Annotated in this window: 43 protein-coding genes and 3 pseudogenes (2 of these 46 running past the window's edge); 20 read left to right on the forward strand and 26 right to left on the reverse strand. The window is 52.2% G+C overall.

Annotation, left to right across the window (positions count from 1 at the left end):
• The 4 genes from igaA to hslO all read left to right on the forward strand — a co-directional run.
• On the forward strand, positions 1 to 1,069 hold the 3' portion of the coding sequence (igaA, locus tag A7Z29_RS11720; protein ID WP_000104495.1) for an intracellular growth attenuator protein IgaA. Its footprint begins 1,067 nt before the window's first position; 1,069 of the gene's 2,136 nt are visible here — the last part of the coding sequence; its start codon lies off the left edge, out of view; it ends in the stop codon at positions 1,067 to 1,069.
• Between the two features lie 64 nt (positions 1,070 to 1,133).
• The gene (yrfG, locus tag A7Z29_RS11725) at positions 1,134 to 1,802 is read left to right on the forward strand and encodes a GMP/IMP nucleotidase (RefSeq protein WP_105290269.1); all 669 of its coding nucleotides are present in this window, start codon (positions 1,134 to 1,136) and stop codon (positions 1,800 to 1,802) included.
• A gap of 10 nt (positions 1,803 to 1,812) precedes the next feature.
• Complete coding sequence (gene hslR, locus A7Z29_RS11730; RefSeq protein ID WP_105290270.1) at positions 1,813 to 2,214, forward strand: ribosome-associated heat shock protein Hsp15; 402 nt, start codon at positions 1,813 to 1,815, stop codon at positions 2,212 to 2,214.
• 24 nt (positions 2,215 to 2,238) lie between these two features.
• Positions 2,239 to 3,117 carry an Hsp33 family molecular chaperone HslO gene (gene hslO / locus A7Z29_RS11735; RefSeq protein WP_024165248.1) on the forward strand — a complete coding sequence of 293 codons (879 nt, stop codon included), beginning with the start codon at positions 2,239 to 2,241 and terminating at the stop codon, positions 3,115 to 3,117.
• Between the two features lie 143 nt (positions 3,118 to 3,260).
• Here the strand turns inward: hslO and A7Z29_RS11740 are convergent.
• A pseudogene (locus A7Z29_RS11740) lies at positions 3,261 to 4,985 on the reverse strand (DUF4153 domain-containing protein).
• A 376-nt stretch (positions 4,986 to 5,361) separates the two neighbouring features.
• Between A7Z29_RS11740 and pckA the strand changes: the two are divergent.
• Positions 5,362 to 6,984 (forward strand): phosphoenolpyruvate carboxykinase (ATP), encoded by a 1,623-nt coding sequence (pckA, locus tag A7Z29_RS11750; RefSeq protein ID WP_001309803.1) that lies wholly within the window; start codon positions 5,362 to 5,364, stop codon positions 6,982 to 6,984.
• Between the two features lie 76 nt (positions 6,985 to 7,060).
• On the opposite strand, the gene envZ is transcribed toward pckA, so the two are convergent.
• Together envZ and ompR are read right to left on the reverse strand one after the other, a co-directional pair.
• Positions 7,061 to 8,413, reverse strand: coding sequence for a two-component system sensor histidine kinase EnvZ (envZ, locus tag A7Z29_RS11755; protein ID WP_001253701.1), 1,353 nt, complete (start codon positions 8,411 to 8,413; stop codon positions 7,061 to 7,063).
• Entirely contained in the window at positions 8,410 to 9,129 is a 720-nt protein-coding gene (gene ompR / locus A7Z29_RS11760; RefSeq protein WP_001157751.1) for an osmolarity response regulator transcription factor OmpR, read from the reverse strand. The genes envZ and ompR overlap by 4 nt, the downstream gene beginning before the upstream one ends.
• Before the next feature lie 227 nt (positions 9,130 to 9,356).
• Here ompR and greB point away from each other — a divergent pair, with 227 nt between their 5' ends.
• The 6 genes from greB (at position 9,357) to rpnA (ending at position 16,733) form a co-directional block, all read left to right on the forward strand.
• Entirely contained in the window at positions 9,357 to 9,833 is a 477-nt protein-coding gene (gene greB, locus A7Z29_RS11770) for a transcription elongation factor GreB (RefSeq protein ID WP_000856744.1), read from the forward strand.
• Positions 9,834 to 9,929: 96 nt separating this feature from the next.
• Positions 9,930 to 12,251, forward strand: a complete 2,322-nt coding sequence (locus A7Z29_RS11775; RefSeq protein ID WP_000980771.1) for a Tex family protein — start codon at positions 9,930 to 9,932, stop codon at positions 12,249 to 12,251.
• Between the two features lie 573 nt (positions 12,252 to 12,824).
• A complete protein-coding gene (feoA, locus tag A7Z29_RS11785) occupies positions 12,825 to 13,052 on the forward strand; it encodes a ferrous iron transporter A (RefSeq protein ID WP_001200455.1) in 228 nt (75 codons plus the stop codon).
• 16 nt (positions 13,053 to 13,068) lie between these two features.
• A complete protein-coding gene (gene feoB, locus A7Z29_RS11790; protein ID WP_105290271.1) occupies positions 13,069 to 15,390 on the forward strand; it encodes a Fe(2+) transporter permease subunit FeoB in 2,322 nt (773 codons plus the stop codon).
• A 10-nt stretch (positions 15,391 to 15,400) separates the two neighbouring features.
• On the forward strand, positions 15,401 to 15,637 hold the full coding sequence (feoC, locus tag A7Z29_RS11795; protein WP_000157593.1) for a [Fe-S]-dependent transcriptional repressor FeoC: 237 nt from the start codon (positions 15,401 to 15,403) through the stop codon (positions 15,635 to 15,637).
• Between the two features lie 202 nt (positions 15,638 to 15,839).
• Positions 15,840 to 16,733: a recombination-promoting nuclease RpnA gene (gene rpnA, locus A7Z29_RS11805; RefSeq protein WP_105290272.1), complete on the forward strand. Its 894-nt coding sequence runs from the start codon at positions 15,840 to 15,842 to the stop codon at positions 16,731 to 16,733.
• Between the two features lie 219 nt (positions 16,734 to 16,952).
• Here the strand turns inward: rpnA and bioH are convergent, their stop codons facing one another.
• On the reverse strand, positions 16,953 to 17,723 hold the full coding sequence (gene bioH / locus A7Z29_RS11810; protein WP_001060058.1) for a pimeloyl-ACP methyl ester esterase BioH: 771 nt from the start codon (positions 17,721 to 17,723) through the stop codon (positions 16,953 to 16,955).
• Between the two features lie 37 nt (positions 17,724 to 17,760).
• Between bioH and gntX the strand changes: the two genes are divergently transcribed.
• From gntX to gntT, 3 genes are all read left to right on the forward strand, one after another.
• The gene (gntX, locus tag A7Z29_RS11815; protein ID WP_010348483.1) at positions 17,761 to 18,444 is read left to right on the forward strand and encodes a DNA utilization protein GntX; all 684 of its coding nucleotides are present in this window, start codon (positions 17,761 to 17,763) and stop codon (positions 18,442 to 18,444) included.
• A gap of 58 nt (positions 18,445 to 18,502) precedes the next feature.
• Positions 18,503 to 19,078: a Fe-S biogenesis protein NfuA gene (gene nfuA, locus A7Z29_RS11820; protein WP_000619389.1), complete on the forward strand. Its 576-nt coding sequence runs from the start codon at positions 18,503 to 18,505 to the stop codon at positions 19,076 to 19,078.
• Between the two features lie 342 nt (positions 19,079 to 19,420).
• Positions 19,421 to 20,737 carry a gluconate transporter gene (gntT, locus tag A7Z29_RS11825; RefSeq protein ID WP_001131744.1) on the forward strand — a complete coding sequence of 439 codons (1,317 nt, stop codon included), beginning with the start codon at positions 19,421 to 19,423 and terminating at the stop codon, positions 20,735 to 20,737.
• Between the two features lie 101 nt (positions 20,738 to 20,838).
• On the opposite strand, the gene malQ is transcribed toward gntT, so the two are convergent.
• On the reverse strand, positions 20,839 to 22,923 hold the full coding sequence (gene malQ, locus A7Z29_RS11830) for a 4-alpha-glucanotransferase (RefSeq protein WP_105290273.1): 2,085 nt from the start codon (positions 22,921 to 22,923) through the stop codon (positions 20,839 to 20,841).
• 9 nt (positions 22,924 to 22,932) lie between these two features.
• Entirely contained in the window at positions 22,933 to 25,326 is a 2,394-nt protein-coding gene (gene malP / locus A7Z29_RS11835) for a maltodextrin phosphorylase (protein ID WP_105290274.1), read from the reverse strand.
• 623 nt (positions 25,327 to 25,949) lie between these two features.
• Here malP and malT point away from each other — a divergent pair.
• Positions 25,950 to 28,655, forward strand: coding sequence for an HTH-type transcriptional regulator MalT (gene malT, locus A7Z29_RS11840; RefSeq protein WP_032226671.1), 2,706 nt, complete (start codon positions 25,950 to 25,952; stop codon positions 28,653 to 28,655).
• A gap of 42 nt (positions 28,656 to 28,697) precedes the next feature.
• Here the strand turns inward: malT and rtcA are convergent, their stop codons facing one another.
• Positions 28,698 to 29,714, reverse strand: coding sequence for an RNA 3'-terminal phosphate cyclase (rtcA, locus tag A7Z29_RS11845; protein WP_000827112.1), 1,017 nt, complete (start codon positions 29,712 to 29,714; stop codon positions 28,698 to 28,700).
• Positions 29,715 to 29,717: 3 nt separating this feature from the next.
• Positions 29,718 to 30,944: an RNA-splicing ligase RtcB gene (gene rtcB / locus A7Z29_RS11850; protein WP_105290304.1), complete on the reverse strand. Its 1,227-nt coding sequence runs from the start codon at positions 30,942 to 30,944 to the stop codon at positions 29,718 to 29,720.
• Between the two features lie 186 nt (positions 30,945 to 31,130).
• Between rtcB and rtcR the strand changes: the two genes are divergently transcribed.
• On the forward strand, positions 31,131 to 32,729 hold the full coding sequence (gene rtcR, locus A7Z29_RS11855) for a DNA-binding transcriptional regulator RtcR (protein WP_105290275.1): 1,599 nt from the start codon (positions 31,131 to 31,133) through the stop codon (positions 32,727 to 32,729).
• Here the strand turns inward: rtcR and A7Z29_RS11860 are convergent.
• From A7Z29_RS11860 to glpE, 3 genes are read right to left on the reverse strand one after another with little or no spacing between them, the layout of a single operon-like run.
• Positions 32,711 to 33,469: a DeoR/GlpR family transcriptional regulator gene (locus tag A7Z29_RS11860; protein ID WP_000815101.1), complete on the reverse strand. Its 759-nt coding sequence runs from the start codon at positions 33,467 to 33,469 to the stop codon at positions 32,711 to 32,713. The genes rtcR and A7Z29_RS11860 overlap by 19 nt on opposite strands.
• Before the next feature lie 16 nt (positions 33,470 to 33,485).
• On the reverse strand, positions 33,486 to 34,316 hold the full coding sequence (glpG, locus tag A7Z29_RS11865) for a rhomboid family intramembrane serine protease GlpG (protein ID WP_000928723.1): 831 nt from the start codon (positions 34,314 to 34,316) through the stop codon (positions 33,486 to 33,488).
• A gap of 44 nt (positions 34,317 to 34,360) precedes the next feature.
• Positions 34,361 to 34,687, reverse strand: coding sequence for a thiosulfate sulfurtransferase GlpE (gene glpE, locus A7Z29_RS11870; protein WP_105290276.1), 327 nt, complete (start codon positions 34,685 to 34,687; stop codon positions 34,361 to 34,363).
• Between the two features lie 189 nt (positions 34,688 to 34,876).
• Here glpE and glpD point away from each other — a divergent pair, with 189 nt between their 5' ends.
• Positions 34,877 to 36,382 (forward strand): glycerol-3-phosphate dehydrogenase, encoded by a 1,506-nt coding sequence (gene glpD / locus A7Z29_RS11875; protein ID WP_000448110.1) that lies wholly within the window; start codon positions 34,877 to 34,879, stop codon positions 36,380 to 36,382.
• A gap of 232 nt (positions 36,383 to 36,614) precedes the next feature.
• On the opposite strand, the pseudogene A7Z29_RS23720 reads toward glpD, so the two are convergent.
• From A7Z29_RS23720 to asd, 8 genes and pseudogenes are all read right to left on the reverse strand, one after another.
• A pseudogene (locus A7Z29_RS23720) lies at positions 36,615 to 36,888 on the reverse strand (hypothetical protein); the annotation flags it as partial.
• Positions 36,887 to 37,161, reverse strand: a pseudogene (locus A7Z29_RS23725) (phosphate ABC transporter substrate-binding protein); the annotation flags it as partial. The pseudogenes A7Z29_RS23725 and A7Z29_RS23720, both read right to left, overlap by 2 nt.
• 220 nt (positions 37,162 to 37,381) lie before the next feature.
• Entirely contained in the window at positions 37,382 to 39,829 is a 2,448-nt protein-coding gene (gene glgP / locus A7Z29_RS11890) for a glycogen phosphorylase (protein WP_000993435.1), read from the reverse strand.
• Between the two features lie 18 nt (positions 39,830 to 39,847).
• A complete protein-coding gene (gene glgA / locus A7Z29_RS11895; protein WP_001197629.1) occupies positions 39,848 to 41,281 on the reverse strand; it encodes a glycogen synthase GlgA in 1,434 nt (477 codons plus the stop codon).
• A complete protein-coding gene (glgC, locus tag A7Z29_RS11900) occupies positions 41,281 to 42,576 on the reverse strand; it encodes a glucose-1-phosphate adenylyltransferase (RefSeq protein WP_000624234.1) in 1,296 nt (431 codons plus the stop codon). Before glgC ends, glgA begins: the two co-directional genes overlap by 1 nt.
• Positions 42,577 to 42,593: 17 nt before the next feature.
• A complete protein-coding gene (gene glgX / locus A7Z29_RS11905) occupies positions 42,594 to 44,567 on the reverse strand; it encodes a glycogen debranching protein GlgX (protein WP_105290277.1) in 1,974 nt (657 codons plus the stop codon).
• Positions 44,567 to 46,750 (reverse strand): 1,4-alpha-glucan branching enzyme, encoded by a 2,184-nt coding sequence (gene glgB / locus A7Z29_RS11910; protein WP_105290278.1) that lies wholly within the window; start codon positions 46,748 to 46,750, stop codon positions 44,567 to 44,569. The genes glgX and glgB overlap by 1 nt, the downstream gene beginning before the upstream one ends.
• Before the next feature lie 271 nt (positions 46,751 to 47,021).
• Positions 47,022 to 48,125: an aspartate-semialdehyde dehydrogenase gene (gene asd / locus A7Z29_RS11915; protein WP_000799967.1), complete on the reverse strand. Its 1,104-nt coding sequence runs from the start codon at positions 48,123 to 48,125 to the stop codon at positions 47,022 to 47,024.
• Between the two features lie 192 nt (positions 48,126 to 48,317).
• On the opposite strand from asd, the gene yhgN reads away from it, so the two are divergent.
• The gene (yhgN, locus tag A7Z29_RS11920; RefSeq protein ID WP_001002547.1) at positions 48,318 to 48,911 is read left to right on the forward strand and encodes an NAAT family transporter YhgN; all 594 of its coding nucleotides are present in this window, start codon (positions 48,318 to 48,320) and stop codon (positions 48,909 to 48,911) included.
• A gap of 56 nt (positions 48,912 to 48,967) precedes the next feature.
• Here the strand turns inward: yhgN and gntU are convergent, their stop codons facing one another.
• From gntU to A7Z29_RS11945, 5 genes are all read right to left on the reverse strand, one after another.
• Positions 48,968 to 50,308, reverse strand: a complete 1,341-nt coding sequence (gntU, locus tag A7Z29_RS11925; protein ID WP_000105942.1) for a gluconate transporter — start codon at positions 50,306 to 50,308, stop codon at positions 48,968 to 48,970.
• Positions 50,309 to 50,311: 3 nt separating this feature from the next.
• Positions 50,312 to 50,839 carry a gluconokinase gene (gene gntK, locus A7Z29_RS11930; protein ID WP_000108328.1) on the reverse strand — a complete coding sequence of 176 codons (528 nt, stop codon included), beginning with the start codon at positions 50,837 to 50,839 and terminating at the stop codon, positions 50,312 to 50,314.
• A gap of 138 nt (positions 50,840 to 50,977) precedes the next feature.
• Positions 50,978 to 51,973 (reverse strand): gluconate operon transcriptional repressor GntR, encoded by a 996-nt coding sequence (gene gntR, locus A7Z29_RS11935; protein WP_000730250.1) that lies wholly within the window; start codon positions 51,971 to 51,973, stop codon positions 50,978 to 50,980.
• Positions 51,974 to 52,066: 93 nt separating this feature from the next.
• Entirely contained in the window at positions 52,067 to 52,762 is a 696-nt protein-coding gene (gene yhhW / locus A7Z29_RS11940) for a quercetin 2,3-dioxygenase (protein WP_000639800.1), read from the reverse strand.
• Between the two features lie 122 nt (positions 52,763 to 52,884).
• Positions 52,885 to 53,922 carry an oxidoreductase gene (locus tag A7Z29_RS11945; protein WP_000236320.1) on the reverse strand — a complete coding sequence of 346 codons (1,038 nt, stop codon included), beginning with the start codon at positions 53,920 to 53,922 and terminating at the stop codon, positions 52,885 to 52,887.
• A 475-nt stretch (positions 53,923 to 54,397) separates the two neighbouring features.
• On the opposite strand from A7Z29_RS11945, the gene yhhY reads away from it, so the two are divergent.
• Positions 54,398 to 54,886 (forward strand): N-acetyltransferase, encoded by a 489-nt coding sequence (gene yhhY / locus A7Z29_RS11950; protein WP_105290279.1) that lies wholly within the window; start codon positions 54,398 to 54,400, stop codon positions 54,884 to 54,886.
• 60 nt (positions 54,887 to 54,946) lie between these two features.
• On the opposite strand, the gene ggt is transcribed toward yhhY, so the two are convergent.
• Complete coding sequence (gene ggt / locus A7Z29_RS11955; RefSeq protein ID WP_105290280.1) at positions 54,947 to 56,680, reverse strand: gamma-glutamyltransferase; 1,734 nt, start codon at positions 56,678 to 56,680, stop codon at positions 54,947 to 54,949.
• A 119-nt stretch (positions 56,681 to 56,799) separates the two neighbouring features.
• On the opposite strand from ggt, the gene A7Z29_RS11960 reads away from it, so the two are divergent.
• Entirely contained in the window at positions 56,800 to 57,240 is a 441-nt protein-coding gene (locus A7Z29_RS11960) for a DUF2756 family protein (RefSeq protein ID WP_105290281.1), read from the forward strand.
• Here A7Z29_RS11960 and ugpQ read toward each other — a convergent pair.
• On the reverse strand, positions 57,227 to 57,671 hold the 3' portion of the coding sequence (ugpQ, locus tag A7Z29_RS11965; protein ID WP_000073604.1) for a glycerophosphodiester phosphodiesterase. It continues 299 nt past the right edge of the window; the window shows 445 of its 744 coding nt (coding positions 300-744); its start codon lies off the right edge, out of view — the gene reads right to left on this strand; it ends in the stop codon at positions 57,227 to 57,229. The two genes, A7Z29_RS11960 and ugpQ, sit on opposite strands and share 14 nt — an antisense overlap.

Below are 57,671 nucleotides of genomic sequence, written 5' to 3' on the forward strand. Positions count from 1 at the left end.
CTGGGTTCCGCTGGATATGCCGCTGAAATTCACCCTCTCGTGGATGAAAGGCGCGCAGACCATTGAAGCCACCAGCGTTAAACAACTGGCAGATGCCGGAGTACGTGTAGGCGATACCTTACGTCTTAGCGGTACAGGGATGTGTAATATCCGCACTTCTGGCACCTGGAGCGCGAAAACCAATTCACCGTTTTTGCCATTTGACTGCTCGCAGATCATCTGGAATGACGCCCGTTCATTGCCATTACCGGAATCTGAACTGGTCAACAAGGCCACGGCACTGACCGAGGCAGTAAACCGCCAGTTGCACCCGAAACCGGATGATGAATCTCGCGTCAGCGCCACATTGCGTTCAGCAATTCAGAAATCCGGCATGGTACTGCTCGATGACTTTGGCGACATCGTGCTGAAAACCGCCGATCTCTGTGCCGCCAAAGATGATTGTGTTCGGTTGAAAAATGCGCTGGTGAATCTCGGCAACAGTAAGGACTGGGACGCACTGGTAAAACGCGCTAACGCTGGAAAACTCGACGGCGTGAATGTGTTACTCCGCCCGGTGAGCGCAGAATCACTCGATAACCTGGTGGAAACCTCCACAGCACCATTCATTACTCATGAAACGGCGCGAGCCGCGCAATCACTGAATAGCCCGGCACCGGGAGGATTCCTGATTGTCAGCGACGAAGGCAGCGATTTTGTTGATCAGCCCTGGCCTTCGGCATCACTTTACGACTACCCGCCGCAAGAACAGTGGAACGCTTTCCAGAAACTGGCGCAAATGCTGATGCATACACCGTTTAACGCCGAAGGCATCGTCACCAATATTTTTACCGATGCCAACGGCACGCAGCATATCGGCTTGCACCCCATCCCGGATCGCTCCGGCCTGTGGCGCTATCTGGGCACGACATTGCTGTTGCTGACGATGCTGGGCAGTGCCATCTATAATGGCGTACAGGCCTGGCGTCGTTATCACCGTCATCGTACTCGCATGATGGAAATTCAGGCCTATTATGAAAGCTGCCTGAATCCACAACTGATCACCCCTTCAGAAAGCCTTATCGAATAACACGTTTGCGCGGCAGGTTATGCTACCCTGTCGCGCAAATGGCTTCACTCTGGAGATTTCCCTCATGCATATCAACATTGCCTGGCAGGACGTAGATACCGTTCTGCTGGATATGGACGGCACGTTGCTCGACCTCGCCTTCGATAACTATTTCTGGCAAAAGCTGGTGCCTGAAACCTGGGGCGCGAAAAACGGGGTCACGCCACAGGAAGCGATGGAATATATGCGCCAGCAATATCACGACGTGCAGCATACGCTAAACTGGTACTGTCTTGATTACTGGAGTGAACAACTGGGTCTGGATATCTGTGCGATGACCACCGAGATGGGACCGCGCGCCGTACTGCGTGAAGATACCATTCCGTTTCTTGAGGCACTTAAAGCCAGCGGTAAGCAGCGAATTTTGCTCACCAATGCGCATCCGCACAACCTGGCGGTAAAACTTGAGCATACCGGTCTGGACGCACACCTTGATTTATTACTTTCCACCCACACATTTGGTTATCCGAAAGAGGATCAGCGGTTATGGCATGCGGTGGCCAAAGCTACGGGTCTGAAAGCTGAAAGAACGCTGTTTATTGATGACAGCGAAGCGATTCTCGATGCTGCCGCGCAATTTGGTATTCGTTACTGCCTCGGTGTGACTAATCCTGACTCAGGGATTGCCGAGAAACAGTATCAACGCCATCCGTCACTGAATGACTACCGCCGCCTGATCCCCTCGCTAATGTGAAGGAGACGCCATGAAAGAAAAACCTGCTGTTGAGGTTCGACTGGATAAATGGCTATGGGCCGCCCGTTTTTACAAAACCCGCGCGCTGGCTCGTGAAATGATCGAAGGCGGTAAGGTGCATTACAACGGGCAGCGCAGCAAGCCGAGTAAAGTCGTCGAACTGAATGCCACGCTCACTCTGCGCCAGGGAAATGACGAACGAACGGTGATTGTAAAGGCGATTACTGAACAGCGTCGCCCCGCCAGCGAGGCAGTCTTGCTGTATGAAGAGACTGCGGAAAGTGTAGAGAAACGCGAAAAAATGGCGCTGACACGTAAACTTAATGCCTTAACCATGCCGCACCCGGATCGACGCCCGGACAAAAAAGAGCGCCGCGACCTGTTACGATTTAAACACGGCGACAGTGAATAACTGTCACCTGCAAGAGAGATGATTATGCCGCAACATGACCAATTACATCGCTATCTGTTTGAAAACTTTGCCGTGCGCGGCGAACTGGTAACCGTTTCGGAAACCCTGCAACAAATCCTTGAGAATCACGATTATCCGCAGCCCGTTAAAAACGTGCTGGCAGAACTGCTGGTTGCGACCAGCCTGTTAACCGCTACGCTGAAGTTTGATGGTGATATCACCGTACAGCTGCAAGGCGACGGTCCGATGAATCTGGCGGTTATCAACGGTAACAACAACCAGCAGATGCGCGGCGTGGCGCGCGTACAGGGCGAAATTCCGGAAAATGCCGACCTGAAAACGCTGGTCGGTAATGGTTATGTGGTGATCACCATTACCCCGAGCGAAGGCGAACGCTATCAGGGCGTGGTTGGTCTGGAAGGTGATACCCTGGCGGCCTGCCTGGAAGATTACTTTATGCGTTCTGAACAGCTTCCGACGCGCCTGTTTATTCGCACCGGCAACGTAGATGGTAAGCCCGCCGCTGGCGGTATGTTGTTACAGGTAATGCCTGCGCAAAATGCCCAGCAGGACGACTTCGACCACCTGGCGACGCTAACTGAAACCATCAAAACCGAAGAGTTGCTGACCTTACCGGCAAACGAAGTGTTGTGGCGTTTGTATCACGAAGAAGAGGTGACGGTTTACGATCCGCAGGATGTGGAGTTCAAATGCACCTGCTCACGTGAACGTTGCGCCGATGCGCTGAAAACGCTGCCGGATGAAGAAGTGGATAGCATCCTGGCGGAAGATGGCGAAATTGACATGCATTGTGATTACTGCGGTAACCACTATCTGTTCAATGCGATGGATATTGCCGAGATCCGCAACAACGCGTCTCCGGCAGATCCGCAGGTTCATTAATTAGTTTTTCCGGCAGAGATAACTCTGCCGGATTTCATGACGAAATTGCCTGATGCGCTGCGTTTATCAGGCCTACGGTATAAATCGCAAGTTATTGTGGGTCAGCTAAGGCGCCGCATCTGACAAAAATCAGATGCGCGTTGTCACTCATTCAGATTCACCTCCAGCGTTTCACCATCCACCGTAAGATTGCGCCACGTTTTAGGCTTCGTTCCCAGTTTTCTTTCCTTCGCGGCAGTGAGTAATTTCTCTTTCGTTATTTCGCGCGGAAGTAAACTCATCGTGAGCTCTTGCCATTCTTTCCCGGTGGGGTCAATGCCATAGACGATGACTCTTTCATCATTAAAGGCAAACAGGAGCCGCTCCGTCTGACCATCACTATTTAGATCTCTCTCGACCAGTACGCAAGCATCCTTTTCAATACAGGTCATCACGTTATAGCGTTCTTTGATTAAGGCCGACCAGAATGTCGCATCCGGTTTGCCAGAACCAGGGGCAATTAACACGTTATCGGCTAATGCTTTTTCCGATACCTGCAGCTGAAGATGTTGCTTCCCATCAAACGCCATCAGCAGATCCCGTCTGCGTTTCGGGTCTTTCATATACTCGGTATCGCTTTTCAGCGACTCAAGCGCCGCACGGCCATAGCGACCGCTCTGTTCGAGCATGTAGATACTTACCTGGTCTGGCGTGTTTTTTCCGCTCTGATAACGTGCCATATGACTGTTCACGCTAATGCGCATACTGTCCAGTACCGGCGAATTAAGAAGCACCAGTATCACCAGCACCAATAACGAAACCGCAAGGTTCACTTTGCCCTGAAGAACAAGGGGATTTTGCCCTTTACGCCAGACAATACTGACAAAATATCCCAGAGACCAAACCAGTAACACCGCCACAGCCAACACGCCATGCAAGCGTTCGGCAGTCCAGCCGTACTGCGCGACCCGCAGCCATAACGCCCAGGCGGCGACGAACACATACAATGGGGCGACCAGCAGAGCGGTTTGAATCAGGCAACGCAACGGCCCCGTCCAGGGAAGTGACGCTTTTTGCGGATCGCCGACAATGGACATTAAGAGCAATTGCAAAAAGGTCAGCGTCAAAAGCAACCCGGCAGCGGAAATGTGGCGAGAAATCGCGTTCAGGCCCGCAAACGGCAGGGTGATAATAAACATCAGGGTTAGCAATGATACTAACGGCAGCAACCCCGTGGCGATTAACGTGAACAGCTTTTGAATGGAGTCGATTAAACGCAACTGTGTCCGCGCGAGGATCACCGCCAGTGCGGTAACCAGACCTGACGTAAGGTAAATAAACCAGTCGGTTGCAAAAAAGAGCGTTTTGAAAAACGTGATGCCAACGAGTTTAAATAACTCACTCCACAGTAAAAGCACCAGCCACGTCAGGCCATTGGTGATAAAAATCACCAATAATATAAGTACGTTATGCCATACCGACTGGTAAAAATAGCTATAGCGGGTACTGTCATTACGCTCACGCAGACTCTGTTGTATCCACGGCAGCAACATCATTCCCATCAGCAGCAGATAACACCCAAAATCCCAAAGCGCCTTTTCCGCTCTCTAGGGACTCATGCCATCAATTTGCCACTTCAGCCAGCCGCTCATCCCAAGAGTGGCAATCAACACTATCGCCAGCCATCCCCAAAGTCGCTTCTGTTTGAAGGACACTACAGAAAATAACAAAACGGATGAAAGCGCCACGGTCGCAGGTACGCCATACACTATCCAACTGTTATTTTTACCAGCGAGCCAGGAGATCAGCAGGTAGCAAACTAATCCCTGGAGTAATCCGGTAACAACCATTCCCCTGCGTGTTGCGGGTGAAAGCTCAACGTTTTCCATGTTGGTTATCCAGAATCAAAAGGAGAGGTAATTATCGCATCCAGGCTGGACTAATTTGTTTTTCTCAGAAAGTAATCAAAAAAAGTTAGCGTGGTGAATCGATACTTTACTCGTTGAATTTGCATCAATTTCACTCAGGAATGCGATTACACTCGCAACATTCTCGCCATATAAACCAAGTTTTAACCTTTTAAGAACATTTTCCACACCTAAAATGCTATTTCTGCGATAATAGCTACCGTTTCGTGACAGGAATCACGGAGTTTTGTCAAATATGAATTTCTCCAGATACGTAAATCTATGAGCCTTGTCGCGGTTAACACCCCCAAAAAGACTTTACTATTCAGGCAATACATATTGGCTAAGGAGCAGTGAAATGCGCGTTAACAATGGTTTGACCCCGCAAGAACTCGAGGCTTATGGTATCAGTGACGTACATGATATCGTTTACAACCCAAGCTACGACCTGCTGTATCAGGAAGAGCTCGATCCGAGCCTGACCGGTTATGAGCGCGGGGTGTTAACTAATCTGGGCGCCGTTGCCGTCGATACCGGAATCTTCACCGGCCGTTCACCAAAAGATAAGTATATCGTCCGTGACGATACCACTCGCGATACCTTCTGGTGGGCAGACAAAGGCAAAGGTAAGAACGACAACAAACCTCTCTCCCCTGAAACCTGGCAACATCTGAAAGGCCTGGTAACCAAACAGCTTTCCGGCAAACGTCTGTTCGTTGTAGACGCATTCTGTGGCGCTAACCCGGACACACGTCTTTCCGTCCGGTTCATCACCGAAGTGGCCTGGCAGGCGCATTTCGTCAAAAACATGTTTATTCGCCCAAGCGATGAAGAGCTGGCAGGTTTCAAACCTGATTTTATCGTCATGAACGGCGCGAAGTGCACCAATCCGCAGTGGAAAGAACAGGGCCTGAACTCTGAAAACTTCGTCGCGTTTAACCTGACTGAGCGTATGCAGTTAATTGGCGGCACCTGGTACGGCGGCGAAATGAAGAAAGGGATGTTCTCGATGATGAACTACCTGCTGCCGCTGAAAGGCATTGCCTCCATGCACTGCTCCGCCAACGTTGGCGAGAAAGGCGACGTTGCAGTGTTCTTCGGCCTTTCTGGCACGGGTAAAACCACCCTTTCCACCGACCCGAAACGCCGTCTGATTGGCGATGACGAACACGGCTGGGACGATGACGGCGTGTTTAACTTCGAAGGCGGCTGCTACGCGAAAACCATCAAGCTGTCGAAAGAAGCGGAACCCGAAATCTACAACGCTATCCGTCGCGATGCGCTGCTGGAAAACGTCACCGTGCGTGAAGATGGCACTATCGACTTTGACGATGGTTCAAAAACCGAGAACACCCGCGTTTCTTATCCGATCTATCACATCGAAAACATCGTTAAGCCGGTCTCCAAAGCAGGCCACGCAACTAAAGTTATCTTCCTGACCGCAGATGCTTTCGGCGTATTGCCGCCGGTTTCTCGTCTGACTGCCGATCAAACTCAGTACCACTTCCTCTCTGGCTTCACCGCCAAACTGGCCGGTACTGAACGCGGCATCACCGAACCGACGCCAACCTTCTCCGCCTGCTTCGGCGCGGCGTTCCTGTCGCTGCACCCGACTCAGTACGCAGAAGTGCTGGTGAAACGTATGCAGGCGGCGGGCGCGCAGGCGTATCTGGTTAACACCGGCTGGAACGGCACTGGCAAACGTATCTCCATTAAAGATACCCGCGCCATTATCGACGCTATTCTGAATGGTTCGCTGGATAACGCAGAAACCTTCACTCTGCCGATGTTTAACCTGGCGATCCCGACAGAACTGCCGGGCGTTGACACGAAGATCCTCGATCCGCGTAACACTTACGCCTCTCCGGAACAATGGCAGGAAAAAGCTGAAACGCTGGCGAAACTGTTTATCGACAACTTCGATAAATATACCGACACCCCTGCGGGTGCTGCGCTGGTAGCGGCTGGTCCGAAGCTGTAATGGTTTGAAGCTGGAGAATATCTATCCAGTATCTTATAGAAAGCAAAACGGGAGGCACCTTCGCCTCCCGTTTTATTTACCCTTCTTTTGTCGCACCCTGCGCCCGCGTTACCGGCAATGGCAGCCAGGCGCGAATGGAAAGCCCGCCCCGCTCGCTGGTGCCAAGTTCCAGCATCCCGTTATGATTATCGATAATCCGCTGCACAATCGCCAGCCCTAAGCCAGTGCCACTGATAGTGCGCGCGCTGTCACCACGGACAAATGGCTGGAACAGGTGCTTACGCTGCTCCGGTTCAATCCCTGGGCCGTCATCTTCCACCTGGAACCAGGCGCGATTCGGCTCCGTTCCACTGCTGACTTTAATCCAGCCATTGCCGTAGCGGGCGGCGTTCACTACCATATTCGCCACCGCGCGTTTGATCGACAGAGGGTGCATTTTCACCTCAATGCTGCCCGGCTCAAGCGCGGTATCAATTTCCCGCTCATAGCCACTTTCGGCGGCAATCACCTCACCAAGCACAGCGTTAAGATCCGCCAGTTCCATCGGCATCTCCTGCCCGGTGCGCAAGTAGTCGATAAATTGCTCAATGATGGCGTTGCACTCTTCGATATCTTTATTGATCGATTCTGCCAGGTAGCCATCCTGCTCGCTCATCATCTCAGTCGCCAGGCGAATACGCGTCAGCGGCGTGCGCAGGTCGTGGCTTACCCCTGCCATCAGCAATGTGCGATCATCTGCCAGTTGCTTAACGCCTGCCGCCATATGGTTGAAGGCGCGGGTAACCGAACGCACCTCCGAAGCGCCATATTCACGCAGCGGCGGCGGAATAATCCCCTTACCCACCTGCAAAGCAGCATGTTCGAGATCGACTAAGGGTCGGTTCTGAATACGAATAAATAGCCACGCGCCGCCTATTGCTAACAGCATTATCGCCAGCGTATAGCGGAACAGCGGGGAGAAATCGCCCTGATGAATTTCGGTCAGCGGCACACGTACCCAGATATTGGGCGACAGCCAGGTTTTCAGCCAGACGACAGGCGAACTTTTGTTGACCTCGACGCGGACTTCCGTCGGGCCGCCAAGCTGCTGCGCCATCTGATGGCTTAAGAATTCGTAATGTTGCGCCCAACGCAGCCCGGCCTCTTCAGCGGCTTCATTGGAGTAGAGAGAGATCCCCAGCTCACGGTAGATCTCCCGACGGAAAGCGGGAGGCACAACCAACTGCGTGCCGTCCTCCAGTTGCAGTTTGTCGGTCATCAGCATACGCACTTCGTAAGCGAGGACTTTATTAAACTGCTGGAGGCTCGGCAAAATCGCGAAGTTCAGCACCACCAGATAAGTCGTCACCAGGCTGACAAACAGCAAGGTGACGATGAGCAATAACGTGCGGGCAAATGAACTTCGTGGCGAGAAGCGCAATCGCCTCATGCTTTAGAACCGTCCGGCACGAAGACGTAGCCCAGACCCCAGACGGTCTGAATGTAACGTGGATGTGCCGGATCTTCTTCCACCATGCGGCGCAGACGCGAGATCTGCACGTCGATGGAGCGTTCCATTGCAGAATATTCACGGCCACGGGCAAGGTTCATCAGCTTATCGCGGGACAGCGGCTCACGCGGATGGCTGACCAGCGCCTTCAGTACCGCAAATTCACCACTGGTGAGCGGCATCGGCTCATCTTCGCGGAACATTTCACGCGTACCGAGGTTTAGTTTGAACTTACCAAAAGCAATTACTGCTTCTTCCTGTGACGGCGCGCCCGGCAGTTCGTTCGCCTGACGACGCAGCACTGCACGAATACGAGCCAGCAGCTCGCGCGGGTTAAACGGTTTTGGAATATAGTCGTCAGCGCCAATCTCCAGGCCAACGATACGGTCTACTTCTTCCCCTTTCGCCGTCACCATAATGATCGGCATCGGGTTACTCTGGCTACGAAGACGTCGGCAAATCGACAAGCCATCTTCACCAGGTAACATCAAATCCAGTACCATAAGATGGAAAGATTCACGAGTCAGCAGGCGATCCATCTGTTCTGCATTAGCGACGCTTCGAACCTGGAAGCCTTGTTCGGTGAGATAACGCTCCAGCAGCGCGCGCAGGCGCATGTCGTCATCGACCACCAGAATCTTGTAGTTCTCTTGCATTCTTTGTACTCCCAAAGGTTCGCAACAATTTGTAAGCGTGTATTCTTAAAAAAGCTTACGTTCGTCACCAGCAAAATCTGGTATGAATTTCAGCCTAAATTGTTACAAAGCATATTAAACAGCAGCTTAAGTATACAATTTATTCGGCGAAACATTATTGATTCTGTTGATATGATCACGTTATACCCAATGTGCGCATTATCAAACAGACAAAGGGAATCAACGAGATGAAAACGCCCCTGGTTACCCGGGAAGGGTATGAAAAACTCAAACAAGAGCTAAATTATCTCTGGCGTGAAGAACGCCCGGAGGTCACAAAAAAGGTGACCTGGGCTGCAAGTCTGGGCGACCGCAGTGAAAATGCTGACTATCAGTATAATAAAAAGCGCCTGCGTGAAATCGACCGTCGCGTGCGCTATCTCACTAAATGCATGGAAAATCTCAAAATCGTCGATTATTCCCCGCAGCAGGAAGGCAAGGTCTTCTTTGGCGCTTGGGTAGAGATTGAAAACGACGATGGCGTGACTCACCGTTTTAGAATTGTCGGCTACGATGAAATTTTTGGTCGTAAAGATTACATCTCTATCGATTCCCCGATGGCTCGCGCATTGCTGAAAAAAGAAGTGGGCGATCTGGCGGTGGTGAATACGCCTGCCGGGGAAGCGAGCTGGTATGTTAATGCCATCGAGTACGTGAAACCGTAAGGAAGAGTCTTAACCTCCAGCCTTTGGCTGGCATTTTTGCCAGCCAGTCCGTATAACTATCCCCTGATTTTTGATCCGAAAAGATGAACTCAAACCATGATGAATGATTCGTTCTGCCGCATTATTGCGGGTGAAATTCAGGCGCGCCCGGAACAGGTTGAAGCCGCCGTTCGCCTGCTTGACGAAGGGAATACCGTGCCGTTTATCGCACGTTATCGTAAGGAAATCACCGGCGGTCTGGATGACACGCAGTTGCGTAATCTGGAAACGCGTCTGAGCTACCTGCGCGAGCTGGAAGAGAGACGTCAGGCGATCCTCAAGTCCATTTCTGAGCAAGGTAAACTCACCGATGAGCTGGCGAATGCCATCAACGCCACCTTAAGCAAAACCGAACTCGAAGACCTCTATCTGCCCTACAAACCTAAACGTCGCACCCGTGGGCAAATCGCCATTGAAGCAGGTCTTGAGCCGTTGGCTGACCTGCTGTGGAACGATCCGTCACATACGCCGGAAGTCGCCGCCGCACAATATGTTGATGCCGATAAAGGCGTGGCAGATACCAAAGCCGCGCTGGACGGCGCGCGCTACATTCTGATGGAACGTTTTGCCGAAGATGCCGCTCTCCTGGCGAAAGTCCGTGATTATCTGTGGAAGAACGCGCATTTGGTTTCTACGGTGGTGAGCGGTAAAGAAGAGGAAGGGGCAAAATTCCGCGACTATTTCGATCATCACGAACCGCTGTCAACGGTGCCTTCTCACCGCGCACTGGCGATGTTCCGTGGTCGTAACGAAGGCATACTCCAGCTTTCGCTGAATGCCGATCCACAGTTCGATGAGCCGCCGAAAGAGAGCTATTGCGAGCAAATCATCATGGATCATCTCGGCCTGCGCCTGAACAATGCCCAGGCGGATAGCTGGCGTAAAGGCGTGGTGAGCTGGACGTGGCGCATCAAGGTACTGATGCACCTGGAAACCGAACTGATGGGCACCGTGCGCGAACGTGCGGAAGATGAAGCGATTAACGTCTTTGCCCGTAACCTGCACGATCTGCTGATGGCAGCCCCCGCTGGACTGCGTGCGACGATGGGGCTCGATCCGGGTCTGCGCACCGGGGTAAAAGTCGCGGTGGTCGATGCAACTGGCAAGCTGGTGGCGACCGACACCATTTATCCGCACACCGGGCAAGCCGCAAAAGCAGCGATGACCGTTGCTGCGCTGTGTGAAAAACATAACGTTGAACTGGTAGCAATTGGTAACGGTACGGCTTCCCGCGAAACCGAGCGTTTCTATCTCGACGTACAGAAGCAGTTCCCGAAAGTAACGGCGCAGAAAGTGATCGTCAGCGAAGCAGGCGCATCGGTTTACTCGGCTTCCGAGCTGGCAGCGCAGGAGTTCCCGGAGCTCGATGTTTCGCTGCGTGGCGCAGTGTCTATCGCCCGTCGTTTGCAGGATCCGCTGGCAGAACTGGTGAAAATCGATCCGAAATCTATCGGCGTGGGTCAGTATCAGCATGATGTTAGCCAGACGCAGCTGGCTCGCAAACTGGACGCAGTGGTGGAAGACTGCGTTAACGCCGTTGGCGTTGATCTCAACACCGCTTCCGTTCCGCTGTTAACCCGCGTGGCGGGTCTGACGCGCATGATGGCGCAAAACATAGTTGCCTGGCGTGACGAGAACGGTCAGTTCCAGAACCGTCAGCAACTGTTAAAAGTGAGCCGATTGGGGCCAAAAGCCTTTGAGCAGTGCGCGGGTTTCCTGCGTATTAACCACGGTGATAACCCGCTTGACGCTTCTACCGTTCACCCGGAAGCCTATCCGGTGGTTGAACGTATTCTGGCGGCAACACAGCAGGCGCTGAAAGATCTGATGGGTAACAGCAGCGAACTGCGTAACCTGAAAGCCTCTGACTTTACCGATGAGAAATTCGGTGTGCCGACGGTAACCGACATCATCAAAGAGCTGGAAAAACCGGGCCGCGACCCGCGTCCGGAATTTAAAACCGCTCAGTTTGCCGATGGCGTCGAGACAATGAACGATCTGCAACCGGGCATGATCCTCGAAGGCGCAGTCACCAACGTCACTAACTTTGGCGCGTTTGTCGATATTGGCGTGCATCAGGACGGCCTGGTTCACATCTCTTCATTGTCGAACAAGTTTGTGGAAGATCCGCACACCGTGGTGAAAGCGGGCGACATTGTGAAGGTGAAAGTGCTGGAAGTGGATCTTCAGCGTAAACGTATCGCCCTGACCATGCGTCTGGATGAGCAGCCAGGTGAAACCAACGCCCGTCGCGGCAGCGGTAACGATCGCCCGCAAAACAACCGCCCGGCAGCCAAACCGCGCGGTCGTGAAGCGCAGACAGCCGGTAACAGTGCGATGATGGATGCGCTGGCAGCAGCAATGGGTAAAAAGCGTTAAACACTATGACTGGCCTACGGTTCAGCTTTGCACGGGTTCGTAGGCCAGATAAGGCGTTCACGCCGCATCTGGCAATAAACGCCTTAACTGACATAAAAGTGCCGGAGAACATCTCCGGCATTTGAGATTGCTGACAAACTCGCTTACGGGTCAAAACAGGCACAACTTTCCCCCCTCTCCCTAGCCCTCTCCCCGATGGGGCGAGGGGACCGTCCGTGCACTTGCCTGGCTCCGGTATTTTTATTCCACAGCCAAAACCACAATATATTCCGCTAATATTTATCACATCATTAACAATTAAAACCTTAATTAAACATCAAGCCGCCCTAATAATTCATCACTCGAATTTTATTTTGACCCAGATATAACCTTGAGCCACATCAACATTGAGTCAGATTATTATCTAAACCAACATTCGCACACATTTTAAGTATTGCTGATAGAAACCATTCTCATTATCATTGTACTGTTGATTATTTCATCTCTCCTTCGTTGGCAAATCATCTGGTCTCATGTCGCTGTCAAACGCCCCATGAGGTAGTTATCCAGTTAATGAGAAACAAGTAGGCACCTATGCAATACACTCCAGATACTGCGTGGAAAATCACTGGCTTTTCCCGTGAAATCAGCCCGGCATATCGTCAGAAGCTGCTTTCTCTTGGCATGTTACCTGGCTCCTCTTTTAATGTGGTGCGCGTCGCTCCACTCGGTGATCCCATTCATATCGAAACTCGCCGTGTGAGCCTGGTATTACGCAAAAAAGATCTGGCCTTATTAGAAGTGGAAGCGGTTTCCTGTTAATACGGTGAGAATAACAATGAAAAAATTAACCATTGGCTTAATTGGTAATCCAAATTCTGGCAAGACAACCTTATTTAACCAGCTCACCGGCGCACGTCAGCGTGTAGGAAACTGGGCTGGCGTTACCGTCGAACGTAAAGAGGGTCAGTTCTCCACCACCGATCATCAGGTCACCCTGGTTGACCTGCCCGGCACCTATTCTCTGACCACCATCTCATCGCAAACTTCGCTTGATGAGCAAATCGCCTGTCACTACATTTTGAGTGGCGACGCCGATCTGCTGATTAACGTGGTGGATGCGTCTAACCTTGAGCGTAACCTGTACCTGACGCTGCAACTGCTGGAACTCGGCATTCCCTGCATCGTGGCGCTGAACATGCTCGACATTGCCGAGAAGCAAAATATTCGCATTGAAATTGATGCGCTGTCGGCACGTCTTGGCTGCCCGGTGATCCCGCTGGTTTCCACGCGTGGTCGCGGTATTGAAGCCCTCAAACTGGCGGTCGATCGCTATAAAGCTAACGAGAACGTGGAACTGGTGCATTACGCCCAGCCGCTCATCAATGAAGCCGACGCGCTGGCAAAAGTAATGCCCTCTGACATCCCGCTGAAACATCGCCGCTGGCTGGGTCTGCAAATGCTGGAAGGCGATATCTACAGCCGCGCCTACGCCGGTGAAGCGTCGCAGCATCTGGATGCAGCCCTCACCCGTCTGCGTAATGAGATGGACGATCCGGCGCTGCACATTGCCGATGCGCGTTACCAGTGTATTGCTGCCATCTGCGATGTGGTGAGCAATACCCTGACGGCAGAACCCAGCCGTTTCACCACGGCAGTAGATAAAATAGTGCTCAACCGATTCCTCGGTCTGCCAATTTTCCTCTTTGTGATGTATCTGATGTTCCTGCTGGCTATCAACATCGGCGGGGCGTTACAGCCGCTGTTTGACGTCGGTTCCGTGGCACTCTTTGTGCATGGTATTCAGTGGATTGGCTACACGCTCCACTTCCCTGACTGGCTGACTATCTTCCTCGCCCAGGGGCTGGGTGGCGGTATTAACACCGTTCTGCCACTGGTGCCGCAGATTGGCATGATGTACCTGTTCCTCTCCTTCCTCGAGGACTCCGGGTATATGGCGAGAGCGGCATTTGTGATGGACCGTCTGATGCAAGCGTTGGGTCTGCCAGGGAAATCCTTTGTGCCGTTGATCGTTGGCTTCGGTTGTAACGTACCGTCGGTGATGGGTGCGCGCACTCTTGATGCTCCGCGTGAACGTCTGATGACTATCATGATGGCGCCATTTATGTCCTGCGGTGCTCGTCTGGCAATCTTCGCAGTATTTGCTGCCGCGTTCTTCGGGCAGAATGGCGCGCTGGCTGTGTTCTCACTGTATGTCATCGGTATTGTGATGGCGGTACTGACGGGTCTGATGCTCAAATACACCATTATGCGCGGTGAAGCGACGCCGTTTGTCATGGAGCTACCGGTCTATCACGTACCACACATTAAGAGTCTGATTATCCAGACCTGGCAGCGTTTGAAAGGCTTCGTTCTGCGCGCCGGTAAAGTGATTATCATCGTCAGCATTTTCCTGAGCGCATTCAACAGCTTCTCGCTGAGTGGGAAAATCGTCGATAACATCAACGACTCGGCGCTGGCCTCTGTCAGCCGCGTGATCACTCCAGTCTTCAAGCCGATTGGCGTGCATGAAGATAACTGGCAGGCAACGGTTGGACTGTTTACTGGCGCAATGGCGAAAGAAGTGGTGGTGGGTACTCTCAACACCCTCTATACCGCAGAAAACATTCAGGACGAAGAGTTCAATCCGGCGGAATTTAACCTCGGTGAAGAGCTGTTCAGCGCGGTAGATGAAACCTGGCAGAGCCTGAAAGACACCTTCAGCCTTAGCGTACTGATGAACCCAATTGAAGCCAGCAAAGGCGACGGCGAAATGGGTACTGGGGCAATGGGCGTGATGGATGAGAAATTCGGTAGCGCGGCGGCTGCTTACAGCTATCTGATATTCGTCCTGCTGTATGTACCTTGCATTTCGGTGATGGGTGCCATTGCCCGTGAATCAAGCCGTGGCTGGATGGGCTTCTCCATCCTGTGGGGGCTAAATATCGCTTACTCGCTGGCAACATTGTTCTATCAGGTCGCCAGCTACAGCCAGCACCCAACTTACAGCCTGGTGTGCATTCTGGCGGTTGTCCTGTTTAACATCGTGGTTATTGGCCTGCTGCGCCGCGCGCGTAGTCGAGTCGATATCGAACTACTGGCAAGCCGCAAAACGGTAAGCAGTTGCTGCGCAGCCAGCACCACTGGCGATTGCCACTAAGGACACGGCAATGGCTTCGCTCATTCAGGTGCGTGATTTGCTGGCGTTACGGGGTCGTATGGAAGCGACCCAGATCAGCCAGACGCTGAACACCCCGCAGCCGATGATTAACGCTATGCTGCAACAGCTGGAAAATATGGGCAAAGCGGTACGGATTCAGGAAGAACCTGATGGCTGCCTCTCTGGCAGTTGTAAAAGCTGCCCGGAAGGAAAAGCCTGTCTGCGTGAGTGGTGGATGCTGCGTTAACCTTGTTTCATCGTTCGTTTTGAAAAGCCCGGTATGCATTAGCTACCGGGCTTTTTTGCGTGCGGCTTTCCATAAAAATGCAACTCTTGCAGCATGGAGTAAGTTCCTCTGAAAGCGTCTCGCAGGGATAAAAACTCGCTAATGCATAGGTGTGGAGTGACGCGTAGAGTCGCGGCATTCAAATAACAGGTGAAGGAACGCCATGAGCAAAAAACAGAGTTCCACCCCACACGATGCGCTGTTCAAACTCTTTTTACGCCAACCGGACACGGCACGCGATTTTCTTGCGTTCCATTTACCGGCACCCATCCACGCGCTCTGTGATATGAAAACCCTCAAGCTGGAGTCGAGCAGCTTTATCGATGACGATCTGCGTGAAAGCTATTCCGACGTGCTGTGGTCGGTGAAAACGGAGCAAGGGCCAGGATATATCTATTGCCTGATTGAACATCAAAGCACCTCAAACAGACTGATCGCATTTCGCATGATGCGTTATGCCATTGCCGCAATGCAAAACCACCTTGATGCAGGATACAAAACGTTGCCGATGGTCGTACCGTTGTTGTTTTACCACGGCATTGAAAGCCCCTATCCCTATTCGCTGTGTTGGCTGGATTGTTTCGCCGATCCCAAACTGGCAAGGCAGCTTTATGCCTCGGCATTTCCGCTGATTGATGTCACCGTCATGCCTGATGATGAAATCATGCAGCACCGACGCATGGCGCTGCTGGAGTTAATTCAAAAACATATACGCCAACGCGACCTGATGGGGCTGATAGAGCAAATGGCTTGCTTATTAAGTAGTGGGTACGCTAATGACAGACAAATCAAAGGGCTGTTTAATTACATACTACAAACTGGCGATGCGGTACGTTTTAACGATTTTATCGACGGCGTTGCCGAACGTTCACCGAAACACAAGGAAAGTTTAATGACTATTGCGGAAAGATTGCGGCAGGAAGGGTTTCAGAACGGTATACGTACCAACGCCCTAAATATTGCCAAAACCATGCTGGATGCCGGAGTCTCTCTTGAGGACGTTCTGCGATTTACCAGCCTGACGGTTGAAGACCTTGCTGAAATAGATCATCAATAACGTAAAGGATGGTTTTAATGACAGATGCAGAAAGAGAATATCTTATTAGTTACCTGATTGGTTATTTATTGGGTCGACGCCTGGAAGCCCTGGATATCGCCAAAAGAATGCTGTAATCCGGAGTCCCTCTTGCAGATATCATGCGCTTTACCGGGGTGTCAGAAGAAGAGTTGGCTGCGGCGAGTCAGGAAAGTTCTGTCTCGCCATTTCTAAAGCCACCTACACCCTCTGCTTCAACGCTACCAGCTGCTGACAAAACTCGTCTGGATGCGAAATAAACGGCGCATGAGCCGCTTTGGCGAAGATATATGATTCGCTGTGCGGCCAGAGTTCATCCAGCATCGGCACTACTTTGCGCGGCACCAGACCGTCGAGATAACCATACAATCGCAAAAACGGCATTGGTACATTTTGCAGCGGATAACGAAGATCGACCGTTTTCAGGATTTCCAGCCCACCATTGAGCACGTCAACCTCCGGCATCGGTAATGCCAGAACGGTTTTCTTCAGCGCCCGCGCATCCTGGCGCGCCGTTTCTGTCCCCATGGTTTGCAACGCAAGGAAACGCTCCACCGTACGCTGAAAATCTTCACTTAGCTGCTGCTGGAAACCCGCCAGCACATCCGGTTTTATCCCCGGCCACCCATCACGGGCACTAAAACATGGTGACGATGCTACAGTGACCAGCGCCTGAACACGCTCGGGATAGGCTAATGCAATCTGACTTGCCACCAGCCCGCCCAAGCTCCAGCCTAACCAAATGGCTTTATCCGGTGCCTGTTGCAGCACGACATCAGCCATGTCAGCAAGCGACATCGCACCAAATCCCTGACTGCGCCCGAAGCCAGGCAGATCAACAAGATGTAACGTAAAATGCGAGCTAAGTTCCTCGTCAATGCAACGCCACACTTCGGCATTCAGTCCCCATCCGTGCAGCAGCACAAGATGAACATTCCCCTGACCTTTGGTCTGCCACCAGATGTTATTCATCCGCTATTGTTCTCTTTTCACTTACAAGGATGAACATATGCTAACAGTACCGGGATTATGCTGGCTATGCCGAATGCCGCTGGCGCTAGGTCATTGGGGGATTTGTTCGGTCTGCTCCCGCGCCGCACGTACAGATAAAATGCTATGCCCGCAATGTGGATTACCAGCTACACACTCGTATCTCCCTTGTGGTCGTTGCCTGCAAAAACCACCGCCGTGGCAAAGACTGGTAACCATCGCCAATTATGCGCCGCCGTTAAGCCCGCTCATCCACCAGCTTAAGTTTTCCCGCCGCAGTGAAATCGCCAGTGCGCTAGCACGTTTGTTACTGTTGGAAGTCTTACACGCCCGTCGCACCAGCGAATTACATCTGCCGGATCGCATCGTCAGTGTCCCGCTATGGCGGCATCGCCACTGGCGTCGGGGATTTAATCAGAGCGATTTGCTGTGTCAGCCGTTATCACGCTGGTTGCACTGCCAATGGGATAGCGAAGCCGTCACACGAACAAGAGCCACTGCGCCCCAGCATTTTCTCAACGCCCGCCTGCGCAAGCGCAACCTGAAAAATGCCTTTCGCCTTGAATTGCCCGTGCAAGGTCTCCATATGGTGATTGTGGATGATGTCGTTACCACCGGAAGTACCGTCGCAGAGATTGCGCAGTTGCTTTTACGCAATGGTGCGGCGACTGTCCAGGTCTGGTGCCTTTGTCGAACCTTGTAGAGCCTCGATGATGGGCGTATTATAACCAACTAAAATAGTCAACTATTAGGCCATTACTATGATCCGTATTTCCGATGCTGCACAAGCGCACTTTGCCAAACTGCTGGCAAACCAGGAAGAAGGGACACAAATCCGCGTATTTGTGATTAACCCTGGCACACCTAACGCTGAATGTGGCGTTTCTTATTGTCCGCCTGACGCTGTAGAAGCCACCGACACCGCCCTGAAATTTGACCTGCTGACCGCGTATGTTGATGAGTTAAGCGCACCATACCTGGAAGATGCAGAGATCGACTTTGTTACCGACCAACTGGGTTCCCAGCTAACGCTGAAAGCACCGAACGCCAAAATGCGTAAAGTGGCTGACGATGCCCCGCTAATGGAGCGCGTGGAGTATATGCTGCAATCGCAGATTAACCCGCAGCTTGCCGGTCACGGTGGTCGCGTTTCGCTGATGGAAATCACCGAAGACGGTTACGCCATTCTACAATTTGGCGGCGGCTGTAACGGTTGTTCCATGGTCGACGTAACGCTGAAAGAAGGGATCGAAAAGCAGTTGCTGAACGAATTCCCGGAGCTGAAAGGTGTGCGCGATCTCACCGAACACCAGCGCGGCGAACACTCTTACTACTAAGTTATCCCCTCTTTTGTAGATTGCCCGATGCGACGCTAAAGCGTCTTATCGGGCTTTCGTTGTTCTTATGGCGCAGCTTTACTCCATCCCCTTCGTCTCCCCACGATAATATGACCAACCTCTCATAATTTAAATTTACCCCGCTCTGGTGATTCTCAAGCGCATTATGTTACCCGTATCATTCTCATGGGCACCAAACACACTCATAACATCTGACTACACTAATACGTTTTAGGGGTCATCAGCCGTGGTGCCGTTATATCTCTGTTCCCAGTTGGGACAACCAGGATTTGTCGTCAGAAACCTGACGTTACCCATAACAAATTAAAGGCCAGGTAAATCATGCCATTAGTCATTGTTGCTATCGGTGTAATCTTGTTATTACTCCTGATGATCCGCTTCAAAATGAACGGCTTCATCGCTCTCGTCCTCGTGGCGCTTGCTGTTGGATTAATGCAAGGGATGCCGCTGGATAAAGTTATTGGCTCTATCAAAGCCGGTGTCGGCGGGACGCTCGGTAGCCTTGCCCTGATCATGGGGTTTGGTGCGATGCTGGGCAAAATGCTGGCAGACTGTGGCGGCGCACAACGTATCGCCACCACGCTGATTGCCAAATTTGGTAAAAAACACATCCAGTGGGCAGTGGTATTAACCGGTTTTACCGTCGGTTTTGCCCTGTTCTATGAAGTAGGCTTCGTGCTGATGCTGCCGCTGGTATTCACCATCGCCGCTGCTGCAAATATCCCGCTGCTGTATGTTGGTGTACCAATGGCAGCGGCACTGTCTGTTACCCACGGCTTCCTGCCGCCGCATCCGGGTCCGACTGCGATTGCCACCATCTTCCAGGCCGATATGGGTAAAACCCTGCTGTACGGTACTATTCTGGCAATCCCGACCGTGATTCTCGCCGGTCCGGTTTACGCTCGCGTGTTGAAAGGTATCGATAAGCCGATCCCGGAAGGTCTGTACAGCGCGAAAACCTTCAGCGAAGAAGAGATGCCGAGCTTTGGCGTCAGCGTCTGGACTTCTCTGGTGCCGGTTGTACTGATGGCAATGCGTGCCATCGCTGAAATGATCCTGCCGAAAGGTCACGCTTTCCTGCCGGTAGCCGAGTTCCTCGGTGACCCGGTAATGGCAACGCTGATTGCCGTACTGATCGCGATGTTCACCTTTGGTCTGAACCGTGGTCGTTCGATGGATCAGATTAACGACACGCTGGTTTCTTCAATCAAAATCATCGCGATGATGCTGCTAATCATCGGTGGTGGCGGTGCGTTCAAGCAGGTGCTGGTAGACAGCGGCGTGGACAAATACATTGCTTCCATGATGCACGAAACCAACATTTCTCCGCTGCTGATGGCGTGGTCTATTGCCGCAGTGCTGCGTATCGCGCTGGGTTCCGCAACCGTTGCGGCAATCACTGCGGGTGGTATCGCGGCACCGCTGATTGCAACGACAGGTGTTAGCCCGGAGCTGATGGTTATTGCGGTTGGTTCCGGTAGTGTGATTTTCTCTCACGTGAACGATCCGGGCTTCTGGCTGTTCAAAGAGTACTTTAACCTGACTATCGGCGAGACCATCAAATCCTGGTCGATGCTGGAAACCATTATCTCAGTGTGCGGTCTGGTAGGCTGTCTGCTGCTGAATATGGTGATTTGATAATACTGACTGCCGGATATGGCGTGAATGCCTTATCCGGCTGCTCTAATGAGTAGGCCGGATAAGACGCATCAAGCATCGCATCCGGCATCAACCGCACTTTACTTCTTCTTCGTTGCCGCCCTGCGCCGTCTGTCCAAATCCTTCAGCAACTTGTTCACCCCATCATCGGCAAACATTGTCTCAAGCGTTGCGGAAAGCTTACGTCGCCAGTTTTTATACTGGTAACTGGTGCCGGGAATATTTACAGGTTCGGCCATATCCAGCCAATCTTCTGGCTGTAGCCCTAACAGGGCACTGTTACTATCGGCAATATAGCGTTGCAAGCCACGATTAAGCGTCGGCGTCATCGCCATCAGCGACGCTTTATGCCCGGCACGTTTTGGCAGACAGCCATATTTATGCAGCGCATCCAACAGCCCTTGCTTCGCCAGTTCGCGATCCTGATACAAACCGCGCAGCACCACTTCATCCGGATACAGCCCCAGCGTTTTGCCCAGCGTTAAATCCCCGCTCTCCCAGTAACCACGCAGCGTAGGCAGATCGTGTGTTGCCGCGACCGCCATCGACTGCTCCGGATACGCTTTTGGTGCGCGGAACGTCTTCTCGTGATCGCTTTCGAAATAGAGCACTTTGTAGGAGTAAACACCGCTACTGCGCAGCTTACCGACAATCTCTACTGGCACCGTGCCAAGATCTTCGCCAATCACCATGCAGCGATGGCGTTTACTTTCCAGCGCCAGAATAGCGAGCAGATCATCCACCGGATAGTGGACATATGCCCCTTGATCCGCCGTTTCGCCATACGGTATCCACCACAAACGCAGCATCGACATTACATGGTCGATACGCAGCGCACCGCAGTTTTGCATGTTCGCGCGCAGTAGTTCGATAAAAGGTTCATAGGCGCGCGCGGTGATGATATGCGGATCCATCGGCGGCAATCCCCAGTTCTGCCCCAACGGGCCGAGGATATCCGGCGGCGCGCCAACCGACGCTTTCAGGCAATACAGTTCACGGTCGCACCAGGTTTCTGCCCCACCTTCCGCTACGCCAACCGCCAGATCACGGTACAAGCCAATCGACATTTCATAGCCCTGGCTTATCTCCCAGCAGGCGGCAAACTGGCAGTAAGCCAGCCACTGCAACCAGAGATAAAAATCGACGTCATCACGATGTTCTTCGCAGAACTGACGCACTTCTGGTGAATCCACGTTCTGATACGCCTGCGGCCATGCCGGCCAGCCCCAGCGCATTTCGTCTTCCTTCACTTGCTGGGCATGTAGCGCATCAAAGGCTGCCTGCCAGAACAGGCTGTCGCCTTGCTCTGCAACAAACTGGCGAAACGCGGCCATCTGCTCATCATCACGTTGCGCGAAACCTTTCCACGCCATTCGTAATGCTGTCATTTTTAGGGCGGTAACCGTGGAGTAATCCACCCAGTCGGTATCCCGCGCCTGTTGCAGCGTCTGTTGCGTGGTCGGCATCTGCCACCAGGCCTGTGCCTCTTCGCTAAGATGGAAATCTTCGACGGCGTTAACGTCGATATAAACCACATTCAGCCAGCGGCGCGATGACGGACTATACGGGCTGGCACTTTCCGGATTTGCCGGATAGAGCGCATGAATCGGGTTCAGGCCGATGAAAGACCCGCCGCGTTTCGCCACATCCACCAGCATCGCTTTAAGATCGCCAAAATCCCCAATACCCCAGTTTTTTTCCGATCGCAGCGTATAAAGCTGAACGCAGGCACCCCACAGCTTTTGTTTATTCAGCAACGCCTGCGGTTCGTAACAGCGTTTCGGGGCGACAATCACCCGGCAATGTGCGCGCTGGTCGTCCTGGGTAAGCGTCAGCGTGTGATAACCTTCCGGCAGCTTCGTCGGTAGATTGAACGCTTTGCCCCCCGTTACATGGCCTTTGTACTGCGTTCCTTCTTCGGTGGTCAGCAGCCAGCTATATTCGCCGCTGCCTTCTACCGCCATCGACATTTTTTTGCCGCTGGTATAAACCATGACATTCGGGACTGGCGTTACCGCCACTTTCGTGGCGGTACTTCGATGCATCGCGTCAAGCAAACGCCGTTTGGTTTCGGCGCTAATCGACTGCGGTTTACCGTGGGCATTGATGTAATTGGGGCTAATCCCCGCCACCAGCGCGGCATTATCCAGACGTTTGCTTTCCATCGAGCTTCCTTAGCGTTTTGCCTGCCAGATACGAGCCTGATAATCGCGAATAGAGCGATCCGAGCTAAACATACCGCAGCGGGCGGTATTGAGGATCGCCGCGCGAGTCCAGGCCTCCTGGTCGCGGTACAGCACATCCACCTGCTTTTGTGCCTCTACATAGGCTGCGAAATCCGCCATCACCAGATACGGATCGCCGCCCTGTTTGCCGATACTGTGTAGCATCTGGTCGAAGGCATGTTTATCACCGTCGCTGTATTTACCGCTTTCCAGCTCTTTCAATACGGCGTCCAGAACCTTATCTTTCTTCCGCCATTTCACCGGGTCGTAGCCTTTGGCCAGAATTGCCTTCACTTGTTCCACGGTATGACCAAAAATAAAGATGTTCTCTTCACCGACCTTTTCGGCAATTTCAACGTTCGCACCATCCAGCGTACCCACGGTCAACGCGCCGTTGAGCGCCAGTTTCATGTTGCCAGTGCCGGAAGCTTCTTTCCCTGCCGTGGAGATCTGCTCGGAGATATCCGCCGCTGGGATCAGTTTTTCCGCTGCTGAGACACAATAATCCGGCAGGAACACCACCTTCAGTTTGTCGCCAACCTGCGGATCGTTGTTGATCACATCAGCTACTTTATTGATCGCAAAGATAATATTCTTCGCCAGGTAGTAACCCGGCGCCGCTTTCGCGCCGAACAGGAATACGCGCGGTACGCGGTCGGCCTGCGGGTTCTCGCGAATTTCTTTATACAGCGCCAGAATATGCAGCAGATTCAGGTGCTGGCGTTTGTACTCATGCAGACGTTTGATCTGAATATCAAAAATCGCCTGCGGATTGATCTCAATACCGGTACGGGCTTTCACAAACTCCGCCAGACGAACCTTATTCGCCTGTTTGATCTCGCGATATTGCTGACGGAATTTCGCGTCATCGGCGAATTTTTCCAGATGGATCAGTTGATCCAGATCGTTAACCCACTCTTTCTTCAGTGATTTATCCAGCAGCGCCGCCAGTGCCGGGTTGCACTGTTTGATCCAGCGACGTGGGGTAATGCCGTTAGTGACGTTATGGAATTTGTTCGGCCACAGCTGATGGTATTCAGGGAACAAGTCTTTCACTACCAGATCCGAGTGCAACGCTGCCACACCGTTCACCGCAAAGCCGCTTACCACACACATATTGGCCATGCGAACCTGTTTGTCATACACAACTGCCAGCTTTGCCCACACCGCTTTATCGCCCGGCCAGGTTTTTTCCACCAGTTTCTTAAAGCGGTTGTTGATTTCGTTGATTATCTGCATATGGCGCGGCAGCAGGGCTTTTACCAGTTTCTCATCCCAGCATTCCAGAGCTTCTGGCATCAAAGTATGGTTGGTGTAAGCGAAAGTTTTGCTGGTGATTGCCCAGGCGTCATCCCAGCTCATCTGGTGCTCATCGATCAGCACGCGCAGCAGTTCTGGAATAGCGATAGTCGGGTGGGTATCGTTCAGTTGAATAACTTCATACTCTGCCAGTTCGTGCAGTTTACGCCCCGCCAGATGATGGCGACGCAGAATATCCGCCACCGAACAGGCGCACTGGAAGTATTGCTGCATCAGGCGCAGCTTTTTACCCGCAGTGTGGTTGTCGTTTGGATAGAGGACTTTGGTCAGTTTTTCAGCGTTGATGCCTTGTTGTTCGGCACGCAGGAAGTCACCGTCATTAAATTTGGTGAGATTGAACGGATGAGCATGAGTCGCCTGCCACAAACGCAGCGGCTGTGCTACACCGTTGTGGTAGCCCAACACTGGAAGATCCCACGCTTGCCCGGTAATGGTAAATTCCGGTTCCCAGCGCCCCTCTTTCGTCACTTTGCCGCCGATGCCCACCTGCACATCCAGAGCTTCGTTATGACTAAACCACGGGTAGCTACCGCGATGCCAGTCGTCTGGCGCTTCAGACTGTTTACCATCGACAAAGGATTGACGGAATAAACCATACTGATAGTTAAGACCATAACCAGTGGCAGACTGCCCGACAGTCGCCATTGAGTCGAGGAAACACGCAGCCAGACGCCCCAGGCCACCGTTACCCAGCGCCGGGTCAATCTCTTCTTCTAACAGGTCAGTCAGGTTGATGTCATAAGGTTTCAGTGAATCCTGAACAGCCTGATACCAGCCGAGGTTTAACAGGTTGTTGCCCGTCAGACGCCCAATCAAAAACTCCATTGAGATGTAGTTAACATGGCGCTGATTCGCCGCCGGTTTAACGAAAGGCTGGGCTCGCAGCATTTCCGCCAGGGCTTCACTCACTGCCAACCACCACTGGCGAGGGGTCATCTCAGCCGCAGAAGTTAAACCATAACGCTGCCACTGGCGTGACAGGGCTTCCTGAAATTGCTTTTCATTAAAAATGGGTTGTGACATAGGAGTTCCAGTTTTCTTAGATATTAAACACAACGTTATCGTTAGTTTGCCAGGCTCCATGTTGACCTTCCTCATCCTACGGGGGATTAGGCGGGGAGGAGTGACGGGGATGAGCAAGAAAATGTGATCACGACCACTTAAAGGTAGTGCAATCAACTGCAAAAGTATCAGCTCAGTGCCAGAGAGCGCAGAAATCCTGCTATTAACAGTAAGAAATGGCCGTTGTGTATTATCAAAAAGCGGAAAGTAACTCTATAAATTAAGTAAAGCGGCGAAATAGTTTCAGCAATGAAATATCCATTGAGGGTCATCTCACTCTTAATAGATTTATTAAGATCAAGTTTTTAGATAGACCTTTCATCAGGAATTAAGGCGGTATCGTTGCTTTAATAAGGCTTTTGAACTGAAAGAAAACACCCTAAAATCCAGTATCCACGCTGCATTTGCGTTGTTTTAAGACGGAGTATTAATAAAGATTTGGAATTGTGACAGAGTGCAAATTCAGACACATAAAAAATCGTCATCGCTTGCATTGCACAGTTTTCTGACCGAACTTATAACTATTAATTACGAAGCGCAAAAAAAATAATATTTCCTCAATTTCCACAGTGAAGTGATTAACTATGCTGATTCCGTCAAAATTAAGTCGTCCGGTTCGACTCGACCATACTGTGGTTCGTGAGCGCCTGTTGGCTAAACTTTCCGGCGCGAACAACTTCAGGCTGGTGCTAATCACAAGTCCTGCGGGTTACGGAAAGACAACGCTCATATCCCAATGGGCGGCAGGAAAAAACGATTTGGGCTGGTACTCGCTTGATGAAGGCGATAACCAGCAAGAACGTTTCGCCAGCTATCTGATCGCCGCCGTGCAACAGGCAACCAGCGGTCACTGCGCCATCAGTGAAACAATGACGCAAAAACGGCAATATGCCAGTCTGACGTCACTATTTGCCCAGCTTTTCATCGAACTGGCGGAATGGCATAGTCCACTTTACCTGGTAATCGATGATTACCATTTGATCACCAATCCGGTGATCCACGAATCAATGCGCTTCTTCATTCGCCATCAACCAGAAAATCTCACTCTGGTGGTGCTGTCACGCAACCTTCCGCAGTTGGGCATTGCCAATCTGCGCGTGCGTGACCAACTATTGGAAATTGGCAGCCAGCAACTGACATTTACCCATCAGGAAGCGAAACAGTTCTTTGATTGCCGTCTGTCATCGCCGATTGAAGCCGCAGAAAGCAGCCGGATTTGCGATGACGTGTCCGGCTGGGCGACGGCGTTGCAGCTAATTGCGCTTTCAGCAAAGCAAAATACCCACTCAGCTCATAAATCAGCGCGTCGTCTGGCGGGCATCAATGCCAGTCATCTTTCTGATTATCTGGTCGATGAGGTGTTAGATAACGTTGATCTGGCCACTCGTCATTTCCTGCTAAAAAGCGCCATTTTGCGCTCGATGAATGATGCGCTAATCACCCGCGTGACCGGCGAAGAAAACGGGCAAATGCGTCTTGAGGAGATTGAGCGTCAGGGGCTGTTTTTGCAACGGATGGATGATACTGGCGAATGGTTCAGCTATCACCCGCTGTTTGGCAACTTCCTGCGCCAACGCTGCCAGTGGGAACTGGCGGCGGAATTGCCGGAAATCCACCGCGCCGCCGCAGAAAGCTGGATGGCGCAAGGTTTTCCCAGCGAAGCCATTCATCATGCGCTGGCGGCAGGCGACGCTTTGATGCTACGCGATATTCTGCTGAATCACGCCTGGAGTTTGTTCAACCACAGCGAACTGTCGCTGCTGGAAGAGTCGCTTAAAGCCCTGCCGTGGGACAGCCTGTTGGAAAATCCACAACTAGTGTTGTTGCAGGCCTGGTTGATGCAAAGTCAGCATCGCTACGGTGAAGTAAATACCCTGCTGGCACGAGCCGAACACGAGATCCAGGGTATCAGGGAAGGCACCATGCACGCAGAATTTAACGCTCTGCGCGCCCAGGTCGCCATTAACGATGGTAATCCGGAAGAAGCCGAACGACTGGCAAAACTGGCACTGGAAGAACTGCCTCCGGGCTGGTTCTACAGCCGCATTGTGGCAACCTCGGTGCTGGGTGAAGTGCTGCACTGCAAAGGCGAATTGACCCGCTCTCTGGCGTTAATGCAGCAAACCGAACAGATGGCACGCCAGCACGATGTCTGGCACTACGCCTTATGGAGTTTAATCCAGCAAAGTGAAATTCTGTTTGCTCAGGGATTCCTGCAAACCGCGTGGGAAACGCAGGAAAAAGCGTTCCAGCTGATCAACGAGCAGCATCTGGAACAGCTGCCAATGCATGAGTTTCTGGTACGCATCCGTGCGCAACTGTTATGGGCATGGGCACGGCTGGATGAAGCCGAAGCCTCGGCGCGTAGCGGGATCGAAGTTTTATCTTCTTATCAGCCTCAGCAACAGCTTCAGTGCCTGGCAATGTTAATTCAATGCTCGCTGGCTCGTGGCGATCTGGATAACGCCCGCAGCCAACTTAACCGCCTGGAAAACCTGCTGGGGAATGGCAAATATCACAGCGACTGGATCTCTAACGCCAACAAAGTTCGGGTGATTTACTGGCAAATGACTGGCGACAAAGCCGCCGCTGCCAACTGGTTGCGTCACACGGCCAAACCGGAGTTTGCGAACAACCACTTCCTGCAAGGCCAATGGCGCAACATTGCCCGTGCACAAATTTTGCTGGGCGAGTTTGAGCCTGCGGAAATTGTCCTCGAAGAACTCAACGAAAATGCCCGCAGTCTGCGGCTGATGAGCGACCTGAACCGCAACCTGCTGTTACTCAATCAGTTGTACTGGCAGGCCGGACGTAAAAGCGACGCTCAGCGCGTGTTGCTGGACGCATTAAAACTGGCGAATCGCACCGGATTTATCAGTCATTTTGTCATCGAAGGCGAAGCGATGGCGCAGCAGTTACGCCAGCTGATTCAACTCAATACGCTGCCGGAACTGGAACAGCACCGCGCGCAGCGTATCCTGCGGGAAATCAATCAACATCACCGACACAAGTTCGCTCACTTTGACGAGAGTTTTGTCGAACGTCTGCTAAATCACCCGGAAGTGCCGGAACTGATCCGCACCAGCCCATTGACCCAACGCGAATGGCAGGTACTGGGGCTGATTTACTCCGGTTACAGTAACGAACAAATTGCGGGCGAACTGGAAGTGGCAGCAACCACCATCAAAACGCATATCCGCAATCTGTATCAAAAACTCGGCGTTGCTCACCGTCAGGCTGCGGTACAGCACGCGCAGAAACTGCTGAAAATGATGGGATATGGGGTGTGAGTTTGGTCGGATAACGCACCTGATCCGACTTACCTCTCTGCATCATTCAACGCTAACCCGCGTTACGCCATCTGTTTCAGCCAGAGTAAACCGCACTGGCAAGAAACGCTCCACCACCGCGATATTGGTCAGCAGATGGCATGAGGGATGGGCGACCGTAAATTCCCCCGCGCCTGCCAGCGCCATCGGCAGCACCAACTGGTCTGCGAGATATTCCCCTACCGCAGCCGGGCTTGCCAGGTAGCGTTTAACCTCTTTCACCAGTTGGGCAGCGACCACTTCGGCACTGACGCGCTTTTCACCGACGACAAAAAAGCGTTCAGTGATATTTTCACTTTCGACTTCCAGCGAGACGGTATTTCCTGGCCCCTGCTCGCGCGGCAAGGAATGAATAGTCTGCTCATGCAGTGAAAAACTACCCGCCAGCGTAGCGATTTCACGCTCAGCAACATGGCGCGGCACACCAGCCAGTAGCACCTCTCCACGCATATGCACAATGTTTCCGCGCTCACCAAGTTGCAAGGTGTTAAACGATGCCACCGGCGTAACTTCCGTTGCCACCACACCGCCGCCAGCAGGGTAAAAACCGTGGCGCAACAGCGTTGTTTGCTGCTGAATCCCCATCCGCGCCAGCAGCGGTTCCAGCACCCGGCAGATAAAATCGGCAGGCGGCGCCGACGGGTTATCGGTGCCACCGCTCACTTCAACACGCGATGGCTCATCGGCAAACCACAGCGCGGGCAGCACCGTTTGCAGCACCAGCATACAACTTCCGGCACTGCCGATAGCAAAGCGGTAATCGCCGCCGCGCACGGTGCCGGGCCGGAAGACCAGGCGCTGCGATCCCAGCTCCACACCTTCAACCGTTGCATCGCTGATTTGCATCGCCGCTTTTACCGCCGTCAGATGCTGGCGCAACAGCCCCGGTTTCGCCCGCCCGGCACGAATGCCGGTGATGGTGAACGGTTTACCGGTTATCATCGACAGGCTCAGCGCCGAGCGCAGGATCTGCCCGCCGCCTTCGCCCTGTGCGCCATCCAGCGCAATCATCCTTTTCATTATTTATCCTTTTACGCACACTACCTGACGCAGGGTGTAAACCACTTCCACCAGATCGCTTTGTGCCGCCATCACCGCATCAATATCTTTATACGCCATCGGGATTTCGTCGATCACTTCGGCATCTTTACGGCATTCCACATGCGCGGTGGCACGAATCTGATCTTCCACGCTAAACAGTTTTTTTGCTTTGGTACGGCTCATCACGCGTCCGGCACCGTGGCTGCATGAGCAAAATGACTCTTCATTTCCCAGCCCGCGCACGATAAAGCTTTTCGCGCCCATCGACCCAGGAATAATTCCGTACTGCCCGGCACGCGCAGATACCGCGCCTTTACGCGTCACATAGATCTCTTCGCCAAAGTGCTGTTCTTTTTGCACATAGTTGTGGTGACAGTTGATCTCTTCCATCGCCAGAGTTTGCGGCAGTCTTACCGTTTTCTGCGTGATGCTCTGCAACGCCGTTACTACGTTTTCCATCATTGCATCGCGGTTAAGGCTGGCAAAAAGCTGCGCCCAGGCCACGGCTTTCAGGTAATCATCAAAGTATTCCGTACCTTCCATAAAGTACGCCAGGTCACGCGACGGCAACGTCTCAAGCGTTTCCTGCATCTCTTTTTGCGCCAGATCGATAAAGTAAGTTCCGATGGCGTTACCGATTCCGCGTGAACCGGAGTGCAACATAATCCACACCTGATCCGACTCATCAAGGCAGATTTCAATAAAGTGGTTGCCGGTTCCCAGCGTTCCCAGGTGTTTATAGTTATTAGTGTTCAGGAAACGCGGATATTTTTGCGTTAACCACTGATAACCCGCTTCCAGCTCAGCCCATTTAGCATCGACATTAACAGGCGGATTTTCCCATGCGCCTTTATCACGTTTACAACGCCCGGTAGTACGCCCGTGTGGTACGGCAGTTTCAATCGACTGGCGCAACTCCGCCAGGTTTTCAGGCAGATCCGCCGCCGTTAACGCGGTACGCAGCGCATTCATTCCACAGCCAATATCCACACCTACCGCCGCCGGGATAATCGCCCCTTTCGTTGGGATCACGCTACCAATGGTGGAACCTTTTCCCAGGTGCACATCAGGCATTACCGCAATATGTCTGAAAATAAACGGCATCTTCGCCGTATTAATAAGTTGCTGACGCGCATCGGCTTCTACCGGCACGCCTTTGGTCCACATTTTTACCGGGGCATTTTCAGTGGTCAGTAATTCGTAATTCATTTTGTTTTTCTCGTTTCGTTGTTTGCTGTCCATAATTGCAACCGTCGTGCCAAAAAATAAAATCAGCAAATTAAATTTATAATTGATTGTTTTTATTTAATTAAAAGTACAAAGTCCGTAAACGGAGATTTTCTATAAAGTCACTTACCCGATAATGAAATATCGTCTTTTATAAGGATATCTAAGATGCGTAAAACAGTGGCTTTTGGCTTTGTCGGAACCGTACTGGATTATGCCGGGCGTGGCAGCCAACGCTGGTCGAAATGGCGCCCGACGCTCTGCTTATGTCAGCAAGAATCGTTGGTCATCGACCGGCTGGAATTGTTGCACGACGCCCGCTCACGCTCGCTGTTTGAAACGCTTAAACGCGATATCGCCAGCGTTTCGCCAGAAACAGAAGTGGTGGGCGTTGAGATAGAACTGCATAACCCGTGGGATTTCGAAGAGGTTTACGCCTGCCTGCATGATTTCGCCCGTCATTACACGTTTCAACCTGATAAAGAAGACTATTTAATTCACATCACCACCGGCACCCACGTCGCGCAGATTTGTTGGTTTCTGCTGGCAGAAGCACGTTACCTGCCCGCCCGACTGGCGCAAACTTCACCACCACGCAAAAAAGAACAGCCCGATAGCCCAGGCGCGGTGACGATTATCGATCTCGATTTAAGCCGTTATAACGCGATTGCCAGCCGCTTTGCCAAAGAACGCCAGCAAACACTCGATTTCCTCAAATCAGGCATCGCCACGCGTAACCCCCACTTCAACCGCATGATTGAGCAGATCGAAAAAGTAGCGATTAAATCCCGCGCGCCGATCCTGCTTAACGGCCCGACCGGCGCAGGTAAATCGTTTCTGGCGCGGCGCATTTTTGAATTAAAACAGGCGCGGCATCAGTTTAGCGGCGCGTTTGTAGAAGTGAACTGCGCCACCCTGCGCGGCGATACCGCCATGTCGGCGCTGTTTGGTCATGTGAAAGGCGCATTTACCGGGGCGCGGGAATCGCGGGAAGGTTTGTTACGCAGCGCCAACGGCGGGATGTTGTTTCTCGATGAGATCGGCGAACTGGGCGCAGACGAGCAAGCCATGCTGCTAAAAGCCATTGAAGAAAAAACCTTTTACCCGTTTGGTAGCGATCGCCAGGTGAGTAGCGATTTTCAGCTTATCGCCGGAACGGTGCGCGATTTGCGCCAGTTGGTTGCCGAAGGCAAATTTCGCGAAGATCTGTACGCGCGGATCAATCTCTGGACCTTCACCCTGCCGGGGCTGCACCAGCGTCAGGAGGATATCGAGCCTAATCTGGATTATGAAGTGGAGCGCCACGCCTCACTCACCGGTGACAGCGTGCGTTTTAACACCGAAGCGCGGCGTGCCTGGCTGACCTTTGCGACATCTCCCCAGGCGACATGGCGCGGTAACTTTCGCGAGCTTTCTGCCAGCGTTACGCGCATGGCAACCTTTGCCACTAGCGGACGCATCACTCTGGAAGTGGTGGAAGATGAGATAAACCGTCTGCGCTACAACTGGCAGGAAAGCCGCCCTTCGGCGCTTACAGCGTTGCTGGGCGCGGAGATGGAAAACATCGATCTCTTTGACCGCATACAACTGGAAAACGTTATCGCTGTCTGCCGTCAGGCAAAGTCGCTTTCTGCTGCCGGACGTCAGCTTTTTGACGTTTCGCGCCAGGGCAAAGCCAGCGTCAATGACGCAGATCGGCTACGCAAATACCTGGCGCGTTTTGGTCTGACGTGGGAAGCCGTGCAGGATCAGCACAGCTCCAGTTGAATATGGTGGTCCGTCAGCACCTGCATCACGCCCGCAGGGGGCATGGTGTCGGTGTAGACGGCATCGACCATGCTGATACTGCCCATATTGACCATTGCGTTACGACCAAATTTCGAGTGATCGACAACCAGCATAACGTGGCGCGAGTTCTCAATAATGGCGCGTTTGGTGCGAACTTCGTGGTAATCGAACTCCAGCAGCGAGCCGTCGCTATCGATGCCGCTGATCCCCAGAATGCCGAAATCAAGGCGGAACTGGGAGATAAAATCGAGCGTTGCTTCGCCAATGATCCCGCCATCGCGGCTGCGTAATTCGCCACCGGCGAGAATGATGCGAAAATCTTCTTTTACCATCAGCGTGTTAGCAACGTTGAGATTGTTGGTGACAATGCGCAAATTGCTGTGATTAAGCAGCGCGTGCGCCACCGCTTCCGGCGTGGTGCCGATATCGATAAACAGCGTTGAACCGTTGGGGATTTGCTCCGCCACTTTGCGGGCGATGCGCTCTTTTTCTTCGGTCTGGGTGGCTTTACGATCGTGCCACGGCGTGTTAACCGAACTGGAAGGCAGCGCCGCGCCGCCGTGATGGCGCAGGATCAGATTTTGCTCCGCCAGCTCATTGAGGTCGCGGCGAATAGTCTGCGGGCTGACGGAGAAATGCTCTACCAGCTCTTCGGTACTGACATAACCCTGCTGTTTAACCAGTTCAATAATACCGTTGTGACGTTGTGTTTGTTTCATTTATAAATCCCTGGAATTATTTTCGTTTTCGCGCATTGAGCGAATCAACAAAAGCCATCGCTAAACCCACGGCTAACCCGGCGATGTGTGCTCCGTTCGCCATCGACATCCCAAACAAATCAAACCATCCGGCGACAATCCAGATCAGCGCAAAGATAATTAACCCACGTTGCAGATAAATGCCACTTTGCGGATCGCGTTCGCCACGTAGCCAGACGTAGCCCATCAGCGCATACACCACGCCAGAAAGCCCGCCAAACCACGGCCCGCTAAATTTTTGCTGCACATAGCCGCTTAACAGGGCACTAATGAGAGTAATGACAATTAGCTTACCGCTACCGAGACGTTTTTCTACCGCGCCACCGAGATACCACCACCAGAGCAGGTTAAAAAGGATATGCATCAGCGAGAAGTGCATTAACGCGTGGGTGAAGTAACGCCAGAACTCAAATTTCAGTGTTGGATCGAATGGCCAGGCCAGCCATAACATCACTTCCTGATCGCCGAGAATTTGCATGGCGATAAACACCACCACGCAGGCGATCATCATCACCCAAGTTACCGGCCCCGCGCGTTCACGCAAGGCAGCAAAGAAAGGATAACGGCGATAATGCAGGCCACTGCCGGTATGGCCCGCTTGCCAGCTCGCCGCCAGATAACGCGGATCTGCCGGGTTTTCGAGAAAACGCGCCAGCTCCGCCCGCACGCGCTCGGCCTGGGACTCATCCGCCAGCCAGACATCGCTTTGGTTATGTTGTTGAATCGTGAGGATAACACCCTGCGTCGCCATGTAATCAACAAACGCCTGCGCCACGCGGGGGTTAGCAAAAGAGGTAATCATCAACATCGTTGCTGTCGCTTATTCCACACAAAAGGGGACAGTATAAAGCGTTACGCGCCGTACGCCACCTCTGCGGGAAACTGACGCTGCCAGGCTTCAAAGCCGCCGTCAATGCTATAGACCACATCGTAGCCCTGTTGCAGCAGATACTGCGCCGCGCCTTTGCTGCTATTGCCGTGATAACACATCACCATCACCGGAGTGTCAAAGTCGTTATCACGCATAAACGCGCCAAGCGTGTCGTTAGTTAAATGGAAAGACTGCACCGCATGCCCCATTGCGAAACTCTGTGGATCGCGAATATCGACCAGCACCGCCTCTTTTTCCTGCAACTTCTGGTGCGCGTCGGCAACGTTAATACATTCGAACTGATCCATGCGTCTCTCTTTCTTTACAAACAAGTGGGCAAATTTACCGCACAGTTTACGTCGAAGCGGCAGATAAACGCCATAATGTTATACATATCACTCTAAAATGTTTTTTCAATGTTACCCAAAGCGCGATTCTTTGCTAATATGTTCGATAACGAACATTTATGAGCTTTAACGAAAGTGAATGAGGGCAGCATGGAAACCAAAGATCTGATTGTGATAGGTGGCGGCATCAATGGTGCTGGTATCGCGGCAGACGCCGCTGGACGCGGTTTATCCGTGCTGATGCTGGAGGCGCAGGATCTCGCTTGCGCGACCTCTTCCGCCAGTTCAAAACTCATTCACGGTGGCCTGCGCTACCTTGAGCACTATGAATTCCGCCTGGTCAGCGAGGCGCTGGCTGAACGTGAAGTGCTGCTGAAGATGGCGCCGCATATCGCCTTCCCGATGCGTTTTCGCCTGCCGCATCGCCCGCATCTGCGCCCGGCGTGGATGATTCGTATTGGTCTGTTTATGTACGATCATCTGGGTAAACGCACCAGCCTGCCGGGATCAAACGGTTTGCGTTTTGGCGCAAATTCAGTGTTAAAGCCGGAAATTAAGCGCGGATTCGAATATTCCGACTGTTGGGTAGACGACGCTCGTCTGGTACTCGCCAACGCCCAGATGGTGGTGCGTAAAGGCGGCGAAGTGCTTACCCGTACTCGTGCTACTTCTGCCCGCCGCGAAAACGGCCTGTGGATTGTGGAAGCGGAAGATATCGATACCGGCAAAAAATACACCTGGCAGGCGCGCGGCCTGGTTAATGCTACCGGCCCGTGGGTGAAACAGTTCTTCGACGACGGGATGCATCTGCCTTCGCCTTATGGCATTCGCCTGATCAAAGGCAGCCATATTGTGGTGCCGCGTGTGCATACCCAGAAGCAAGCCTACATTCTGCAAAACGAAGATAAACGTATTGTGTTCGTGATCCCGTGGATGGACGAGTTTTCCATCATCGGCACCACCGACGTGGAGTACAAAGGCGATCCGAAGGCAGTAAAGATTGAAGAGAGTGAAATCAATTACCTGCTGAAAGTGTATAACGCGCACTTTAAAAAACAGTTAAGCCGGGACGATATCGTCTGGACCTACTCGGGCGTGCGCCCGCTGTGTGATGATGAGTCCGACTCACCGCAGGCTATTACTCGTGATTACACGCTTGATATCCATGATGAAAACGGCAAAGCACCGCTGCTGTCGGTATTTGGCGGCAAGCTGACGACCTATCGTAAACTGGCGGAACATGCGCTGGAAAAACTGACGCCGTATTATCAGGGTATTGGCCCGGCGTGGACGAAAGAGAGCGTGCTGCCGGGTGGTGCCATTGAAGGCGACCGCGACGATTATGCCGCCCGCCTGCGCCGCCGCTATCCGTTCATTACGGAATCGCTGGCACGTCATTACGCGCGCACTTACGGCAGCAACAGCGAGCTGTTGCTCGGCAATGCAGAGACGATAAGCGATCTTGGGGAAGATTTCGGTCATGAGTTCTACGAAGCGGAGCTGAAATATCTGGTCGACCACGAATGGGTACGCCGCGCCGACGATGCCCTGTGGCGTCGCACGAAACAAGGCATGTGGCTGAATGCGCAGCAACAGTCTCGTGTAAGTCAGTGGCTGGTCGAGTATACGCAGCAGAAATTGTCGCTGGCGTCGTGATTTAACGTAAGGTGGTCAGGTCAGATTTCAATCTGACCTGAGACTGATGATAAACACAAAAACTGCCTGATGCGCTACGCTTATCAGGCCTACGTAGCTTATGCAATATATTAAATTTGCATGGTTTTGTAGGCCTGATAAGGCGTTCACGCCGCATCCGGCATGAACAAAGCGCACTTTGCCAACAATCTGTGGTCAAATTTCAATCTCAATAACTTTTGGATTCAGGGAATTATCGCAAAGCCCACACCATCATACCCAACGTAACAAAACTCAGGCACATTCCCCACCCGCCCCACTTCCACCTCTGGCTTCTATTTTTGCTACGCCACTGGCAGTAATATCCCAGCGCAAAACCAAGCTGTGCACTTATCGAACCGACTAACTCAGTCCACGGCTGGAGCCAAAATGGCGAAAAATTCAGGGGGCACCCAAACAACACTCAGAAAGAAATTACGGATATTTTCCAGCAAAGCTGATTTCTCTGGCGCAATATAAAAAATAATTATCCGTATTGACGATGAAAAAAAATGCTTCGCGGGCAAAGGGGGTGTATATCAAAGTGACGCCCGATTCCTCTGCCCGTTTTTTCTGCCCACCGGAAGGTTGCGCCACGAAAATAATATCGGCATCGCCCTTAACGATTTTGTTATACGCTTCTGGCGTGCGAGAGTTATCCAGATATCTCAGACGTGAAAATCTTCCGATATAACGTTTAACGCATAAAAGGCAGAAGCATAAATGGGTTATGCTGCCGTCGCGCCATCGAGTCGCACCCAGCGTGGCAATAACCGCTGCCAAAAATTGCGCCAGTATGGGAATACCGAAAAAAGTCATTACCAGCGAGATCAAAATCCATTTTTTGTTTTGCATCATTCTGTCCATTCTTTCTGAATGGCGAAATTATACTCCTCCACTATCTTCGCCCCGCTGGACACTTTTCCGAAATAAAGGCGAAAAAAAACGGGACCTTTTGGCCCCGTTCTATTTTTGGCGAAATTACAATCTCACCGGATCAATATGCCAAATAAGATCGGCGTACTCTTTAATAGTCCGGTCAGAAGAGAAATAGCCCATATTTGCGATGTTCAGCATCGCTTTGGCTGTCCACTCTTCCGGACGTTCGTACAGTTCGTCAACTTTATCCTGACAATCGACATAGCTGCGATAATCCGCCAGCACCTGGTAGTGATCGCCAAAGTTGATCAGCGAATCAACCAGATCGCGGTAGCGTCCCGGATCTTCCGGACTGAACACGCCGCTGCCGATTTGCGTCAGCACCTGATGCAGTTCTTCGTCTTTCTCGTAGTATTCACGCGGTTTGTAGCCCTGACGACGCAGTTCTTCCACTTCTTCCGCAGTGTTACCAAAGATAAAGATATTATCCGCACCGACATGATCCAGCATCTCGACGTTCGCACCGTCCAGCGTACCGATAGTCAGTGCGCCGTTAAGTGCAAACTTCATGTTACTGGTGCCGGAGGCTTCCGTACCCGCCAGCGAAATCTGTTCGGAAAGATCGGCTGCCGGAATGATCAGCTGCGCCAGGCTGACGCTGTAGTTCGGGATAAACACCACTTTCAGCTTATCGCCAATCTGTGGATCGTTGTTGATCACTTTCGCTACGTCATTGATCAAATGGATAATGTGCTTCGCCATGTAATAGGCCGAAGCCGCCTTACCGCCAAAGATATTCACTCGTGGAACCCACTTCGCATCTGGATCGGCCTTGATGCGGTTATAGCGGGTGATCACGTGCAACACATTCATCAATTGACGTTTGTATTCGTGAATACGTTTGATTTGCACATCAAACAGCGCCTTCGGATTCACCACCACATTCAATTGTTGGGCGATGTACTCCGCCAGACGCTTTTTGTTCTCCAGTTTCGCCTGATGAACAGCATGATTGACCATCGGAAAATCACAATGCTGTTGCAACTCGTTTAATTGACTCAGATCGGTACGCCAGTTACGACCGAGGTGTTGATCCAGCACGCCTGAAAGCGACGGATTCGCCACCGCCAGCCAGCGACGCGGAGTCACACCATTGGTAACGTTGGTGAAACGTCCAGGGAAGATCTTCGCAAAGTCAGCAAACAGCGATTGCACCATCAGATTAGAGTGCAGCTCCGATACGCCGTTAACTTTGTGGCTGACCACAACAGCCAGCCAGGCCATGCGCACACGACGCCCATTCGATTCATCAATGATCGACGCCCGTCCCAGCAGGTCAGTATCGTTCGGATACTGCTCCTGCAAGGTTTTCAGGAAATAGTCGTTGATTTCAAAGATAATCTGCAAATGGCGCGGCAGAATTTTACCCAGCATATCGACCGGCCAGGTTTCCAGCGCCTCGCTCATCAGCGTGTGGTTGGTGTAGGAGAAGACCTCGCAGCACACTTCAAAAGCGTCGTCCCAGCTAAATTTGTGCTCATCGATCAGCAGACGCATCAGCTCAGGAATCGACAGCACCGGATGGGTGTCGTTGAGGTGAATCGCGATTTTATCCGCCAGGTTATCGTAGGTTTTATGCAACTGATAATGGCGACTTAAAATGTCCTGAATGGTCGAAGATACCAGGAAATATTCCTGACGCAAACGCAGTTCACGTCCGGAATAGGTGGAGTCATCCGGGTACAGTACGCGGGATACGTTCTCAGAGTGGTTTTTATCTTCCACTGCCGCGAAGTAGTCACCCTGGTTAAATTTACCAAGATTAATTTCGCTACTGGCTTGAGCACTCCACAGACGCAAAGTGTTGGTCGCGTCAGTATCATAACCGGGGATGATTTGGTCGTAAGCCACGGCCAGAATCTCTTCGGTTTCAATCCAGCGCGTTTTCTTACCTTCTTGCTGAATACGGCCGCCAAAACGCACTTTGTAGCGCGTATTGTGGCGTTTAAATTCCCACGGATTGCCGTACTCCAGCCAGTAGTCCGGAGACTCTTTCTGACTGCCGTTAACGATGTTCTGTTTGAACATACCATAGTCATAACGGATGCCGTAACCGCGCCCCGGCAACCCTAACGTCGCCAGCGAATCCAGGAAGCAGGCGGCCAGACGCCCCAGGCCACCGTTACCGAGACCCGGGTCATTTTCTTCATCAATCAACTCTTCGAGATTTAATCCCATCGACTCCAGCGCACCCTGGACATCGTCATAAATACCTAACGACAGCATGGCGTTGGAGAGAGTACGGCCAATCAAAAACTCCATCGACAGGTAGTAAACCTGGCGAGTTTCTTGCGACAGCTGGGCACGATTCGAACGTAACCAGCGTTCCACGAGACGATCGCGCACAGCAAATAACGTTGCGTTCAGCCATTCATGTTTATTGGCGACGACCGGATCCTTTCCAATCGTAAACATCAGCTTGTAAGCGATAGAGTGCTTAAGAGCTTCTACGCTTAGCGTGGGCGATGAATATGTAAACGGAGCATTCATATAGGCATTTCCTGAAAACTATTTCAAGCGATAGTAAAGCTCACGGTACGACTTCGCCGCGACCTGCCAGCTAAAATCCATTGCCATAGCCTGACGTTGCACAAACCGCCACAGTGAAGGGCGAGACCACAGAACAAAAGCGCGTCGAATAGCCCGTAACAGCGACCAGGCATTACTATCTTCAAAGACAAACCCACTGGCGACGCCATCTGCAAGGTTCTCAAGAGAACAGTCAGAAACCGTATCAGCAAGCCCACCGGTACGCCGCACCAGTGGCAGCGTGCCGTACTTCAATCCATAAAGTTGCGTTAAGCCGCACGGTTCAAAACGACTGGGAACCAGAATGACGTCCGCGCCGCCCATAATGCGATGCGAAAATGCTTCGTGATAACCAATCTGTACACCAACCTTGCCGGGATGCTCCGCCGCTGCAGCAAGAAAACCTTCCTGCAATACCGGATCGCCCGCGCCGAGCAGTGCCAGTTGTCCGCCCTGTTCCAGAAGACCCGGTAAGGCTTCCAGCACCAAATCCAGTCCTTTCTGGCTGGTCAGACGGCTCACCACTGCAAAAAGCGGCACTTTATCGTCAACCTTAAGCCCCATTGCGATTTGCAACTGGCGCTTATTCTCCGCTTTATCCTCCAATGAATCGCGGGTGTAACGCGAGGCTAAAAGTAAGTCCGTCTCTGGACTCCATATTTTCTCGTCCACGCCGTTCAGTACGCCGGAAAGTCGTCCTTCACGATGACGCTGCTGGAGTAAACCTTCCATACCGTAGGCAAACTGTGGTTCAGTGATCTCACGAGCGTAGGTCGGACTAACCGCTGTAATGTGGTCGGCGTAATACAATCCGGCCTTCAGGAAAGAGATTTGCCCGTTGAATTCCAGCCCGTGAACATTAAAGAATGACCATGGCAATTGGATGTCATTCATGTGATGTGCATAAAACATGCCTTGATAGGCCAGGTTGTGTACAGTAAACACCGACTTCGCCGGACGCCCATGTGCCGCCAGATACGCAGGCGCAAGACCCGCATGCCAGTCGTGCGCGTGCACAACATCGGGGCGCCAGAATGGGTCAAGCCCGCTTGCCATCTCCGCTCCAACCCATCCGAGCAGTGCAAAACGCAATACGTTGTCGGTGTAAGCAAATAAGTTGGTATCGTGATACGGGCTTCCGGGACGATCGTAGAGATGCGGTGCATCAATCAGGTAAATGCCAACCCCGTTGTAATGCCCAAACAGCAGCGTGAAATGTCCGGCAAAGGTATCACGGCGAGATACCACCTTTGCATCGGTCACGCCACGGCGAATATCGGGAAATGCAGGCAACAGTACGCGAGCGTCAACGCCGTCTGCGATTTGTGCTGCGGGTAATGCCCCAATAACATCAGCCAGACCGCCGGTTTTAAGCAGCGGGAACATCTCTGAACATACATGTAAAACCTGCATTATCGCTCCTGTTTGTACCCTAACTTCCGTAGCATTTCGCGCGTAACCAGCACAATGCCTTCTTCTGAACGATAGAAACGACGTGCATCCTCTTCTGCATCCTCACCAATCACCATTCCTTCCGGAATGACACAAGCGCGGTCAATGACGCAGCGACGCAGACGGCACGAGCGACCTACCCATACTTCCGGCAGCAATACGGCGGAATCAATGTTGCAGAATGAATTCACGCGAACGCGTGAGAACAGAACGGACTGCACCACCACCGAACCAGAGATCACACAACCGCCGGAAACCAGTGAGTTAAGGGTCATCCCATGGCTACCGGAGCGATCCTGAACGAATTTCGCTGGCGGCAATGATTCATTGTAGGTGCGAATCGGCCAGTTGCGATCGTACATATCCAGTTCCGGCACGACAGAAGCCAGATCCAGGTTCGCTTTCCAGTAAGCCTCCAGTGTCCCAACATCACGCCAGTACGGCTCGGCGTCCGGGTCGGACTGTACACAAGAGAGCGGGAATGGATGCGCATAGGCGAGGCCTGCTTCGGTAATTTTTGGAATCAAATCCTTACCAAAGTCGTGGCTGGAGTTTTCATCACGATCGTCTTCTTCCAGCAATTCATACAGGTACTCTGCATCAAAGACGTAGATCCCCATACTCGCTAAAGATTTGCTCGGATCGTTTGGCATTGACGGCGGGTTAGCCGGTTTTTCAACAAATTCGATAATTTTATCGTTTCCATCAACCGCCATAACGCCAAATGCAGAGGCTTCTTCAATCGGTACAGGCATACAAGCAACGGTGCAACGTGCGCCTTTTTCGACGTGGTCGATAAGCATACGCGAGTAGTCTTGCTTGTAGATATGGTCACCCGCCAGGATCACTACGTACTCCGCTTTATAACGGCGGATAATGTCGAGGTTTTGGGTAACGGCATCTGCCGTACCGCGATACCAGTTCTCCCCTTTCATTCTCTGCTGCGCTGGCAGCAGATCGACAAACTCGTTCATTTCTTCATTGAAGAACGACCAGCCGCGCTGAATATGCTGTACCAGAGTGTGAGACTGGTACTGGGTGATCACGCCCATACGACGGATACCGGAGTTGATACAGTTGGACAGTGCAAAATCGATAATACGGAACTTGCCGCCGAAGTGTACGGCAGGCTTTGCTCGTTTATTGGTTAAATCCTTCAGGCGAGTACCACGTCCCCCCGCCAGAATCAGGGCAACAGACTTCAATGGCAGCTGGCGCGCCAACATTAAGTGATCGTTCTTCTCTAAACTAATCATGACTAACTCCTTTTTTATCATCTCTGGAACACACACAGTCCGTGTGCAGGTCCCGGCCAGACAGCCGTAATCACTGGGTTATCCTCTCCAGCGAATGGGGGAATGGCACGCCACTCCCCAGCAGGTAAAACAATCTCTGTTACCTCAAGCGTGGCGTTTATTGCGATCAAGAAACGATCCGAAAGCAAAATTTGCAGCTGCTTTGGCCCGTTCTGCCACTCATCCGAGCTTAAAGATTGAGCATATCGATTCAGCCAACGGACATTGCCGTCGCCTTCTTCCCACCAGCGATCCTCTGCCAAAGCAGGAATGCGCTTGCGCAGATGGATTAACGCGGCGGTAAACGCGGTTAAGCCACTGCTTGCTTGCGACCAGTCCAACCACGTTAGTTGGTTATCCTGACAGTAAGCATTGTTATTGCCATGCTGGCTGTGACCGTGTTCGTCACCGGCCAGTAACATCGGCGTACCCTGGGAGAGCAACAACGTTGTTAACAGGGCGTGAATGCTGTCGCGCCGCCGTTCAACCAGATCAAGAGTACCGCCTAACCCTTCTTTACCATGATTGTTACTGTAATTGTTGTTGGTTCCGTCGCGATTTTCTTCTCCGTTTGCTTCATTGTGTTTATGGTTAAAACAAACGCAGTCGCGAAGCGTAAAACCGTCATGCGCTGTGACCAGATTAATCGCAGCACTCGGCAGACGGCCATTACGTTTAAAAACATCGCTGGAAGCAGCAAAACGTCCGGCAAACTCCCCCAGCGACAGGTTATAGTGCAGCCAGAAGCGCCGGGCGGCATCGCGGAAATGATCGTTCCACTCGGCAAACAACGGCGGGAAATTCCCCACCTGATAGCCGCCAGGCGCGATATCCCACGGTTCGGCAATCAGCTTCACTTGCGAAAGTACCGGGCAATTCTGAATAGCCGTAAACAGAGGCGCATCCTGACGAAACTCCGGCGTTCGCCCCATGACTGTAGCGAGATCGAAGCGGAAGCCATCAACATGACAAGTTTCCACCCAATAGCGTAGACAGGCGCTGGCGTACTCCACCACAGCTGGATGGCTCAAATTGAGCGTATTGCCGCAACCAGTCCAGTTGTGATAATCGCCGTCTTCTCTTATCCAATAATAGCTACGGTTATCGATCCCGCGCAGGGAGAATAACGGGCCGTCGAGATCCAGTTCCGCACTGTGGTTGAGAACGATGTCGAGAATGACCTCAATGCCCGCTTTGTGCAGGGCTTTGACTGCATCGCGGAACTCATCCAACGCCGTATCGGGCGAGCATGCATACGCCGGATGCAGTGCAAACAGCGCCACCGGGTTGTAACCCCAGTAGTTACTCAACCCCATTCGTTGCAAGCGCGGCTCACTGGCAAATTGCGCGATCGGCAGCAGTTCCAGTGCGGTAATGCCCAACTGTTTTAAATAGTTGATCATCACCGGATGCCCCAGGGCTTTATAGGTTCCACGGATCTCGACCGGGATCTCCGGGTGCAAGTAGGTTAAGCCTTTGACATGGGCTTCATAAATGATGGTACTGCCCCACGACGTGCGCGGCGGGGCATCATCTTCCCAGTCATAGTGATCCACGACCACTACGCATTTCGGCGCAATAGCAGCGTTGTCGCGATAGTCAGGATCACTATGCCCGGCGTGCAGCAGCGGGTTATCTTTAAATTCCCCGACAATTTGCCGCGCGCAAGGATCAATCAACAACTTCGCCGGGTTAAAGCGATGCCCCATGGAGGGTTGCCATGGGCCATGAACGCGGTAACCATAACGCAAACCCGGGCGCGCATCCGGCAGATAACCGTGCCAGATGTCACCACTTCGTCCTAGCAAATCATACCGATGTTCGATGCCCTGAGCGTCAAACACACACAGCTCTACCCGTTCGGCATGAGCGGAGAAGAGCGTGAAGTTAACGCCCTGGCCGTCGTAATGCGCGCCAAGAGGAGCGGGATTGCCAATGGCAAGTTGTGTCATTATCCCTCCCGAACCAGCCAGATAGTGGCCAGCGGCGGTAGCGTAAGGCTTAATGAATGCTGGCGACCGTGGCTGGCGATCTCATCACTGTGTACTGCGCCGCCATTACCGGTATTGCTACCGTGATAGTGCATGGAATCCGTATTGAGGATTTCACGCCATTTACCCGGCTGATTAATGCCAAAGCGATAATCATGGCGCGGCACCGGCGTAAAGTTACTGGCAACGATAATTTCATTACCCTCTTTATCACGGCGAACAAAAATCAGCACCGAACGTTCATGGTCATCCACCACCAGCCATTCAAAGCCATACGCGTCAAAATCCAGCTCGTGCAATGCTTTGTGATAGCGATAAGTGTGGTTCAGATCGCGCACCAGACGCTGGACACCGTGGTGCCAGTTGTCGCCGCCTTCCAGCAGGTGCCAGTCAAGGCTGGCGTCGTGGTTCCACTCACGCCCTTGAGCAAATTCATTGCCCATGAACAGCAGTTTTTTGCCTGGGAACGCCCACATCCAGGCATAGTAGGCTCGCAGATTGGCAAACTTCTGCCATGCATCGCCCGGCATTCTGTCGAGAATCGATTTTTTGCCGTGCACCACTTCGTCGTGCGACAACGGCAGGACGAAGTTTTCAGTGTAGTTGTAGAGCATCCCGAAGGTGAGTTTATCGTGATGGTATTGACGATAAACCGGGTCGAGCTTCATGTAGTCCAGGGTGTCGTGCATCCAGCCGAGGTTCCACTTGTACCAGAAGCCGAGGCCGCCGATATCCTGCGGACGAGAAACGCCAGGGAAGTCAGTAGACTCCTCCGCCATCGTTACCGCGCCAGGAACTTGCTCACCGATAATACGGTTGGTATTGCGTAAAAATTCAATCGCTTCCAGATTCTCGCGTCCACCAAACTCGTTGGGGATCCACTCGCCCTCTTTACGGCTGTAGTCGCGATAAATCATCGACGCCACCGCATCGATACGCAGCGCATCAATACCAAAACGTTCAATCCAGTACAGCGCGTTACCGACAAGGAAGTTACTGACTTCACGGCGACCATAGTTGTAGATCAGCGTGTTCCAGTCCTGATGATAGCCTTCGCGCGGATCGCTGTGTTCATACAGATTTGTTCCGTCAAATTCGGCAAGTGCAAAGTCATCAGTCGGGAAGTGCCCCGGCACCCAGTCAAGAATAACGTTCAAACCGGCTGCGTGTGCGGCATCAATGAAATAGCGGAAGTCATCGCGAGTACCAAAACGGCGAGTTGGCGCGTACAGACCCGTCGGTTGATAGCCCCAACTACCATCGAATGGATGTTCGTTAATTGGCAGCAGTTCGAGATGGGTAAAGCCCATCCATTTAGCGTAAGGCACCAGTTGATCGGCCAGCTCGCGGTAGCTTAACCAGAAGTTGTTGTCGGTGTGACGACGCCAGGAACCCAGATGAACTTCATAGATAGAGATTGGCGCATCAAACTGATTCGCTTTTTTGCGCTCTTCGGTCTGCACGACCTTTTCAGGCAGTCCGCAAATAAGGGAAGCGGTTTCCGGACGCATCTGTGCTTCAAAGGCATAAGGATCAGACTTCAAACGCAGATTGCCATTGGCATCAATCATTTCGTATTTATAGAGCTGACCGTTGTGCGCGCCAGGGATAAACAGTTCCCAGATGCCGCTCTCTTTACGCAGGCGCATCGGATGACGACGACCATCCCAGTAGTTGAATTGCCCAACAACCGAGACTCGGCGGGCATTGGGTGCCCAGACAGAAAAACGCGTGCCGGTAACGCCATCCATGGTATCTGCGTGTGCGCCTAAGGTTTCATACGGGCGCAGGTGAGTACCTTCAGATAACAGCCAGGCATCCATTTCCTGAATTAAAGGGCCAAAACGGTAAGGGTCATCAATAAGATTCTGCTGACCATGCCAGACAACAGCCAACTGATAGCGGAAAAAATTCTTACGTCGTGGAATGACGCCGCTGAAGAATCCACGAGAGTCGAGACACTCCAGTTTAGCGACTTTGCGTCCGGTTTTTGGTTCAATCACCCACACATCGGTGGCGTCAGGTAAAAGGGCACGGACTTCCAGTCCTGCTGTAGTTTTATGCATTCCCAGTACGGAAAATGGGTCTGCAAAATGGCCTGCAATTAGCGCGTTTATCACGTCTCTATCGATACGAACGGACATGCTTGTCTTCCTGTTTTATTGTGTCACCCCATCCAACTGATTTTTGACATCTGGTTGTGACATTTTTTTGACCTGAACGGCGCAGCACTCTGTGCATCCTCTCTGCGTCGTCCTCCCTTCAGGTAAGGCAGTGAATACTCATGTATTCTGCCACCCTTAAAGAATAGCCAATGCTCTATCTAACTCCCGGTAAATCATGAAACATCTGCGCTTACTCCTGTATTACGCACTAAAAGGGGCGGCATTGCGCCCCAGATTTAATGAATAAAGATTACGCCAGTTGACGAAGCATCCGGCGCAGCGGCTCCGCTGCACCCCACAGCAACTGGTCACCCACGGTAAAGGCTGACAGAAATTCTGGCCCCATATTCAGTTTACGCAGGCGGCCTACAGGCGTGGTCAGCGTGCCAGTAACGGCTGCTGGGGTTAGCTCACGCATAGTGATTTCCCGATCGTTTGGTACGACTTTCGCCCACGGATTGTGAGCCGCCAGCAGTTCTTCCACGGTCGGAATCGATACATCTTTTTTCAATTTGATGGTGAATGCCTGACTATGGCAGCGCAATGCTCCGACACGCACGCATAAACCATCTACCGGAATCACAGAAGATGTGTTGAGGATCTTGTTAGTTTCCGCCTGCCCTTTCCATTCTTCGCGGCTCTGACCGTTATCAAGCTGTTTGTCGATCCACGGAATCAGGCTACCCGCCAGCGGAACACCAAAGTTATCCACCGGCAACTCGCCGCTGCGGGTTAAGGTCGTGACTTTGCGTTCAATATTGAGAATAGCAGAGGACGGGGTTGCGAGTTCATCCGCCACATGACCATACAGTTGGCCCATCTGGGTTAACAACTCCCGCATATGTCGCGCACCACCGCCGGAAGCCGCCTGGTAGGTTGCAACGGAAACCCAATCAACAAGATCATTGGCGAATAAACCGCCTAACGACATCAACATCAGGCTTACGGTACAGTTACCGCCCACAAAAGTCCTGATGCCTTTATTTAATCCGTCAGTAATGACGTCCTGATTGACTGGGTCAAGGATGATGATGGCGTCGTCTTTCATGCGCAGAGACGATGCTGCGTCAATCCAGTAACCTTGCCACCCGTTCTCACGGAGCTTTGGATAGATTTCGTTGGTATAATCGCCGCCCTGACAGGTTACGATGATATCGAGGGCCTGCAGCGCCTCCAGATCAAAGGCATCCTGAAGTGTGCCGGTAGTACCGCCAAAGGACGGTGCAGCCTGACCAGGCTGGGAAGTCGAAAAGAAGACAGGGCGAATGGCGTCGAAGTCGCGCTCTTCAACCATGCGTTGCATGAGAACGGAGCCGACCATACCGCGCCAGCCGATAAAACCAACATTTTTCATAAGCGTTTTTTTCCTGCAAAGATGTGTGCTGTATATATGTGCCGGTGTCCTCGTGGCACATCTTTCACCATACAAAAAGCAGCCAAAGTCGCAAGTGAAATTAATCAATGATAGCGAAGCAATCAGTAATGCGACTTATCCTGCTTTCATAGCACGCAGAAAGTCCAACGCAATTATCAGGGAACTTGAGTTATGAATGAAATCATTTCTGCAGCAGTTTTATTGATCTTGATTATGGATCCGCTCGGAAACCTACCTATTTTCATGTCCGTACTGAAACATACTGAACCGAAAAGACGTCGGGCAATCATGGTGCGAGAGTTGCTTATTGCTCTTCTGGTGATGCTGGTGTTCCTGTTTGCGGGTGAGAAAATTCTGGCATTTCTTAGTCTGCGGGCGGAAACCGTCTCTATTTCTGGCGGCATCATTCTGTTTCTGATTGCCATTAAGATGATTTTCCCCAGCGCATCGGGAAACAGCAGTGGGCTTCCGGCCGGTGAAGAGCCATTTATCGTGCCATTAGCCATTCCGCTGGTCGCCGGGCCGACGATTCTCGCCACGCTGATGTTGCTGTCTCATCAGTACCCCAATCAGATGGGGCATCTGGTGATTGCCCTGCTGCTGGCCTGGGGCGGCACATTTGTCATCCTGCTGCAGTCATCGCTATTTTTACGTCTGCTGGGCGAGAAAGGGGTGAATGCACTGGAACGCCTGATGGGATTGATTCTGGTGATGATGGCAACCCAGATGTTCCTCGACGGCGTTCGGATGTGGATGAAGGGGTGACGGGGATAATTTCTCGAAATGAGCCCGGTAGCGTCAGAACTACCGGGCGAACAAACTTAACTCAACAGCTGGAACGCAATCATCCCGACGATAGCACCGACAGTGCCAAGGATGGTTTCCATCATGGTCCAGGTTTTCAGCGTTTCGGCTTCGGTCGCGCCGGTAAATTTACCGAACAACCAGAAACCAGCGTCGTTAACGTGGCTGACAACAATCGAACCACCGGCGATACAAATCGACAACGCCGCCATTTGCGCACCGGAGTAGTTCAGTTGTTCAATAACCGGCATCACCAGTCCCACCGCCGTTAAGCAGGCAACGGTGGCAGAACCCTGAATGATGCGCACTGCAGCGGCCAGCACGAAGCAGGTGATCGCAATCGGCAGCCCCATCCCGGTTAACGCTTCGCCCAGTGCCGGACCTACGCCAGAATCAACCAGTACCTGTTTGAACACGCCACCTGCACCAATCACCAGCAGAATGATTCCCGCCGGTTGCAGCGCGTGACCGCAAATCTCCATCACTTTGTCTTTCGGCATACCCTGACGCATCGCCAGACCATAAATCGCCACCAAACAAGCAACCAGAATCGCGGTAAACGGATGACCGATAAACTCGAACCATTCATAAGCGGTAGAGCCTTCCGGCACAAAACGCGCGGCAATGGTTTTAAGACCTACCAGCACCAGCGGCAGCAGGATCAGCGACAGGCTGAATCCGAAAGATGGCATTTTTCCTTCGCCGAGATGCGGTTCGCTGATGTCGTCAGGAATATGCAGTTCCACGTAGCGGCTGATGAAATTACCCCACAGCGGCCCGGCAATAATCATTCCCGGAATTGCCGCACACAGGCCAATCAAGATCATCCAGCCAAAGTCGGCGTTCATCTGCGATGCCAGCAGCATTGGCGCTGGCCCCGGCAGTAAGAACGCCGCCGCTGCCGCCACACCGGCGAATAACGGGATAACCAGTTTCACCAGGTTCGTGCCGGTATGGCGCGCCATTGAGAAAGCAACGCTAATCAGCAGAACAATCGCCACTTCAAAGAACAGCGGTAGCGCACAAACCAGCCCAGCAAGGCCAATGGCATAATGAGCGCGGCTGTGGCCGAAGGATTTGAGCATTTTGACGGCAATCTGATCGACTGCGCCGGTTTCATGTAAGATCTTGCCAAACATGGCTCCCAGAGCGACAACCACCGCCAGGAAGCCGAGGGTGCCTCCCATCCCTTTTTCCATCGTCGCTGCGATTTTATCGAGCGGCATACCGGAAAAAAGGCCAGCCCCCATAGACACCACCATCAAAGCCAGGAAGGCGTGCATACGCGCCTTCATGACTAAAAACAGCAGCAGTAAAACAGACCCTACTGCTGTTAAAACAAGCGTTAATGTACTCACTACTTATTTGCCTTTTTTAATAACCTCAATGGTGCTTGCCACAACACCTTCCAGTGGCTGATCGATATCCACCACCAGTACATCGGTTTCGTCCGCACCCGGTTCCTGCAGCGTTTCAAACTGCGTCACCAGCATTTGGGTTTTAAAGAAATGGCCTTTACGCGCTTTCAGGCGGCTTTCAATCACATCAAAATCGCCTTTCAGGTAGATGAAAGAGAGATTCGGATTACCCGCGCGTAGCAGGTCGCGATAGTGCTTTTTCAGTGCAGAACAGACGATCAGCGACACTTTATTGGTGCGCTGCATGGCAAACGCGGCGTCGTTCAGTGCCTGTAACCACGGTTTGCGATCGTCATCATTCAACGGTTCACCGGACGCCATTTTTTCGATATTGCGACGCGGATGGAGGAAATCGCCATCAAGAAACGCGGCATGAAGTTGATGCGCCACTTCACTGGCGACCGCAGATTTGCCGCTGCCCGATACGCCCATCAAGACGTAAATGTGGTGATCATGGTTAGTCGTGCTCAAAGTGGTGCCCCCACAATACAAGAATTAAAAATGTTACGGGTAACTGTTATCGGTAACATTGTCCAGCCGGACAAAATCAGAAGCAATATCCATCCGTGCCTTAAGTGTATAAGTGTGAGCTACTTCAAATTTGTGAGCTTAAATAGATCCGCCCGGTGACAAGGTGAAACCTAAATCTAACATTTTCGGTGTCACTGCTTCGCCACGAATACGCGCCAGCAGGCGTTCAGCGCCAATGCTGCCCATCCGCTCACGCGGTGTCAGCACACTCGCCAGCCGTGGCTCCATCACCTGACCAATATCGTGACCGTGGAAACCGGCAATCGCCATATCGTCAGGAATTTTCAGCCCCAAACGCTGACATTCAAACGCCGCGCCGACAGCCAGGTCATCGTTGGTACAGAATACGCCATCCAACTGCGGATATTCCCGCCGCGCCTGGCGAATCAGTTCAATACCTGAAGAGTAAGAAGAAGATTGTTCAACCATCACGCTATATGGCACCAGGCCTGCATCCAGCATCGCCTGTTCGTATCCCTTCTGTTTGATGATAGTACGTTCGTCGAGACGTGCGCCGAGATAGGCAATGTGACGATGCCCGCGAGCAATAATGGCGGTGGTCATCTGGCGTGCCGCTTCAAAGTTATCAAAACCGACGGCGATATCGAGGCACGGTGATTTACTGTCCATCAGTTCCACCACCGGAATACCTGCCACTTCAATCATCTTTAAGGTGCGCGGCGTGTGGGTACGTTCGGTGAGGATCAGCCCGTCGATATTCCAGGAGAGCATCGATTCGAGACGTTCTTGCTCCATTTCCGGTTTATAACCGTAGTGCGCCAGCATAGTCTGATAACCGTGCGCGTCGGTGACGCTTTCGATGCCGCGTAATACTTCCGCGAAAACCTGGTTGGTGAGAGAAGGTAACAGGACGCCAATTGCCCGGCTGGTAGCATTTGAGAGGATATCGGGCGCGCGGTTGGGAATATAACCCAGTTCATCAAGAGCGGCGGCAATCTTGCCGCGTAAGGCGACGGAGACCTGCTCCGGGTTGCGTAAAAAACGGCTGACCGTCATTTTGGTCACGCCTACACGGTCAGCCACATCCTGAAGTACGGGTCTTTTCTTTTTCATCGTCCTGAAGGGTACAAAAGGGATAGATTCTTTTAGTTTACCACGGACGCATCACAACCTTCCTGATTCCTCAGGAAGGTTTGTGAGATAAATTTAGACTGGCGGTAAATCGAACAGCAGGATTTCACTGTCGCTATCGGCGTGGACGGAGATTGCCTGCTCATCCCAGATTGCCAGACCATCGCTGGTAGAGGCTTTGACACCGTTAATGGTGACATTGCCTTTTACTACCTGGATCCAGACGCGGCGTTCAGCGGCAATCTGATGTATCGACTGCTCATCTTTTACCAGCGCCCAGCGGTAAAGTTCCATATCCTGATACACTTTCAGCGAACCATCACGCGCATCCGGCGAAAGAACCAGCTGTTTGCCCTGCACGGCATCAAAGCGACGCTGTTCATAACGCGGCGTAATCCCATTTTCTTCTGGCATGATCCAGATCTGATACAGATGCAGACGCTCGGTGCTGCTGGGGTTGTACTCTGAGTGACGAATACCCGTACCCGCACTCATTATCTGAAACTCGCCCGCCGGAACATGCTCTTTATTGCCCATGCTGTCCTGATGCTCAACAGTACCTTCCAGCACGTAGGTCAAAATTTCCATATCTTTATGTGGGTGAGTGCCGAAGCCCTGCCCTGCTTCAATCACGTCGTCGTTAATCACGCGCAGCGCGGAGAAGCCCATAAAATTCGGATCGTAATAGTTGGCAAAAGAGAAAGTGTGCCAGGAGTCCAGCCAGCCATGATTTGCATGACCACGTTCATTTGCTTTGCGTAAGTAGATCATTTGTATTCACCCCCTGAATGTTTTCGATGGGCTTAGTGTGGACCCGATCCGCCTGGGATGATAGAGGGTGAAAATTGACCCCTCTGTTCAAAAAAATTGAACTATTCGAGGAGCCATCAAACTTACTTCGCGAGAGTCACTGTGGAGGGAGAGACTTGTTCAAAACCGCGTTCAAGGATTTCCAGATTAGTAAGAACTTCAGATTCCTTGACGTAATTTGGTGCACCGGTGGTGATGGTTTGATGCAGCGCATCGTAGACGCGTCCGTAATCTCCCACCTCCGGCGTCATCTCTTCTCTTACCGTCACGCCCTCGTCATTGACATACTCCAGCACACCGACCGAATCATCCGCTGCGAATCCCGGTTCGCCCGGCATAATATTAGCCTTCAGGCTGGTTTCCTGCTGGTCGATACCGTATTTAATAAATGTACCTTTCTTACCGTGAACGATAAATTTCGGATAATCGATTTTCACCAGATGGCTGGTTTTGACGATGGCTTTCAAATCACCATAAAACAACTGCGCTTCAAAGGTGTCGTCCGGATTGGCTTTATTACGCAGGCTGCGAATGTCGTAAGCCACATGATCCGGGCGACCGAACAGCGAGATAATCTGGTCGAGGGTATGCACGCCAAGGCCATAAAATGCACCATCTTGCGGCAGCCCCGGTTTAGTTTCTGCCACCGGGCGGTAGTAGTCAAAATGGCTTTCCACTTCAACAATCTCCCCCAGCTTGCCGCTTTCAATCGCTTTTTTCGCCGTCAGGAAGCAGGAATCAAAGCGGCGATTCTGATACGGCGTGACGGTCAGCCCTTTGCTTTTTGCCAGCGCAAACAGCTCTTTCGCCTGCGCAAGCGTAGGGGTGAACGGTTTTTCAACCAGCACATTTTTCCCGGCTTCCAGCGCGCGCTTCGCGTACTCGAAGTGGCTATCAGCGTGAGTGCAGACGACAACCAGTTTAACGTCAGGATCGTTTAATACTTCGTCGAGATCGCTGGTGAAATGGATATGCGAGTAGACAGGTGCCTGTTCTTCCGGCTTCGCATGGCGGCGGAAAATATGCGCGACATGCCAGCTATCCTTGCGGTTAAGTACATACGGCAGATGGTAACGGGTGGTGCTTTTGCCGAAGCCAATAAAGGCGCAGTTAATGACCATGATTTCGTCCTTTTATAAGGTGGTTAGTTACACCTTAACGCAAAGCGGACGTGGTTCCTATGCCTGTGCTTCAGTACGTCAGATTGTTGGCAAAGTGCACTTTGATCATGCCGGATGCGGCGTGAACGCCTTATCCGACCTACGGTTCAGGCACAGGTTTGTAGGCTGATAAGCGTAGCGCATCAGGCAATTTTGCATTTGTCTCAACACGAGCACTTCCCGTGGGCAAAATAGCAAGTCAGCCTGGCAGGAACGAAAGCAAAAAAAAGCCAGCACCCGGCTGGCTAAGTAATACTGGAAGCAATGTGAGCAATGTCGTGCTTTCAGGTTCTCCGCGAGGGTCTTCCTGATCGCGAGACAATAATAATCATTCTCATTCGCACTTGTCCAACACTTTTTGCAAAAAAATGCATTTGACTCGCATTTGAAAGTCAATGATGTTGAAAGGGACATTTACCCCAAAGAGGACAGAGGAATGAGTGAGATAGTGATACGCCACGCTGAAACGCGCGATTACGAGGCCATTCGGCAAATCCACGCCCAGCCGGAGGTGTATTACAACACGCTACAGGTGCCTCATCCTTCCGATCATATGTGGCAGGAGCGACTCGCCGATCGTCCCGGCATCAAACAGTTAGTCGCCTGTATTGATGGAACCGTCGTGGGTCATCTCACCATTGACGTGCAGCAACGCCCGCGCCGCAGTCATGTTGCCGATTTTGGTATCTGCGTCGACTCCCGCTGGCACAATCGCGGCGTCGCCAGCGCCCTGATGCGAGAGATGATTGAGATGTGCGACAACTGGCTGCGGGTAGATCGCATTGAACTAACCGTGTTTGTCGATAACGCCCCGGCAATTAAGGTCTATAAAAAATACGGTTTTGAGATTGAAGGAACTGGTAAAAAGTACGCGTTGCGAAATGGTGAATATGTCGATGCGTATTTTATGGCGCGGGTGAAGTAAAGAATTTGCAATCTAAGTTGGTCATTTAAGCCCTCACCTACCGGGAGAGGGCTTAAGATATTAATACCCCGCCGTTAAATCATCCACCGAGCGCGGGTCGGATGCCCCATACAACTCACCGTCCGGCCCAACCATAATGCTTTGTGTACTGCCCATCGCCTCTTTCAGTGCCACTTTCTGACCTTTTGCTTCCAGCAGTTTGAGCGTATCCGGGCTAAATCCTTTCTCGACACGCAGCTCGTCCGGCAACCACTGATGGTGGAAACGCGGCGCATTGGTCGCTTCGGCAACGTTCATTCCATAATCGATGCTGTTCACCACCATTTGCAGCACGGTGGTGATAATCCGGCTCCCGCCAGGGCTGCCAGTCACCAGCCAGGTTTTACCGTCTTTCACCACAATGGTTGGTGACATCGATGACAGCGGACGTTTGTTCGGCCCGACGGCGTTAGCATCACCGCCCACCAGCCCGTAAACGTTCGGCACGCCCGGTTTGGCGGAGAAATCATCCATCTGGTTATTAAGCAGAATACCGCTCTCGCCCGCGACAATACCCGTACCGAAGGTGGTGTTCAGCGTATAGGTCACCGCCACCGCGTTACCGTCTTTATCCACCACTGAGTAATGGGTTGTTTGATTGCTCTCATAAGGCGCAAGTTTGCCTGGGCGAATTTCGCTGGACGGCTTCGCTTTGTTGATATCAATTTGATCGGCAATGGATTTGGCATAGGCTTTATTGGTCAGCGCCTGCCACGGCACTTTGACAAAATCCGGGTCGCCAAGATATTCCGAGCGGTCGGCGTAGGCGTATTTCTCAGCTTCAGCCATGATTTGCATCGCGTCGGCACTGCCAAAGCCGTATTTCTTCATATCGAAGTTTTCCAGGATATTGAGGATCTGCACGATATGAATCCCGCCGGAGGATGGCGGTGGCATGGAGTAAACCTGATACCCGCGATAATCGCCGCTTATTGGTGTGCGTTCGACCGCTTTATACGCCGCTAAATCCTCTTTGGTAATTAAGCCACCGTTTTTCTGCATCTCCTGGGCAATCTGTTCCGCTATCTTGCCTTTGTAGAATTCGTCCGAGCCGTTTTCAGCAATCATCTCCAGACTCTTTGCCAGATTCGCCTGTACCAGCCTGTCGCCCTTTTTCAGCGGTTCACCCTCTTTCCAGAAGATAGCCTTGCTGTTTTCGTGATTCGGCAGCACTTCACTGCCGTAGGTTTTGAGATCGTCGGCCAGCGCGTCGTTAACGATAAAACCATCACGCGCCAGTTTAAACGCCGGTTGCACCACTTTGTTCAGCGGCATAGTGCCGTACTTCTCCAGCGCCAGCGAGAAGCCTGCGACCGTGCCAGGCGTACCGGAGGCCAGATGCGAAGTGAGTGATTTTTTGCTGTCCGGGTTGCCCTGGTCATCGAGAAACATATCGCGGGTCGCTTTGGCGGGTGCCATTTCGCGGAAATCGATAGCGGTTGTATTGCCATCCTTAGTGCGGATCAGCATAAAACCACCGCCGCCCAGATTCCCCGCCTGCGGATGCGTTACCGCCAGCGCATACCCCACCGCCACGGCGGCATCAACGGCATTCCCGCCCTCCTTTAGAATATCTACTCCCACTTGGGTGGCAGTGGCATCGACAGACGCCACCATCCCCTGTTTCGCGCGTACCGGATGAAAGACATCTTCCTCCACGCCATAAGAAACAGGAGGCGCGGCGGCGGCGCTAAAACAACTTCCTGAGAGCAGAGCAGCAATGGCCACCCGGCGTAAAAACGTCGGTTTTATCATCGTTATTCTCCAGAGATTAAGGGGCAACCCCAGCTAAGCCTGGTATATAACTCTGAATTAATCATCGTTTTGCCGGGAAGCGAGTAAACTTAAAGGATATCTTCAGAGGAGGATACGCGATGAAACGACTTCTGCTTTTGACGGCACTCCTGCCGTTCGTCGGCTTTGCACAGCCCATTAATACTCTGAACAACCCTAACCAGTCGGGGTATCAGATCCCCAGTCAGCAACGGATGCAAACCCAGATGCAGACCCAGCAAATCCAGCAAAAAGGGATGCTGAATCAGCAACTGAAAACGCAGACGCAATTACAGCAGCAACATTTAGAAAATCAGATTAACAGTAACTCGCAGCGGGTATTGCAGCCGCAGCCGGGGGAGCTAAATCCCGCCCGGCAGCAAATGCTGCCCAACACCAACGGCGGGATGTTAAACGGCAACCGTAATCCAGATAACTCGCTGAATCAGCAGCATATGCTGCCGGAGAGGAGAAACGGCGACATGCTGAATCAACCCAGCACGCCGCAGCCTGATATTCCGTTGAAAACTATTGGGCCGTAAAGTTCGGATCAATCACGTCAATCGCATCGGTACAAATGCAATCCACGCCCCAGCGCAGCAACTCTGCCGCGCGCTGGGGTTTATTGACGGTATAAACCAGAATCCGTAATCCGGCGTCTTTCAACTGCCTCACTCGCGCTTTATCGAGCAACTTATGATTGAGATGAATAGAGACGCAGCCCAGCCGCATAGTCAGTTCTCGCCAGTCGTCGCGCCACTCATCAAGCAACAAACCGCGCGGCAGTTCCGGTGCAGCCTGTTGTGCAGCTTCTAAAGCATCAATCTCAAACGATGACAGCAGCGGCGGCGTCATAGCAGTCCAAAGTTCACGCGCCGCCAGCGCCACCATTTTGCCCGTTAATGACCCGGTGCCAGTGGTGGGTTTGATTTCGATATTCGCCATCATCCCGTGTTCGCGGCAGCGTTCCGCC

It is taken from the genome of Escherichia sp. MOD1-EC6842 (genome assembly GCF_002965705.1).
GTDB classification, from domain to species: Bacteria; Pseudomonadota; Gammaproteobacteria; order Enterobacterales; family Enterobacteriaceae; genus Escherichia; species Escherichia ruysiae.

Bases quoted from the DNA above. Each gene is read 5' to 3' on its own strand.
- yrfG (WP_105290269.1), top strand. From the start codon at position 1,134: ATGCATATCAACATTGCCTGGCAGGACGTAGATACCGTTCTGCTGGAT.
- hslR (WP_105290270.1), top strand. From the start codon at position 1,813: ATGAAAGAAAAACCTGCTGTTGAGGTTCGACTGGATAAATGGCTATGG.
- hslO (WP_024165248.1), top strand. From the start codon at position 2,239: ATGCCGCAACATGACCAATTACATCGCTATCTGTTTGAAAACTTTGCC.
- pckA (WP_001309803.1), top strand. From the start codon at position 5,362: ATGCGCGTTAACAATGGTTTGACCCCGCAAGAACTCGAGGCTTATGGT.
- envZ (WP_001253701.1), bottom strand. From the start codon at position 8,413: ATGAGGCGATTGCGCTTCTCGCCACGAAGTTCATTTGCCCGCACGTTA.
- ompR (WP_001157751.1), bottom strand. From the start codon at position 9,129: ATGCAAGAGAACTACAAGATTCTGGTGGTCGATGACGACATGCGCCTG.
- greB (WP_000856744.1), top strand. From the start codon at position 9,357: ATGAAAACGCCCCTGGTTACCCGGGAAGGGTATGAAAAACTCAAACAA.
- A7Z29_RS11775 (WP_000980771.1), top strand. From the start codon at position 9,930: ATGATGAATGATTCGTTCTGCCGCATTATTGCGGGTGAAATTCAGGCG.
- feoA (WP_001200455.1), top strand. From the start codon at position 12,825: ATGCAATACACTCCAGATACTGCGTGGAAAATCACTGGCTTTTCCCGT.
- feoB (WP_105290271.1), top strand. From the start codon at position 13,069: ATGAAAAAATTAACCATTGGCTTAATTGGTAATCCAAATTCTGGCAAG.
- feoC (WP_000157593.1), top strand. From the start codon at position 15,401: ATGGCTTCGCTCATTCAGGTGCGTGATTTGCTGGCGTTACGGGGTCGT.
- rpnA (WP_105290272.1), top strand. From the start codon at position 15,840: ATGAGCAAAAAACAGAGTTCCACCCCACACGATGCGCTGTTCAAACTC.
- bioH (WP_001060058.1), bottom strand. From the start codon at position 17,723: ATGAATAACATCTGGTGGCAGACCAAAGGTCAGGGGAATGTTCATCTT.
- gntX (WP_010348483.1), top strand. From the start codon at position 17,761: ATGCTAACAGTACCGGGATTATGCTGGCTATGCCGAATGCCGCTGGCG.
- nfuA (WP_000619389.1), top strand. From the start codon at position 18,503: ATGATCCGTATTTCCGATGCTGCACAAGCGCACTTTGCCAAACTGCTG.
- gntT (WP_001131744.1), top strand. From the start codon at position 19,421: ATGCCATTAGTCATTGTTGCTATCGGTGTAATCTTGTTATTACTCCTG.
- malQ (WP_105290273.1), bottom strand. From the start codon at position 22,923: ATGGAAAGCAAACGTCTGGATAATGCCGCGCTGGTGGCGGGGATTAGC.
- malP (WP_105290274.1), bottom strand. From the start codon at position 25,326: ATGTCACAACCCATTTTTAATGAAAAGCAATTTCAGGAAGCCCTGTCA.
- malT (WP_032226671.1), top strand. From the start codon at position 25,950: ATGCTGATTCCGTCAAAATTAAGTCGTCCGGTTCGACTCGACCATACT.
- rtcA (WP_000827112.1), bottom strand. From the start codon at position 29,714: ATGAAAAGGATGATTGCGCTGGATGGCGCACAGGGCGAAGGCGGCGGG.
- rtcB (WP_105290304.1), bottom strand. From the start codon at position 30,944: ATGAATTACGAATTACTGACCACTGAAAATGCCCCGGTAAAAATGTGG.
- rtcR (WP_105290275.1), top strand. From the start codon at position 31,131: ATGCGTAAAACAGTGGCTTTTGGCTTTGTCGGAACCGTACTGGATTAT.
- A7Z29_RS11860 (WP_000815101.1), bottom strand. From the start codon at position 33,469: ATGAAACAAACACAACGTCACAACGGTATTATTGAACTGGTTAAACAG.
- glpG (WP_000928723.1), bottom strand. From the start codon at position 34,316: ATGTTGATGATTACCTCTTTTGCTAACCCCCGCGTGGCGCAGGCGTTT.
- glpE (WP_105290276.1), bottom strand. From the start codon at position 34,687: ATGGATCAGTTCGAATGTATTAACGTTGCCGACGCGCACCAGAAGTTG.
- glpD (WP_000448110.1), top strand. From the start codon at position 34,877: ATGGAAACCAAAGATCTGATTGTGATAGGTGGCGGCATCAATGGTGCT.
- glgP (WP_000993435.1), bottom strand. From the start codon at position 39,829: ATGAATGCTCCGTTTACATATTCATCGCCCACGCTAAGCGTAGAAGCT.
- glgA (WP_001197629.1), bottom strand. From the start codon at position 41,281: ATGCAGGTTTTACATGTATGTTCAGAGATGTTCCCGCTGCTTAAAACC.
- glgC (WP_000624234.1), bottom strand. From the start codon at position 42,576: ATGATTAGTTTAGAGAAGAACGATCACTTAATGTTGGCGCGCCAGCTG.
- glgX (WP_105290277.1), bottom strand. From the start codon at position 44,567: ATGACACAACTTGCCATTGGCAATCCCGCTCCTCTTGGCGCGCATTAC.
- glgB (WP_105290278.1), bottom strand. From the start codon at position 46,750: ATGTCCGTTCGTATCGATAGAGACGTGATAAACGCGCTAATTGCAGGC.
- asd (WP_000799967.1), bottom strand. From the start codon at position 48,125: ATGAAAAATGTTGGTTTTATCGGCTGGCGCGGTATGGTCGGCTCCGTT.
- yhgN (WP_001002547.1), top strand. From the start codon at position 48,318: ATGAATGAAATCATTTCTGCAGCAGTTTTATTGATCTTGATTATGGAT.
- gntR (WP_000730250.1), bottom strand. From the start codon at position 51,973: ATGAAAAAGAAAAGACCCGTACTTCAGGATGTGGCTGACCGTGTAGGC.
- yhhW (WP_000639800.1), bottom strand. From the start codon at position 52,762: ATGATCTACTTACGCAAAGCAAATGAACGTGGTCATGCAAATCATGGC.
- A7Z29_RS11945 (WP_000236320.1), bottom strand. From the start codon at position 53,922: ATGGTCATTAACTGCGCCTTTATTGGCTTCGGCAAAAGCACCACCCGT.
- yhhY (WP_105290279.1), top strand. From the start codon at position 54,398: ATGAGTGAGATAGTGATACGCCACGCTGAAACGCGCGATTACGAGGCC.
- ggt (WP_105290280.1), bottom strand. From the start codon at position 56,680: ATGATAAAACCGACGTTTTTACGCCGGGTGGCCATTGCTGCTCTGCTC.
- A7Z29_RS11960 (WP_105290281.1), top strand. From the start codon at position 56,800: ATGAAACGACTTCTGCTTTTGACGGCACTCCTGCCGTTCGTCGGCTTT.